This is a genomic window from Collinsella sp. An268, assembly GCF_002159765.1.
Lineage (GTDB): Bacteria > Actinomycetota > Coriobacteriia > Coriobacteriales > Coriobacteriaceae > Coprousia.
The window spans coordinates 173,014-230,684 of record NZ_NFJH01000003.1; the positions used below are offsets into that span (position 1 = coordinate 173,014).

The window sequence follows — 57,671 nt, forward strand, 5'->3', positions numbered from 1 at the left end:
ACACTCGCTGCCACCCAGCTCGTGTTTACGCAGCTGCTATCCGACCCTGCGCGCAGCGGCAACTACGTGCCCATGGGCGTGTTTCGCTTCTCGCAAGCGCAGGCATCGGCGGATGACGCCGGCGAGCCGGATACGAGCACGGTACCCGAGGTCGCAACGACCGCGCCGGTACCCGAGGCGGCGCCGGCACCCTCGCCCGAGGTGTACATCGCGACCTCGGTCATTGCCATGGGGCAGCGCTTTGGCCTCACCGGGCGCGAGGTCGAGGTCCTCACGCTCTACGCCCTCGGCCATACGCAGGCCCGCGTGAGCGAGGAGCTCCACCTTTCGCAGAACACCGTGCACACGCACATCAAGCGCATCTACGACAAGACCGACCTGCACTCGCGCCAGGAGATCCTCGATTACCTCAACGAATACGGCGGGTAGCGGCGCCCCCACCAACTAAAGATTCCCTTTTGGCGGCAGACACGACAGACCGCAGGGGACGCCCGCGCAGCGCGTTGCTGCACCTGTAGATTTTCATCGGTTGAAGCAATATGGTTTACTTCAACTCTGTTAAGCCGACGGCCAGCATTTCAGCTGGCCGTCGAAATGGTTTCTTGCACAGAAGCGAACCCAACGCGCTACGCGAAGTCAAGCTCCTCCAGACGATCGAAGACGCGGTCGATGCGCGTGAGGAAGTCCCACGGATCGAAGATCTCGTCGAGCTTCTCGGGCGCGACCGTGCAGCGCGGGTCCGCCTCGAGCTTCTCGCGGAAGGTCGTGCCGCCGGCGCACTGCTGCACCTCGCGCCACGTGGCCATGGCGTTCTCCTGCACGATGGCGTAGGCCTCCTCGCGCGTGATGCCCGTCTCCACGAGGGCGAGCAGCACCTTGGACGAGAAGATGAGGCCGCGGGTCTTGTTGAGGTTCGCGAGCATCTGCTCGGGGTAGAGGATGAGGCCGTCCACCACGCGGATGAGGCACTGGAACATGTGGTCGAGCGCGATGAAGCTATCGGCCTGCGCCACGCGCTCGGCGGAGGAGTGGCTGATGTCACGCTCATGCCAGAGGGCGACGTTGTCAAAGGCGACCTGCGCGTTGGCCTTCACCACGCGCGAGAGGCCGCAGACCTTCTCCATGGTGATCGGGTTGCGCTTGTGCGGCATGGCGCTCGACCCCTTCTGGCCCTTCTTGAAGGGCTCCTCGGCCTCAAGGGTATCGGTCTTCTGCAGGTTGCGGATCTCGGTGGCGATGCGCTCGCACGTAGCGGCCGTGGTGGCGAGCACGCCGGCAAGATAGGCGTGATGGTCGCGGCTGATGACCTGCGTGGACAGCGGGTCGTGCACCAGACCGAGGTGCTCGCAGACGTACTCCTCCACAAACGGATCGATGGAGGAGTAAGTGCCCACCGCACCGGAGATGGCACCAAAGGCGACGTTGGCGCGGGCGTCGCGCAGGCGGTCGAGGTCGCGCTTGAGCTCCCAGGCCCAGCTGCCAAACTTCATGCCAAACGTCATGGGCTCGGCATGGATGCCGTGCGTGCGGCCAGCGCAGAGCGTGTTGCGCTCCTCAAACGCGCGGCGCTTGCAGATGGCGCCGAGCTTCTGCACGTCCTCGATGAGGATATCGGTCGCCTGCACGAGCTGATAGCAGAGCGCCGTGTCACCGAGGTCGGAGCTCGTCATGCCAAAGTGGACCCAGCGGCTGGGCTTGGGCTCGCCCTCGGGAACCTCGGCGTCGATGTACTCTCCCATGTTGGTGAGAAACGCGATGACGTCGTGATTGGTGACAGCCTCGATGGCGTCGACCTCGTCCTTATTGAAGCGGGCGTGGTCGCGGATCCACTGGGCTTCCTCGCGCGTGATGCCGATGTTGCCGAGCTCGGCTTGCGCCTCGCACGCGAGCACCTCGATTTCCTGCCAGATGGCGTACTTGTTCTCGAGCGAGAAGATGTGGCCCATCTCGGGACGGGTGTAGCGATCGATCATGGCGAGCTCCTTTGCGCATCGGCCAGGGCGCGCACCAGCAGGTCGCGCCGCGCGTTCGTTGAACCCGTTTATTGTACGGCATGCTCACCGCACGCAGAACCCCGGGGGCGCAGGCGCACAAGCAGCGCAAACAAGCGCTGTGCCCATACGCGCGCCAACCTGCGTTCCGACCTGCGCCACCACACGAGCCGCTTCTCTATACGTTTACCGGCGTATCGTCATCCCAGTAGGAGGTGGCCGCATCGTTTGACCCCGTCCCGGAAGATGCGTCGCTCCGCGCAGGCTCAGACGATGGCGGCACCGGGGTGACCGGCGACGTGGGCCGCGCAGAGCCACCCGTCCCGCCTGCGGGCACGCCCTCGGGCAGCGGGTCGGCCGAGGCGCCCCAGCGCCCCACCTCAAAGCGGCAGAACCATTGCCCCACGGCGTTGACCGAGACCAGCTGCATGGCGACCGAGATCACCCCGTAAAAGAAGAGCGCCGCCACAAACAACAGGAGCGCAAAGATGATGGGGCCGGCACCCCATGAGGCGAGCTGCTCGAGTGCAAAGAGGTCGTGACCGCCGTATACTATGATGCCGCCGTGGCGCGCGTATGAGAGAACGCCGCCAAAGGCGAGCGAGCCAAACACCGCCGCGCAAACAAGGGTGTACGCGATACTGAGGGCACTGCCGATAAGCGAGATGAGCCATACCTTGCAAAACCCTGCCGGGTCGCGCGCAATCATCTGGCAGAGGCGATCGACGCGCCAGCCGGCGGCAAACCCGTCGTAGAGCGTGGCGCGCATCATGGCCGCCATCAGAAACGTCCCCAAAAAGAGCCCGACAACAAGGGCGACGATACCCCAGAGGGAGAGGTCGGCCACACCCTCCACCAGCGCCGAGACCGAGAGGCCCGAGCCCAAGGGCAAGAAGTGCAGCACGTGACCGAGGCGGGCGAACCCCATGAACGCGAGCACGGCACGTACCGTGAGCCCCATCATAAGCAAGATGAGAAACGCGCGGCCGCCCGTGGCAAACAACTTGCCGTAATCGATGTTATGCCGGCGCGGAGCGGTATCGACCCCCCATGCGGTAAAGCGCGCCCATTCATAGGCGTAGCCCAAGACCACGATCTGTCCCAAGATGGGAATCCACCCCACCAAGGCAAGAAGACACAGAGGAACAATCCACCCGCGCTCGTGCGTGAGCATTTTCCACGAGGTCGCAAAACCCAGTTCATGTGAAAGCATGACGCATCCTCCCCACTGCCCGGCGCAGGCGCAGGTGGCGCCGCGTCGGCGAAGTCACGCTTGCAGTGTACCCGCAGCGTGCCGTGCCATAGGTATTCGTTTGGTCCTTTAAGCGCTACTTTTGCCTGAGCTAAGTATTTATTAAGCTCTCAGCCGCTCTTCAAAAAAAGCGCATTTGCAACGCGCGGGGTTTACGGTACAATTGCCTGTGCTTGAACGGAGAGTTGTCCGAGTGGCCGAAGGAGCACGATTGGAAATCGTGTAGGCGGCAAAACCGTCTCCAGGGTTCAAATCCCTGACTCTCCGCCAGTTGCTTACCGCGCGGCGTACCCCACCGGGTGCGCCGTTTCACCCCATGCGGAGGGGTGGCAGAGTGGTTGAATGCGGCGGTCTCGAAAACCGTTTGGCCTGTATAAGGTCACGAGGGTTCGAATCCCTCCTCCTCCGCCATTTTATATGCTCAGTACACCCGACCCGCCGCGGTCGGGTTTTTCATGCGCCGCCGCCCTGCACGGGTGCACATCCCCGTACATTGCAGAGCCTTTTGCCGGGGCGCCTGTACATAATCCCGCGCAATGAACCCGGATGTGCGCTGCGGGGGCCGAAACCGGCGGACGGGTACATTGCGACGAGAATTGTACGCCTCGCTACCTGCGATTTTACCGACCGTACATTCGCGCGCACATTGCCGGGTTCTTTGCCCGAGAAATGTCCCGCGGCTCGGGCAAAATGCGCGGCAATGTACGCCCTAATGTACGGTCGGGGCGTGATGACTCGCTCACCGGGGAGCAAAGCGCGGTGGCGCGCCGGAGATGCGGGGTGCGGCCGGCTGTCCCGCAGCCGCTAACTGGAAGGCGACGCGCAGGGTGCGGGGCCCGCGACGGGCGGGCCTCTCATCTGAACATTTTTCAGATTCAAACCGCTGCGCTCCATCTGCCCGCACAATCTCACCCGCGGCGTCCTCGTCGCTCGCTAAGATATACGGGGCCCATCACCTCTGACTGGTAAGGAACGCGCGTGTCCTCACTGTTCGCCAACGCTTGTGCACCGGCTCTGCTCGCCGATGCCTGTGCCCCCGCCCTGCTCGCCGTTCCGGTGGTCAGCGGCGCCCTTGAGGCCCCTGTCGCCGTGCCCGTGTGGATCGAGCTGATCGCCATCGTCGTCGCCTCGGTGTCGGGTGCGCTCACCGCACGCGAGAAGAAACTCGACCTCGTGGGCGCCGTCTGCCTTGCCGCCCTCTGCAGCCTGGGCGGCGGCCTTCTGCGCGACATGACCCTCCAGGTGGGCGACGTCTACATCCTCAACCAGCCCCTCGCCATGCCCGCTGCCATCCTCACCGCGGCCATCGTGTTCATCGCGCCCTCCGTGGTGGCCAAGCAGGACCGCCTCATCGCCGTGCTCGACATCTTTGCCGTGGGCCTCTATGCCGCGACGGGCGCCGACAAGGCCCTCGTCTACGGATTTAACCCCATCATCTGCATCACCATGGGCTTCTTTACCGGTGTGGGCGGCGGCATGCTGCGCGACGTCTTCTTGGGCGAGGTGCCCTACATCTTTCAGCGCAGCAACCTCTACGCCCTCGCCGCCATCGCGGGCGCCGGCGTATACGTGGCGCTTGCCGCACTCGGCGTCTCGCACACCGTAGGCGTTGTGGTCTGCGTCGCCGTGACCATGGGCCTGCGCTGGCTATCGCTCCGCTACAACATCATGAGCCCCACCGAGGTCGACCTGAGCCACATGGTGCCGCGACGCCACGGCCGTCGCCGCACCGCGGACGCCGCCGAGGACGCGGCCCGTGCGGAGGCGCCCGCCGCCAAGCCCCGCATCGACCGTCCCGACCGCTCCGCCGCGGAGCTCGCCCGCCGTCGGCATCGCACGCTCGACGATATCGACCGCCGCCGCGAGCTCGAGCGCCGCCAAGCCGCCCTCGACCGCCTGAAGCGACATCGGCGCAAGCGCGCCCAGCGCAAGCTCGACATCTAGCCGACCATGCCGCAAAACACGAACATCTGTGCGTTTCTTTGTCCGCACGAGACGGTATCCTATGTGGTGCACGCACCGCAGAAGGGATCTCTATGGGTCACAAACTAACGGAAGAGGAGCAGCGGCTGGTGACCACCACCGCCAAGGTGATCGCCAAGACGCTGCCGGACGAACACCGCGGCAAGGCAAGTGGGATAGCGAGCGCGCTCGTGCGCCTGCGCAGCAAAACGGTCGAGGCCGACGAGCTCCTGCAGGCCGTTGTGGAGCGCGGGGGCGATGCCGGCTGCTGCGACGCGCTGAAGGCGGCGCAGGTGGTGGTCGCCCAAGACGAGGGAGGGTACCGCATCAACCTCTCCTCCGCCCCGGACTCGGACAGGCAAAAGACTTCCGCCCCGCAAAAGCAGATTGCAAAGACCGGCCCCACCACCATCGCGCGCGCCAAGCGTCCCGACCGGTCGCTCGGCCGCCTCAGCTGCGTGCGCCGTCAGACCCCCGAGCTCACGCAGGTGCGCAGCCACATCATCGGCCTCGATCCGCGCTTGTGGCTGAATGGCTGGCTCCTCAGCACGCCCGACGCCTTTGTGCGTTACGAGACAGAGCTGCGGGCGCTTGACGCGGCGCTCGCCGGCAAGCCCGCCCTCGGCGACGGCACCCTGAGCCTGCGCGAGCTCTCGTATCGCATCTTTGGGGACGAGAAGTTTTTGGCACCCGAGTCCGACGGCCGCAAGCTGCTGCGCCTTATGGGGCTGACCGACCTGCTCAACGTGCGTCCCTCTCTGAGGTTTGACATGCAGTGCTTTATGCCCAAACACCACCGGCACGCGCGCTTGGTGGTGAGCGAGAACCTCGACCCCTGGGTCAACATGCGCAACGCCCTCTTTCTGGACGGGCGCAAGCGCATCCTCGGCGAGCGCGTGCACGGGGTGGTGTTTGGCAACGGCACGCTCGCGCGGGAGCCGAGCCATCTCGAGCGGCTCGTCGACACCCTTGCCGCCGAGGACCTGCACGTTATGTACTGGGGCGACATCGATCGGGCGGGGCTCGAGATTCTGGCGAGCCTTGCGGCGAGCGCGGGGGAGGACGGGCGCGTGACGGTCGAGCCCTTTATGCCCGCCTACCGGCTCATGCTCAAACGAGCGCAGAAGCGCTACCCCGACCCGCTCTCAAACGAGGAGACCGATCAAGTCAACGTGCCCATCACCGGCACCGAGCTGCTCGCCCCCTACCTGACTGAGAGCGAGCTCGCCTATCTTGAGGCCGTCCTCGAAGGGGCGCGCCTCATCCCGCAGGAGTCGGTGACCGCAGAGGACCTGTAGCGCAGCGGGCGCACGGGGTTTCGCCAACTAGCACCGCTCGACAACCCGCGCCCACACGCGCCAGCCGGCTGGAATCAATCGCTGTTTTCCTAGCCCGCTGCAACCAATCCGGCGAGCGCCGACGAGATAACGGCCTCGAGCGCCGCGGCCGACGCGTCCCCATAGGACATGTTCGACATGGCGCAGACAAGATACGGCGTGCTCCCCACCTGCACCACGCCTGCATCCGAGGTGGAGTTGTAGAGGACGTCGCCCCCGACCCAACCCGCTTTGTTCCACACGCGCACAGAGCCCAACGGCGTTTCGGTTTGAACGGTAGCGTCAAGCGTGACGGCGTCGGCTGCGGGCGTGGCGGCGTCGAGGGGCGCCGTCGGCGCCACCCCGGCCGGAACGCCCAGCGCGTCGCGTATAAACGAGTGGTTCGTCGCCGCGAGCATTTGGGCAAGCCAGGTGGCAAGCACGCTCTCCGTCTCGATATACGTCCAGATATAGCTCCATGCCCGCACCATCGTGCGCGCCGACACGTTTTGGAACGGCGTGATGGGGTCTATCACCCCCGCACCAAACAGACTATCGGCCCACGAAAGGTACCCCAGACCGTCCAGGTTGTCGTGCAGAATGCGGAAGGCGTCGTTATCCGAGTCGAGCACCAGCGCCTGGATGAGCTCGCGCACCGTAAACGTGGCGCCCACGATGCCGTACGTCCCGTCGTACCAGCTGTTGGGAGACACGATGCAGCCCGTGTCGAGCGATACGGTACCGGGCTCTACCAGCTCGCGCAACACGTAGGCGGCATAGGGCGCCTTAAAGGAGCTCGCCCCATACACCACGGTATCGGTACCGTAGGACGCGCCCGCACCCGTCACCGTATCGAGAAGCACCAGACTCAGGCTGCCCATCGTCTGGACGGTGGCGATGGCGGCGCCGATAGAAGCCGTCGCATCCGCGGTAAGCGAGGGCGCGCCCGTTGCATGCGCGCCCCCTTCGAGGGCAAACGCGGCAAGCTCGGGCGCAGCGGGAATCGCGGCCAGGTCGAAATGCGCCAGACGCGAAGACGCACGCCTGGCGCCCTCTTCCTCTTCTGCCGCTGCCTCCGTCTCTGCCGAGCCGCTTGCGCGGCGCGCTGCCGAACCGTATGCGAGCGAGCCCGATCCGCCGGCTTGCGCCCGGGGCGTGCACCCCGTCGCAAGACCCACGCCGGCGAGCGCCGAGAATCCCAGCGCGCCCACAAACCCGCGCCGGCTCATACAGCGCGAGCCGTCCGTCTCCCGACGGCTCAGCGCGCGCATGCGAGCGACCCCATGGGATCCCACGGCGCGAGCACGCGCGGCTCCTCGGCCTCAAACGCGGCGCGCTCCTCGTCCGTCAGATACTTCTTGTCGACCACCACCTGGTAGACGTATTCGTCAAACCATGCATCGGACAAGGTGTCAAACCCGTCGCGCCCATGATCGGCACCCCAGCTGTTCTCGACCTTCCAGAGCGTCGGGCGCCCGTCGGCGTCGAGGTTCACGCCCTCGAGCACCATCGCGTGCGTCATGAGTGACTCGCCGTACGCGAGGCGCGCGGCGCGGTCCATGCAGCCTTCGACCGCAAAGCCAAACAGCGCATCCACATCGAGCGCCGCCGTGTCCATCATTCCCTCGTCACGCAGGTAACTCTGCCCCACATCGCATCCAAACCACACCGGCGCGTTGTCGCGCAGCTGGGCTATCGCCACCTGCTTGAGGCGCTCGAGCGGCAGGTTGAGATACCGGACACCGCCGTCTTCCACCACGTTGCCCAAACGGCTTACCGTGTAGACGTGCCCAAACGGCTTGTCTGCCGTTGGCGCCGAGATGAGCGAGACATAGTCGTCGAGGCGCATGCCCACCGCGCGGTCGAAGAACTCCCTCGGCGTAAAGGTGCCGGAAAGCACGAGCGCATGCTCCTTATCGCGCAGGCGCACGTCGAAGGTCGCCGGCGGCTCGCCCAGGCACGTGACGAGCAGCCGGTAGACCTCGCCCACCATCGTGCGCTTGAGCGCGGCGAGGTCCTCGGCATCCACGCCCGCCGCAGCGCTCTCGCGCAGGCGCTTGGCCGCGCCGCGGAGATACCGCGTGAGGTAGGAATCGAGCTCGCGGGTGTTGCGCGAGCAGGCGGTCTCCGGCATGGCCTCCTTGGGCACCACGCCGTATTTCTTGACGAGGCTCTTGAACATATCCCACTGGCCGCCGTCGCCCACCGGATCGGCAAGCAGATAGCTCACCAGCCGCCCGTCGAGCGGCTCGTCGAGCGTATCGAGAATGCTCTCCAAAAACCAGTTGCTCTTCTCGAGTTTGTCCCAAAAGAGCGGGTAGGCCTGGCTGAGCTCGAATGTCTCGAGGTGGTACGTCTGGATGATGCGGTAGCGCATGGTGTTGAGGCTCGCAAACATCCAGCAACGGCCGGAGCGCTCCTGGTCGCAGCGTTTGCCCTGCTTGACCTCGATATCAAACGTGAGCGGGTTGGCGGCGACGCCCTCGGGCACGCGCGCGGCGGCGCGGATCCCCACGGAGCTGACGGCGTTCTTGGCAACGATGTTGGCACGGTCGGCGTGAAAGGCCGTGCGGGCGGCGTCGATGTCCGCAGGCGTGACGGGTTGCGGATGAGACATGGCAGGTCCTTCCTGACGGGATGCGAATCGGTTGATGCACCGCGGGCTTATGGCCGGGCGCAGGGCGCTCAGGGCAGCGGGCGGGGCGGCCAACCACCATGAGCATGGTGAGGGCTGCCGCCACAGGACCGACGCAAGGGCCGGGCGTCAGGCTCCATTCTCTCATGTTGACGGGACGAGCAGGCTGGCTGCCCGGCTCGGCGCCCAGTTTGTTACCAAATGCGCACGGCGCGGGCGAGCTCTGGCACCCCGCTCGATGCCAGGCCTTGCGGCCTTACCCCCCTCCTGCAAGGAAATCGCGTTTAGCCCCCTTTTCTCTCCTCTAGGGGGTCTAAACGCGATTTCCTTGCAGGCGTGCCGGCGGGCGCAACCCCCAAGCCTCTTTGCGCCCAGGACTCGCATACAAAAATGTGAGGCGCTACAGCTTCAGGTTCAGCTCGAAGCGCTCGAAAAACCCGATCCATGAGCCGTCAGCGTCGCGGACGCCCTGCATGTAGATGCGCTGATTGCGCGCCGACACGCCCACGAGCACCTCCTCGCTCGTTGCCATGCGCCCGGCCAAACACTCGGCCGTGTTTCATGTCGAAGGAGAGCATGACACCATCTGCCCACGCTCCACGAGCTGCGCGCGTTTGGCCAGACGCATATCGCGCATTTGCATGGTCGGTAGGAGCAGGGTTCGAGCCTATTGCCTCCGGATCACAAGCCTATCGGCGGTGGTAAAGCGCTGGCGAGATGACCGCGGCGTTTCCGGCAGGCTCAGGATGAGCATCCCCGATTCGACCATCGGATTTACATAGCGGCGCATCACATAGGGCGCCTGAGCACCAAGCAGTTCGGCCAGCTCGGACCGTGAGCGCGGCTTCTCGGCGCAAAACTCCGCGATCTTGCGCTGCTGCTCGGTAAGCCCCGTATCATCGATTACCGCGATGCATCTCTCCTCCCGAGCTTGCCTTCCCATCACCGTTACGCGGAACTGCCCGCGCGAGCTCTCGAACACCGGCGCCGGCATCCCCGCCTCCGCCAGCAACCTGCGCACGGTCGGGATACCCGAATACCGGTTCTCGGTCTTTCCGAGCGCCTCCATGGCGGTCGCGATCACGGGGTTCCTCGTGTCGGGTTGCATCTTGCCCAAATCATCGACCGTGAGACGGCCGTAGAGACCGCCCGGATTCACAATCTCCAGTCTTCCGCGATACATCAGGATCTGAATGGGCATGCCCTGCGTATGAACGCTATAATCGCGGTGGATGAGAGCGTTGAGGATGAGCTCGCGCACAGCTTCGACAGGATACTCGTCCCGGTCGATGCGCTTTCCCGTCCTCGGGTCGACGCGGGTAGCAACCTTCATGTTCGACCGCACGAAAGCGAGGGCCTCCGTCAGTTGCTCGTCGAGCGTCCCCTCGATTCTCTTATTGTCGAGGAATCGATTGCCCTCTCCGTCCACAACGCCAGGCTCCGTCCCCGGAATAACGGTCGCGACAATACTAAGCTGCGGGAAATAAGCTTGAGGATAGAGCGAAAACAGCATGACGCCCGCTAACGTTGGAACGCCATCACGCGTGATGCTCATGAGCTCTAGCACGGTATCATCGTCGAGCTGAGCGAGATTGGGTTTAGACGAGGTTATGTTGCTGAGGTAGTGCCCCAGCTTCTGGGCATCGAGCGTCGATTTCGTCGCACGGTCGACCGGCTCGATCTCGTCGCGGTACTTCTTGCGAAATGCCCCGTAGCTATACACCTCGTATTCCGTCATGGGCTCGTCGGCATCACCCACACGGACGAACGAGCCCTTGAGCCTGCCCCTTCCCCGGTAGTAGCAAGGCCTATCTGACATATCAATCCCGGGAATCTCTGCCGAGACGATCATCTTGTCATCCACTGACGCGACCGTAAACACGGCACGGACTGAGGGCTGCATCTGGCTGCATTGCTCCGCGACGTGCTTTTGAAGATCCTGCGCATCATAGACGCCGACCACCTCAAACCCCTGCCGCTCATCAAGACCGAACACGATGACCCCACCGTCATCCTGGTTCGAGAAGCTTGACAGCGTATCGTACAGACGAGACGGACAGCCCTCCTTCGCCGCCTTTACCTCAACAGTCTGCATCTCGCATCGCCGCTCCTGAATCTGATGCACCAGATCAATAAGGCCCTCGGCCAGCATAGCCAGCTCCTCTCGACGCATTCAAACTGATAAGGGTCACTGAGACTATCGTAGTTTGTACAAATACTAGCGCTTTCAGGTACAATCTTTTGTACTTATTCACAAAGTTTTCTAACTGAGTACAAAAATTTATCTATTATTCACTGTTTTCTGTAACTCTGTAACAAAGTTTTTGTAATTTCTCGCAATCTTGCGGGACTGCTACGGTAACAAATAACTCGAAGGTCGTTAAACCTCCGAGCTCCAAGTTCATGGTCGCGGGGACAGGATTTGAATCTAAAACCCCCGAGTTATGAGCGCGTCGGATGTAGCACAGCGCCGATAAGGTAGCCACGCCGTCTCCGGCATAATTTATATCGCCGGAGCGTGAATAGAACGCGACCAATTCCCGAGCCACGTAGGTCTCTTCCAGGTCGCACCACGTGGTGTCCGCAGGGCGCACATGCCGCCCGCGTTGCTCTTCTCGACTCCTCTGGAAGTATGTCAGAACGATGCGCGTAGGCAACGTGTGATGTGCCGCGGGGTCGATTCCACACCTCAATACATCCAGCTTGTTGGATAGATTTACCATCTATCAGATATTCGTCCAGACAAATGGATACAGCTCACGTATAGCTGCTGCGGCGCTACCACACGGTGCGCGTAGGGCGGGTGGGAGATTTGGAGATCGACTTCGTTGCCGGGCGCGGGGGCAAACCGCATTACTACCAGGTCGCGCTGTCCGTACTGGACGAAGCGACGCTGCGCCGCGAACTGCGTCCACTCGAGCTGCTGGGGGACGCCTACCCCAAGACGTTGCTCACCTTGGACCGCATCGGCGCGACGGACCATAACGGCATTGAGCAGCGCAGCCTCGTTGATTGGCTGCTGACATAGGTTGGGAGGGCGCTCCTCGACAGCACGCCGCAGCGTCGTACGAAACGTGCGCCGGTGCAGGCTCGTGAAACTTGAGACGTGAGTGAAGAGACGCGGTGCTCGCGCTTCGCACATCGATACGATTATGGTGGTACAGGAAAAAACGCCGCGCGGCTCACCTCGACACGGCGCCTCATATTGGACAGGCCGCCTCAATCCGGATACGAGAGGAAGACTTCTGGAGAAGGGTGCGTAGTCTCGGAAAACCCGCCGCACGGATTGAACTAACATTGCCCCTTCTGATGGTATTAGTCCAATAGGAAGTCTAATAAAGCCCTGCCTAGTCGTAAAATAGAGCTAAATCATTCCCCGGCAGCCCTTTTTAGTCGTAAATAGAACTCACTTACGACTATCGGAACCAATTGGAGTGACCTTGTACTACAGCGACTCCGACGTGATAGAGCTTATCAACAGAATCGAGAAACCGTACGAGACCGAGGTCGTCGAGCTCAAAGAGGCCAAGCACGATTTCAGCTTCAAGGACCTCGGAAAGTACTTCTCGGCCCTGAGCAACGAGGCGATCCTGAGGGACAAGCAGGACGCATGGCTCCTCTTCGGCATAGACAACGACAAGGCCGTCTGCGGCACCGCATATCGCAGGAACAGCCCCACGAAGCTTCAGTCGCTCAAGCGGGAGGTCGCCGGGCACACCAACAATCGCATGACGTTCAGGGAGATCCATGAGCTCGAGATCGAGGGGAAGCGGGTTCTCGCCTTCCAGATCCCCGCGGCGACGCCGGGCATGCCGACCGCCTTCAACAACGCCGCCTGGGCGAGAGAGGGCGAGTCGCTCGTGCCCCTGCCCATCGACAAGTATGAGCAGATACGGCAGATGCACCGCCCCGACTGGAGCGCCTCGGAGGTCGAAGGGGCGACGTACGACGACCTCGACCCGGAGGCGGTGAGCCGCGCAGTTGAGCTGTTCCTCTCCAAGCACGACCGCCACAGGGACGCGTTCGCGGGAATGGACGAGCGGGCGATACTCGACAAGGCGAGCCTGACCCGGGACGGAAAAATCACCCCGACCACCCTCATCCTTGCCGGAAGGCCCGAGTCGATCCATCTCCTCGGCGACATCTCGCCACGCATCACCTGGACGCTCTACGCCTCGGACGGCTCCGTGACCACCTACGAGCACTTCAAGCCGCCGTTCCTGCTCGCCGTGGACCGGGTCCTCGGCAAGATCAGGAACGAGAGGTACCGGTTCAACGCGAACGGCGCAAGCCTCTTCCCCGTCGAGGTCAGCCAGTACGAACCCGAGATAATCAGGGAGCTCCTCAACAACTGCATCGCACACCAGGACTACTCCATGCAGGGGCGCGTGAACGTCGAGGAGTTCGAGGACCACCTTGTGTTCCTCAATGAGGGGGCGTTCATCCCCGAGACCATCGAGAAGGCGATGCGGCCCGGCTTCAAGCCGAGCTACTACCGCAACCCCTTCCTCTGTGAGGCCATGGTCCAGATGGACATGATCGACACCATCGCCATGGGAATCCCCAAGGTCTTCCAGATGCAGAGGGGCAGGTACTTCCCGCTGCCCACATATGACCTCAGCGACCCGAACCGCGTCGAGGTCACCATCTACGGCAAGTCGATCAACGAGAGCTACAGCCGCCTGCTCTACGCCCGCCCCGACCTCCCCATGGATGTCGTCTACCTCCTCGACAAGGTCCAGAAGCACGAGGAGGTCACACGGGAGCAGGCGGCGAGGCTCCACGAGCTCAAGCTCGTGGAGGGGAGGTACCCCCAGCTCTCGATCACGAACTCCCTCGCCGCCAAGACGGGGCAGGAGGTCACGTACACGAGGAGCAAGGGGCTCAACGAGGAGGCGTGCAAGTCGCTCATCGTCCAGATGCTCTCCGAGACCGGTCCAGCGCCGCGCGCGAAGATCGTGGCGCTCCTAGATGACCTGCTCCCGGCTGGCCTCAGCGACCAGCAAAAGTCGAAGCGAGTCTCCAACCTGCTCACCAAGATGAAGAACGTCGACAGGACGGTCGACAACGACGGCGTCGTCGGGAAGGCAGCGCGCTGGAGGGCGGTATAGCCCGCCCTCCCTACGGCTATGCAGCCAAATCACGCGAGTAGAAGTATCCATAGATCTGCTTGATGCACCCGTCTAGAACATCATCGGGGTAGCTCGACTCCGGCAGCTTGTATGCTTCGTTCCGCACGATGGTCCACACCTGGCTGCGTGTCTCCTCCTTCTCGGTCCAATGCACCATCTGGCCCAAGCGCTCTTCGATGGCTGACACCATTTCGATGCACACGCTCTTGACCTTGCGAATCTCGGACGGCGAAAGTGTGTCTTTGAAGAGCATCTCGAACACCGTCATCTGCTGCTGGTTTTGGAATCCCTCGCGCACCCACTCGCGCTGTTTCTCATCTAGGTCCTGTGACAACCTCATCAGCTCGTTGAACGTCTTCTCGATGAGGGCCTTGTCCTGCTCCTTGTTGTAGCTTTCGATAATCCGCTCGTAGCGCTCGTAGAAATCGATTCGCAGCGGGTTATTCTTCAATGCCAGTTCGAGCCTCTCCTCTATGACTCCGCGAATATCGTCGATAATCAGGTGCTTCCGCTTTGCTCTGGCGAATTCTTGGCTCAAGCGCCCGAAGTCGATGCCGCTTATGTCGAAGCGGGTTCCCTCCTTCGCCTGCTCGGTGGCCTCGCTCACCTCAACGTGTTCACTTACGATGTCGCGTACCCGTCGCATAAGCTCAGTGGTGTCTGAGGCTGCACGGCGCTGGTTTATCTGGTTATACACCGCGCGCAGTGCATCACGCCGGCATGCCAGGTCCTCGCCAACCTCCGCCCTGGTCACAAAGCGGTAGAACTTGAAAAGCATCCGACACATGATGCCGAAACGCTTCTTCACCTCATCGGTTGCGCTCACGGCGTCGGCGGCGTCCTTGATGGCGTCCAGCTTCCCAAACCCCTCCGCGGCGAGCAGCGTCTCCAGATCGAAGCCCTGCTCGCCCATGAAGGAGATGATTTGCCTCGTCAGATTCCGAATTCGCTCGATAAGCTCATCCTTATCGACCACGACGTCATCGGGCTTGCGGCCGTCGCCCGGATCGCGCGTGTAGTCTGCCAGGGCCTGGCGCAGTGCCTTTACAATGCCAACGTAGTCTACGATAAGGCCGTTGCTCTTGCCCTTGGCGACGCGATTGGCACGCGCGATAGCCTGCATGAGGCCGTGTGCCTTCATGGGCTTGTCGAAGTACATTACCGAAAGAGGTTTGACGTCGAAGCCCGTGAGCCACATGGCGCATACGAACACGATTCGGAAAGGATTGTCGGCGTCCTTGAACTCGTCATCGAGGTTGCGCTCCTCCATCTTGCGTCGATGGGGTTCGATATCGAGGCCCCATGCACGGAAGCGGGCAATCTCATTCTGTTCCTGGCTCACCACCACGGCCATCTCGGTGGACTCCATCCAGGAAACCTTGCGGCGCTGCTCAAGCGCCTCCTGCTGGCCCATGCCCTTGAGCTTCGCCTTCTCAACAGCGATGGCGCGCGCCCACTCCTCCTGTACGTAGTCGTACATCATCACACAGGCAACTTTGTTCACACAGATGAACATGGCCTTTCCGCTTTCCCAAATGCCGGTGTAGTGCGCCACGAAGTCGCGGGCTATTGCACGCATACGCGGCTCGGACATCATGATGTGGACTCCGTTGGAGAGTTGACTCTTCACCTTATCCGTCTGGTCGGGATCGAGGTCTGCATCTTCGACGGCCTGCAGCAGCTCATCGTTGATCTGAGGGTTCTCTATCGCGAGTCGATCGGAGCGGTTCTCGTAGAACAGCGGCACCGTGGCACCGTCTTCAACGGCGCGACCGAAGTCGTATACCGACACGTACCCGCCGAATGTGCGGGCGGTCAACTGGTCGTCGGACAGAAGCGGCGTTCCGGTGAACCCCATCTTTGAGGCTGTCGGCAGCAATCGAGCCATGTTTTCGGCGAAGATGCCGTTGTTCGAGCGATGCGCTTCGTCGGAGAACACCACGATGTCGTGATCGGGTAGGATGGGCTCGGCATCCGCCTGGTTGAACTTCTGAATGAGCGAGAAGATGTAGGTCGGGTTGCCTTTGAGTTTCCTCATCAAATCGGCACCGCTGGTCGCGCGGCAGCGCGCCGCAGGCACGCCGGAAAGACATCCGCAGCTCTCGAACGTCTCGCTGATCTGCTTGTTCAGCTCGTCGCGATCAGTCAGCACCAGGAAGGTTGGCGAGCCAGGCTGCGTGCGCCTGATCTTCTCGGCAAGAAAGAGCATGGAATAGCTCTTGCCCGAGCCCTGCGTGTGCCAGAACACGCCCAGCTTGCCATCGTTGAACTTTCGGTTCTTGTAAGCGTCGAGCGCCTCGTTGACACCTAGGTACTGGTGGTTGCGCGCCATGATCTTGGCCGCCGGGGTATCGAAGTGGTCGAACAAGATGAAGTTCTGGAACAGGTCCATGAGCGTCTCGCGGTTGCACACGCCGCGGAGCAGGGTCTCCAGGCTCACGCTTCCGGCGTCTTCCTCATGTAGGCGCTTCCATTCGTTGAAGAACTCGTAGGGGCTGCCCAGCGTCCCCACGCGTGATTCAAGGCCGTTCGAGAGGATGACGAATGCGTTGAAATGAAAGATCTGGGGGATGGTGTCTTGGTAATCGGTGTAGTTGTCGTTGTAGGCGTTGCGCACGTCCTTGTCATGGCGCTTGAACTCCATGAACACCAAGGGAACGCCGTTCACGAACCCCACCAGGTCGCAGCGGCGCCGATGCAAGGGGCCGTGCACCCACAGCTCCTCGGCGGCAACAAAACGGTTCATCTTGGGATGGCCGAAGTCGAATACTTGCGCGAGCTCGGTATAGGGCACCCCGTCCTCTCCGACCTTCCTCACGGGGATGCCATCGCGCAGCATCTTGTACTTGGCCTCGTTGGCCTGCAGCAGGGAATCGCCCACGAACGTCTGAGAGAGTGTCTTAATTGCCTCGGCGACATCCGTTTCATCCATCCATTCGTTGAGCTCTATGAGCGCATCTTTGAGGTCACGTTTCAACAACACATCGCTGTAGCTTTCGCGTCCAAGCGTGCCGTATCGGCCAAGCTCTTCTTCGTCGTGGCAGTAATGGACGTCCCAGCCGAGGCGCGCGAGCAGCTCGCCGGCAGGCTTCTGCACGGCCTCCTCTTCGGAATAACGGTTCTTGGCCACCTCGGTTCACCAGCTTCCTATCTCTGCGGACGATAGCGTTCGTCAAGCGGGATCGCCTCGTTTATCTCGCAATCATGCTCAAGAGCGATCTCGTAGAGCGCGATTCGGGAAAGCATGTACAGCTCTCCATCGGAATCGTTTTCGTAATCGAACACGACATGCTTCCCCAAGATGCCGTCCATTTCCCTGAGTTTGATTCTGCCCCAAGCGGCATCACTTTCCCCTGAGGTTCCGTCGAGATAGCCGATCTTCTCCAGGTTGTAGCTAAATCGACTCAGCTCTTCACAGAGGCAGCTGCAGTATTCAAGGTGTTCGAACAATATCCAGTCCGTATCGTCACCTTCAATGCCTGCGTGTTCCACGCCCTCCCGTGACATGTCGCGCAAGACGTTGAGTTGCAGGTCGAGGGCGAAGCGCCAGGCATTCTTGTACCTTTCGGCTGCGGCTTTGTTCGCCGGGTCCGTCGGTTCGAATGAAAGGGCCTTCTTGGCGAAGTCATAAACAAAATCGTTGTTTGGGCCAAATCGCTCGGCTTCGGCCTCCTTGAGGCGCTCAACGTAAGACAGCTCCGATTCGCCTTCGCCGCGGTCTGGCACAGGGGTATTGCGGAACTCATCAATCTTCGCTTCCTGGAAGCGTTCCAATGCGCACCCAATTTTGTTGAGAAGGCTATAGCGGTACTTGATATGGGCAAAGACCTGATCCATGTGGATACGGATATCCTCACCCCAGCTATTTGCCTCGTTGACGAATGCATGGGCATGAAGATCGCAGTTCCAGACCATTTCAAATGGGCTCCCGCTTACCCAGATCAAATAAGGACAGGTAACTATATCGGTCGTGTGGTACACGCCCTTGTATCGATTGGTCTCAACGGGATGGACGGCACAAAGCGAGCGTAGGAACTCAAAGTACTTTTTGTCGGTGCCTTTTCCATTAGTGCCGGTTTGGCTAAATGCGGCCGACCGCGCATCTTCCTGACTCAAGTCGACACCGATAATCCTTGCGAGCATGTCTATGCTGTCAAGCACAACGGAGGCGTTGCTGATAAAGTTGATGAAATCGAACGCGCTGCCGTGTTCCATCCTCCCGAGCACTTGGTCGTTCAGATAGCCTGCTGTGTCGCGTATGCGATGAACGCAAACACAGATGCAATCCCAAGCGGGAACGCCCCGGTACTTCTTCTTTTCAAAAGCCTTCTCAACAAAAGATATCTGCTCGGAGATATGCTCGTGAGCGTTGAGAGAAGCGTTGAACTCCTCGATGAGATCAGGGTCAAGGTGTATCTGGAACGTCTTTTCGCAACCCATTGCTACACCTCGATTTCCCCAGACATGAGCTTGGGCAGCAGACGATTACGCGCTTCGCGAGCGGCGGAGATTTGGCGCTCGGCAACTTCAATAGCGTCAAACATTGCTTGGACGTTGCTCCCATATGCAAGCTGAATCCTCCGGCTTGGAACGAGCAATTCTGCGCGGATTAAAGACTCGGGTTTCAGATGGATGATGTTTGTTCCATTAGCAAGCATTGCGATCATTTCCGCTATGCCACTGAAGCGAAGGTATGCGTACAGATAGTTCGGCTCCACAGCTTGAGGCACTATTTTGATGAGATCCATGGAAATAATGTTGCCGGCAGCATCCTTTGGAACACGAGCGACATGGCCAACCAGACGACGTTCTTTGGTCATATCCGTTACCGCCATGATGATGTCGCCGCCAGCAACTACTTGTTCCCGCCTGTACGTCCCAGAATATGGTTTCTCGGCGCCAGCGTTCCATCCACCGAAAGCTGCGACGTTGTTCAGATTAATCAGCTTAGACTCACCGGCTTTTTTAAGATCGTCGGTGCCATAGGAACGTCCTCGAACATTATTCACCCATGAAAGCAACGAGCCTTTTCTCCATCCCTTGGGGAGACCATTGACGATGGACGTAGCTTCATATCCGGGAAAATGCAGGTCGACAAACCAGTCCTTGTAAAGGCGCCGCGCGGCCTCTTCGAGAAGCTTTATCTGCTTGCGGTTGTTCTCGATGAGCCCGTCGTAAGCCGAAAGCACGCCCGCGATGCGGCGCTGGGTCTCGAGGTCAGGGAGGTTTACTTCTTTGCTGCGAAGCTGCCCAAGAGTCACAGTACGTTGAGCAGAGCCAATGGCCACAGCATCAGCCCAATGGTAGAAACTCGAATCCTTTAGAAGATAGTAGAGGTATGTCGAGTCAAGCTTTTCGCTTGGCCTCAAAATGGCGATGTGCCTTTGGAAGACAAATCTCTTATCGTCCTTCAGCAACGATGGAATGCCGAAGCTACCCACAACAGAGTACAGCACATCACCACGCTTTGGCTTACGCTCGCCTTTGAGAGATTTGTAGTATTCCTCAGGGACAAACGCTGTGTCTGAGAAATCGATAAACCCATCGTTTGCGTCTATATTTGAAATTGTAATGAAAGGAATGCCAGATCCCGACTTAGGGGGAGCATTGTGGTCGCCGTCGTATATCGAGGCACACACATCTCCAAGCTTCGTCCTCATAGCCCCAGCTCCCAGAAGTTACGGGTGATGGTTGCCATGAGGTCATTGCTTTCCGCTTGCAGCCGGGCGAGCTCCTGCTGAATCTCTCCCATACGCTCGTGGAAGTCCACGCCGTCGTCCTCCACGGGCGGCACTCCCACGTAGGCGCCGGGCGTGAGGCTCCAAGAGCTCTTGTCAGCGGGTTGCTCGCCCTGAATATCCTTTTTGCTGGCAACCTTGCATAGGCCCGGCACGTCGGCATACTCGCCCTCACCGAACTTCTCGGTAAGCCACACGGCTTCGCCAACCTCGGTGGCGGCGGCTTCAAGCTCGGCGGTCTTCGCGGCAAGCTCCTCGCGGCGCTTCTTCTGCTGGCGTTTCGGCAGAGCCTCCACCTCGGTCTTTGCAGCAGCCTTCTGCTCCTCGATGGCAGCGAGCATCGCCTGGTGCGTAGGTGCGAAATCATCCGCTGTGGCAACGCTCATCAGCAGCTCGGCTGCCTCGCCGCTGAACAGCCCCGAAAGCTCGCCGCATCTTGCGCGATACGCGCTCATAAGCTCCCGGTACTTCTGCGTCTCACCGCGGTAGAGCCACACGATAGCAGAGAGGTTCTTGAGCTGCCAGGGCGTCCACTCGTTCAGGGTGGTGGAAACAGCGGTGTGGTAGCGCTGCGCATCTATGAATAGCACCTTGTCGCGGATGGCCTGCGGCTTGTCCTTGTCCAGGAACCACAGTGTACAGGGCAGGCTCTTGGTGTAGAAGAAGTTGTTGCCTACGTAGAGCATCACGTCGACCGCACCCGCCTTGACCAGCGCCCGACGCTGTGCGCGCTCGGCATTGGAGTCGGTGGCGGAGGATGCCATGACGAAACCCGCGCGGCCATGATCGTTCAGGTACGAATAGAAGTAGTTGATCCACAGATAATTGGCACCGCTCGTGGACACCTCGTGCTTCTTGTTCTCTTTCGGCACTCCCAGGGGCAGACGCCCGGCGTCCACAGCAGCCGCCCATTTGACCTTGTCCACATTGAAAGGCGGGTTGGCGGCAACGTAGTCACATTTGCCTTCGAGGGCATGCGCGTCGTGGTAGAAGGTGTTTGCCTCATCACCGCTCTTGATGGCGCCTTGCATGCCGTGCACCGCCATGTTCATCAGACACAGCTTGGCATTGTAGTCAACCTTCTCCTGCCCATAGAACATCATGGACTGCGCGGGATGGCCGCCGTGTTCGCGCACGTAATCGCTGGCAGACACGAACATGCCGCCCGAGCCGCACGCAGGGTCCAGCATGATGCCGCGCTCGGGCTCGATCACGTTCGTAATCATGCGCACGAGCGATTTCGGGGTGAAGAACACGCCGTCATCACTTGCCACGGCGGGTGCGAACTTCCCCAGGAAGTACTCGTAGATGCGCCCGATGATGTCATCGCCTTCCTCATCGAGGGCAGGGTTGTTAAAGATGCGGATGACGCTCACCAATAAATCGTTGCCCAGTTCGGTGTAGGTATTAGGCAATACGCCGACAAGACTGGGGTTGAGCTTGGCGATGGCGTCCATGGCTGCGTTGACGGCCCGTCCCGTATCCGCTTGCGCGGGCAAATTGAGCAGGTAGTCGTAGCGAGCCTCCTCGGGAATGAACATGGCACCCTTAGCCGTGTAGTCTTGCGGCGCCTTGGGCGGCTTCCGGCCTTCGATACGGGCGCGCTCTTCGTCTATCTGCGCATCGGCGCGCCTGAAGCGACCCCACGCGTAGCGCAGGAATATGAGCCCCAGTACCGGCATGCAGTATTGCTGGCTGGTGAGTTTTGAATTGGCACGAAGCTCGTCCGCCGCCTCCCACAGCTCATCTTCAATCTTCCTTATGTCGGCCATGCTATTTATCCCTTTCTGCAAGGTGCTCGATGAGGCTCAGCTTGACCAGCGAGGTAAAGCTCATCCCCGAAAGTTCGGCGGCCTGCTTGGCCATATCACGCATGTTCTTGGGTATGCGAATCGTCACAGCAATGTTTTCGCCCTCGACCAGATGGGCTTTGAGCTCGCTTTTTGTGACGTTGCCGTCGATGAGGTCTGCATAGTCCACGGCGTCTCCCAGCTTGCATATTGCAATACATTCTGGATTTCATTTTATCAGATGGGATAACTGCCAAAATCATGCTGCTTTCCCCAAGTTCCGAGTCTGCGAAGTCCATTGGGCAATACCTCCGTAGGACCCTCCGCAACTCCTCCCGTCTCCGAAGATAACTCCCCCCGCTCTCGCTGGTGGAAAATGTATACATGTTTTTCATCGCTTTGGTCGGGCAGCCAATCTCGCGCCCCGCGTCTTAACTGAGTTGTGTATTAAAATCATTGATAATAATGAAATCAATGATTCGGAGGCGTTCATGGTAACTATGATGAGCACCAAGCTCACAAAGGGCGGACAAACTACCGTGCCCAAAGAGGTGAGGACCGCGCTCGGTATCGCAGACGGCGCTCGGGTGTACTGGTCGTTCGACGGACGACGCGCCTGGGTGTCCGCTGCGCCTGCCAACCCGCTCGAGATAACGAGTGAGGAGGACTTCCACGCCCGGCTCGCCGAGGCAGAGGCCGATGTCGCCGCAAGCCGTGTGAGGAACGCCGGAGCAGTGTCTGCCGAGCTGAGAGCGAGGTACGGCATTGCCTAGATTCACCGTCGAGACGTCAAGGTCGTTCGATGACGACCTCGACGCCGCCGTCTCATGGAGGCTCACCAACGTGGGATCGTCAAGCGCTGCGCGGCTACTCGATGCCTACGACGCGTTCGTTGCCGCCGTCGGTGAGTTTCCGCTGATGGCTGGAAGCGTGGAGGGCACATCCTACCGATGGAGGGCGCTAGAGGGCTACATCGCCGTTTACGCCGTCGAAGAGACGGCACGCGCCGTCACCCTTATGCGTCTCTTCCATATGTCGGCCAACTGGCGTGCACGCCTGCTCGCCAGTAATGTCGATGAGTAACGTTGCCTCAAAACCAGGAGCGCCCGTACAACACCTATCAAGCACCCAAACAAAAAACCCGGAGGCTGTTAGACCTCCGAGCTGCAAGTTCTTGGTCGCGGGGGCAGGATTTGAACCTACGACCTCCGGGTTATGAGCCCGGCGAGCTACCAGACTGCTCCACCCCGCAATGTCTGGTTGCGCCTTAGCGCAAGAGAGTATATTACGCGCATGGACTGCATAATGCAACCGATGCATCTCCGAATATGGAGCTTCCTCCATATTCGCATCAAACCTGCGCCCAAAACACGTTAGCGCTCGAGCTTCTCCTCGCGGTCGGCGAGCGCCTGCTTGAGGGCGTCGAGGTCGCGCGCGGTCTGCTTTGACCGCCGCGAGAGCATAAGCGTGTACACGGCGAGCACAATCCAAATACCCACGTAGGCGCCGATAACATACGGAGCGGCGGGCAAGACGGTCGAATAGACCTCGGCAAGAATGGCATCCATGGGTTAGGCCTCCTTAGAGGACGAGGTAGAGGGGTCGGCGGCATCACGGGACGAGGACGTGCCCGCGGGATTTGAACCTACGACCTCCGGGGTATGTGTCGCATCGGGGGCGGTCGCATCAGCGGGACCCGGGCCGCTGAGCTTGGCACCGGCAGCCCTCAGGCGCTCGAGCGCCTCATCGGCCGCGGCGCGCTCGCGCCACGCATCCTGCTCCTCGAGCCGCTCTTTCAGCTCCTCCACCTCGGCGGCGTCGGTATTGACGCGCAGGGCGATGCGCGTAAGGGCAAACGCGACGAGCAGCATGCCAAAGAGCCCCAGCAGAAACGGGATGAGCATCATCGGCGGCAGGCCGCTATCGGTACGGAACACCACCGGGTGCACGGAGCTCGGCACCAAGCGCGTGATCATGAACGAGATGGGCGCATCTACAAAGGCCACGATGCCAAACACGGCGGCAAAGCGCGCACGGCGCTCGGGGTCCTCCATCGCGTTACGCAGGATGAAGTAGCCGATGACGAGCAGCATAAGAATGAAATAGGTGGTGAGGCGCGGCTCCCACGTCCACCAGACACCCCACTCGAAACGCGTCCACAAGTCGCCCGAAATCATGGTTGCGACCACAAAGACGAGCGTGACCTCCATGGCGGTCTTGGACTTGATGTCGTAGCGGCGCTCCCCCGTCATCAAAAAGCGCACGGCCCAAAACGCGGCGAACGCCATGACGGCGAACGAGGCGACGGCGACGGGCACGTGCAGATAGAAGATCTTTTGGCTGAGGAGCAGCTTGGTGGTGATCTGCTGACCCGCAATGACCACCGGCTCGGAGAGCGTCGCGCCCTGCGCGAACGGCGCGAGGGTAAACGTCCAGACCACACCGGCGATAACGAGCAGCGTGCCCGCCACCAGCGCAAACGGGACGCAGCGGTCCCAAAGCGCCGGGCGCGCGGCGGCGCGGGTCGAATCGTTTCTATCCAACGGATCCCCTTTCCCTAAAGTTATCCGTGCTCAACACATCCCCCTATAGTAGCGGAATCTGCCGCCGAGGGCGCCGGACGGCCCGACTTGCGCGCGACCTTCTGCATCCCGCCCGTGCGCTTGCGTCAGCCCTCGACCGCAAAGGCGTACAGGCCCCACGCGGCCGCGATCATCACCACGTCGTAGGCAACCGCCATGGCGAGCGAGGTCCAAAACGTACCGAGGGTGCCCGCGACTCCCATAAAGGCGACCGAGGTGGCCGAGACGCATGCGTACAGCAACGGGAAGATCACCGGAATGAGGAGGATGGCCAGCAGCACGTCGCGGCCGCGCGTGTCGATGGTCATCGTTGCGAGCAGCGTGCCGACGCCGGCGACGCCGACGGTCCCCACCACCAGCGGCAAGACGATAAGCGGCGTGGTGGCGGCCAGCTCGGCGCCGGATAGGAAGAACAGGAAGAACAGCGGCACGGTGATGCACTCGACCACGGCAAGAAATATCAGGTTGGCTGTCGCCTTGGCGAGAAAGATCACCGCACGGTCGACGGGTGCGAGCAGGATGCCCTCGAGGCAACCCGACTCCGTCTCGTGCGCAAAGCTGCGATTGAGCCCCAACAGGCTGGTAAACACAATTAGGGCCCAGAGAAGGCCGCCCGCAAAGGCGACGACCTCTATTGCGTCGCCCACCTGCGCGAGCGCGGCGCCGTAGACCGTGAGCACCAGCAGCGCGTACACGACCATCGAGGTGAGCATCTCGCGGGTACGGATCTCTTGGCGCAGGTCTTTGGCTAGAAGCGCACGGTACTGCGCGAAGGCGCTCGGGCGCGCCGGCGCGGCGCGGTGCGGTTGCGATGCCATCTTATGCCACCCCCATGCCAACGGTCGCCAAGTAGAGCTCGCGAAACGCATCGCGATCGAGACCCTCTTTCTCCGCCATCAGGATGACCTGGCCGCGCGCGAGGATAAGGACGTGGCTGCAGAGCGCAAAGCCCTTGTCGAGATCGTGACTCACCATGATAAAGGTGCGGTGGGCCCGCTCGGCGCGGGCGCGGGCGATGAGGTCGTCGAACAGCTCCGCCGCATGCGGGTCGAGACCGGAATAGGGCTCGTCGAGAAGCACGAGGTCGGGGTCGTTCACCAAGGCGCGCGCGATGGAGAGGCGCTGCTGCATGCCGCGCGAGTACGTGCGCACCGGGTCATGGCGGCGATGGTCGAGCTCCACCAAGCGCAGGAGCTCGTCGATGCGGGCGCGATCGGGCGCACCACGGTAGAGGGAGGAGAAGAAGACGAGGTTCTCCTCGGCGGAGAGGTCGCCGTACAGCATCGAACGGTGGCTGATGAGGCCTATACGCGGGCGCAGGGCGTCGGGCTCCTCGAGCGCGTCGATGCCGAGTATGGCGAGCGTGCCCGCCGTCGGCCGGGCGAGAAGCGCGAGCTGACGCAGGAGCGTTGTCTTACCGGCGCCGTTGGGGCCAAAGATGGAGACGAAGGCCCCCGCGGGAACGGCGAGGTCGACGCCGTCGAGCGCGCGTCGCTCACCAAAGCGCTTGGTGAGGCCGTGTGCGCTTACGGCCAGAGGTGCGGAGGGGTCCGGCGCGACGGGCGCCGCGCCGGCGGAAGGGTCTTGCCCCCGGATTGCGCTAGCCACGCTCATCAGCCGCCAGAAGCGGCGTGGCGCGGCGCGGCACCACGGCGAGCACGATGCCCGCGATGCAGAGGACGCCACCGATCCAGTTGCAGAGGATAAGCGGGTTCACCTTGACGGACAGCGAAAGCGAGCCGTCGGCATTGAGGCCCTGGAACGCCACAAAGAGGTCCTCCGTGGGGAACGTGAGCACGCTCGCGTGGAGCGTCTGCTGCTGCGTTGCCGCCGAGACCTCGATGGCGGGGCTGAGCGTGCCGATGGTGCCCGCCGCCTCGTCCGGCTCTCCGTCAGCCGCCGCACGGCCAACCGCGAGCTCGACCGTCATCACGCGGTCGTCCTCGGCGTCAAACGTGTCCTCGATACCCGTGACCGTAAGGGCGTAGCCGGCCACGGTTGCATGGGCGCCTTCCTCCGCCGCGAGGTTGACCGTCTGCTCCTGCACGAACATGCCCGAACCCACGAGGCCCACGAGCGCGATGGCGCACCCGAGGTGGGCGAGGTAGCCGCCCGCCTGCGCCGGCGAATGACGGAAGAGGTTGACGACGGCTTGGGCCGGATTCTCTCCGCGGGATGCGCGGGCGCGCACGCCGCGGCCGAGCAGGTAGGCAGACGACGCGAACAGGAGTGCCGCCGCCACGAGGGAGACCTCGGCAACGGCGAGGTAGTAGAGACGCGGCCCCTGCTCGGCAAGGGTTGCCGCGGTGTCGCCCCCCGCCGCCACGGTGGCGTCGTAGGCGGGCACGAGGTCGGCGAAGAAGAACACCTCGAGCGCCACGAACACCACAGCGCCCACGATGAGCGGCACACGGAAGTTCCGCCAGAAGGCCGCGCCGTCGGTCTTGCGCCAGCCAAGCAGCGGGCACATAGCCATAAGCAGGCCGAAAAGCGCCGTCGCGGGGCGGGCGACCGCATTGTAGACGCCCGCCGAGACCACCTGTCCGCCAAGCGGCAGCCAGCTCGGCAGCGCGCTCGACACGGTGAGGTACGCCACGAGGCAGGCGCCCACGATGCACACGAGGTTTGTGAGGTAGTACGAGCCGTTTTTAGAGGCGAGCGACTCGATCTCGTCCTCCTCGGTGAGCGCCGCCGAGCGGTAGAGCATAAGCAGCAGAAACGCGAGGCCCGCCGAGATCATGATGCCGAGGAAGAAGTATGTTGAGACGGGATCCTCGGCAAACGCATGCACGGACTGCACGAGGCCGGAGCGGGTGATGAACGTGCCGAGCACCACAAAGATGAAGGTGATGGTCGCCGCAAAGAGGCTCCAGCGACGAAAGACGCCGCGTCGTCGGTAGAGGGTGAAGCTGTGGATCATGGCGATGGCGGTGAGCCAGCTCATGAAGCTCGCGTTCTCCACCGCGTCCCACGCCCAGAAGCCGCCCCAGCCGAGCACCACGTACGCCCAGACCGCGCCGAGCACCATGCCGATGGTGAGGAAGATGAAGCTGAAGACCGCCACGCGGTCGGCGTGCTCGACCCAGCGCGCGGAAAGGTCGCCCGTGATGAGCGCGGCGATGGCGTAGGCGAAGGGGACGGTGCAGCCGGCGTAGCCGATGAAGGTCGCCGGCGGATGCAGGACCATCGCCCAGTGGAGCAGAAGCGGATTCATGCCCGTAGAGGCGCCCGCCACCAGCGTGCCGTCTGCATTGAGGTACTGCGCCGGGGTGGCGATGAAGGCGTTGTTGGCATCGGAAAGCACCATCGCGCAGGCAAACAGCATGATGACGAGCTCGGTCACGGCAAGGGCGGCGCACGTGAGGGCGTCGGTCTGGCGCATGCGGCGCCAAGCGGTCGCCGCAGCGAAGAGCGAGATGAGCCACGTCCAGAAGAGAAGCGAGCCCTGGCGGCCCGCCCACACGCCCGCCACCTGATAGAGCGGCTTGAGCGCGCTATCGGTCTCGGGGAAGTTCATGGCGACGTACGAGAGCGTCATGTTTTCGGTCAGGAAGCACACGAGAATGATGCCGACGCAGAGCGTGAGCAGCAGCGTGTTGGCAAATACCAGCAGAAAGCCCACGTTGGCGAGCGTGCTTGCCTGCTGCGCGCGCCCGCGGCGGGAGACGGCGACGCTCGCCATCAAGGTGACCATCGCCGGAATGGTGGCGATAAGCGCCAGAATCTGTAAGATCGTGCCCAAAGAACTCATCTAGTGGAATCTCCTCATCATGCCCTCGGCAACACAAAGGGCTGGAGGCGTCACACCCCCAGCCCGCATGGCTCGTCTACTCGGTTACCGCCTCGTCGATGGCGGGCTGCTCGGACGCCGTAAACGTACCGTCGGCGTTGAGCGTTCCCGAGACCACGAGTGCCACTCCGTCGGTCACCGCCTCGTCAAGACCGCCATCCCACAGCACGTTGACAGTCGCGCCTTGGCTCTCGAGCGTGAAGCGGTAGCCCTCGGCCGCGTTGACGGCAAGCACGTCGCCGCGCACGTAGCCGCACACCTTGGTGGCCTCGCCCGTAAGCGAGTCCGCTTGGTCGAGCAGGCCCTTGACGGTCAGCGACCCCTCGGCGCTCTCATATTTTGAGGGGCACTTGGTGACGAGCTCGGTTGCGCTCAGCACCCCATCCTCCACGGTGCCCGTGCAGATGGCCACAACGCCGGTGCCGAACGTCGCGGGAAGCGCGCCGTCATACGAGACGGTCAGCGGAGTGGACGCCGCATCGGTGGAGCCCTCCTCGGGCTGGATCTCAAACGTGGCGCGCGAGCCCTCGCTTGTGAGCGAGTCCGCGACGACCGAGCCCGAAACCTGAACCTTTTGGCCCTCGTACTCACCCGAGAGGACGTCGGCGATGGTGAGCGACGACGCCGCGCCGCCCGCGCCCGCAATAGCCACGATCACGAGCATCGCGATAACGATGATGCCGCCCGCAACAACAAGGCGGCGCTTGGCTTTTTTGTTCATGCGCACTCCATGCATACCGTCCGGTTTTTCAGGTGTTAAGTATACAATGGGCGCGGAAGACCGCCACGTAATCGCACGTTTGGCAAAAATGAACCTGAAACGCGGAGGGGCAATGCTACTCGCCATCGATATGGGCAACACGCAGACGGCGCTCGGACTCTTTGACGGAGAGGAGCTCGTCCACGCTTGGCGCATGCCCACCGACCGCTCTTTTACCGTCGATGAGCTGCATGTTCGCCTGCACGGCTACTTCCGTATGTACGACATGACGCTCGACGCGGTCGACGCCGTGGCGTTTGCGGGCGTGGTGCCCGAGCTCAACCGCGCCTGGCGGCGCGTGGCAGAGCGCCTGAGCGCGCGGGCCGTGGTGGTGGGCCCCGACACCGCCGCTGTCACGCGCGTGCGCGCAAAGAACCCCGCCGAGGTGGGTGCCGACCGCATCGCCAACGCAACCGCCGCCGTCAAATACTACGGCGCGCCGGCGATCGTGGTCGACTTTGGCACGGCCACCAACATCGACGTCGTAGACGACGAGGGCTACTACATTGGCGGCGCCATTGCCCCGGGGCTGCGCATCTCGATGGATGCGCTGGTCAGCCGCGCGGCGCGCCTCTCGAGCGTGCCTCTTGAGGCGCCCGCCCACGCGATTGGCGCCAACACCGTCGAAGCCGTGCAATCGGGTGCCGTGCTGGGCACCGCCGCCATGGCCGAGGGGCTCGTCGCGCGCATCAAGCGCGAACTGGGCGCCGCAGACGCGACGGTTATCGCGACCGGCGGGCTCGCTCCCGTTATCGCCGGGTCGACCGATGTGTTTGACGCGGTGGACAGCCAGCTCACCCTGCGCGGCATCTGCGAGATCTACCGGCGCGTGCACTGAGGGCGCGCGTTCCGCAGACGCGGGCGAGACAGGACGGGCCGCGCGGCTTGGGACGCAGGAGATAAGGCGCCGGTGGCGCACGGGTCCCCGGGGAGAGAAGCAGCAGATTGTATGCCCGGGTCCCGGGGGAGAGAAGCGGCAGATTGTATAGGCAGATTGTATGTCGTGGTTATGGGATGGCAAAATCCCAGCTCAGCGGCGTGCAAAGAACGGCCGGATTGTATAGAAAGATACAATCCGGCCGTTCTATCCCCTGAAATCAATACAATCCGGCGCTTTTCTCCCCTTGTCTCACCAACATACAATCCGGCCGTTTTGTCCCGCTTCGCGTTGGATGCCCGAGCGCCTCGCGTAGGACGGAACGCGCTACGAGAGATTCTTTCCACAAGAAACTCGCGCTTAGGCCCCCTGCGAGGACGAAAGGGGGGGCTAAACGCGAGTTCCTGTGAAGGGGTGGGGCGGGGCGCTACACCTCGCGCAGGCTCACGACCTCGGCCGAGAACGTCTTGGTCTCACCCGTACCGAGCTTCACCTCGGCGCGGCCCCATGCGTCGATGCCGGTGAAATACCCGACTGCCAGCGTGTTGCCGTTTTGCGCGACCACGTTAACCGGCTTGCCCAGCATGGGCAGATTCTCTACGTACGAGGAGAGCACGGGTGCCAGCGGGCCCGCCGTACCCAGGCCGGCGCTGATGGCGCGCTGCCAGCGCTCCACGCGCGCGAGCACGGCGTCGCGCACCGCGCGGGCGAGGGCCTCGCGCTCGGGAAGCGGCGTGCCCTCGGGGAGCACCTCGGCAAGCGATATGGGCTCGAGACCCGGCACGTTGACGGCGCCCGTCGCCTCCGCCTGCTGGCGGCGTACCGACGCGACCGCGTCTATAGCCGCCTGCACCTCGGGCGATGCCGGCGGCGCGTCAACCGGCGAGATGATGTTGATGCCAATGCCCGCGACGGCAAACGCGCCCTGCTCAGACGAGCGCGCCTCGACGAGAATGCCCACGAGCTTGCGGTTGAACTGCGAGCTGTGTGGGGTCTTGATCTCGCGCGGGACCGAGACGATGTCGTTGGGCCACTTGACGCCCACGCGCCCCGAAAGCCCGATGCTCTCGAGCGCGTCGAGTACGCCCAGGCTCGTCACTGCGGGAAGGCCCATGAGCATCTGCATGGGAACCTTGGGGCGCAGGACCATCGACAGGTAGAGGCTGCCGGCGGGCGACGTCCACGAGTGCCCACGGCGACCGCGGCCGGCGGTTTGAACCGTGGCGCGCACCGCCCATCCGTGCGCGGCGCCGGCGCGGCCGGCATCGACGGCGATGTCGTTGGTGGAGGGCACGGTATCGAGCGTAATCAGGGCTGTTCCAGAAAGATCGGTGGTGGCAACGTCGAACATGAGGCACCTCGCAATAACCCAAGCCGCGCCGACAGCCTCCACGGGCGCCGGGCGGCAAACGGAACGCGCCCGGATACCCGGGCGCGACAGCACGCATAAACCTATGAAACGCCGACGCCCCCATGTTGGGGGCGTCGTATCGGCAAACGGCCGCGATGCGTCGGCATGCGAGCGGCGCGGGCGGGGGCGGAAACCATCCGCCTCAACGAGGCGCTCTTCATCGCGAAGCGCGGGGGCAGTGCCCTACAGCTGGCCGAGCTCGCGCACCACGTGGCCCACACGCTCCTCCGGCTCGAGCACCTGCACGCCCTCGTAGCGGAAGAAGCGCGCCGGGTCGTGCACCAGGTCCTCCAGGGGCACGAGCACAAAATCGCGCTCGCCGAGGCGCGGGTGCGGCAGGCACAGCTTGTCGCCGCCGTGGCTCTCCCCCTCGACCCACAAGAGGTCGCAGTCGATCACGCGCGGGCCGTTTGCGCGGGCGCTCGGCGTGCGGTTGCGACCCAACCGGTTCTCGATCGCCATGAGCTCGTCGAGCAGAACGAGCGGCGAGAGCTCCGTGCGAATCTCCACCACCGCGTTGGCGAAGGGGTCCTGCCTCTTGACGTAGGCCGGTTCGCTCTCGTAGATGCGTGAGCAGCTGAACACACAGGTGAGCGGGATCTCGGCAATGAGGTCGCGCGCGGCGCGGATGTTGTCGAGGCGGCGACCCATATTGGAGCCGAGCGCCACAAACGCGCGGCGCGGCTGCGGGTGGGCAACCGCCCAGTAGCCGCTGAGGAACTGCGCGAAGCCCGCCACGTCGTGCACGCGCACCACGTTGGCCCCATGCTCGATGGCGCCCAGGCACATGCCGTACGTCGCGGCATCGCGCGCGGACGCCTCGCTGACGCCCGAGACGGCGCCGACGACGCGCTTGCGCGAGACCGCGCACATGAGGGGGTACCCCAGCGAAACCATCTTGGCGGTCTCGCGCTGGATGACGATGTCCTCGTTGGCTGATTTGCCAAAACCCGCGCCGGGATCGATGCAGATGCGGTCGCGCGCGACGCCCGCCTGCACGAGCGAGCGCGCCTGATCGGACAGAAAGCCCATGACCCGCCGCATGATGGGGGCGGAGTCGGGCAGGGTGAAGCGGCTCTGGCGCACCCGATCGGCAGCCGTCGCGCCCCGGCGCTCGGCGGCGCGGCGCATGATTGCGGCGAGTTCGTCGTTGGAGGGCACGGCGTCGCCGGTTGAGGCGCGAGAGGGTGCCTCCTCCGCCCCGGGCACCGCCTCGGTAGAGACGGCGGCAGCGGTTGAGGTCGCCGCCGCCATCACCTCGTCGGCGGATGCGGCCTCGCCTGCCGGGTGCGCGCCGGCAGCCTCGGCATCCGCCTCGCCCGCGGCCGAGCCGTTGGGAATGTCGCCAAACGGCAGGCGCTGCTGGATGGCGCCGCCCTTGAGGCGCGGCTCGCCGAGCACCTTGCCGCCGCGCGGCCGGCCCAGACGGCCCGTGGGAACGGGGCGTCCCTCCGCCTCGGCGCGCTGCCGCTCGGCCTCGCGCTCGGCCATATACGCCGCCGCAGAGGTGTCGAGCGTCACCGCGGTGTGCGGCGCACGCTCGGGCTCGGCGAGCTCGCCGGCGTGCATAACCACCACGCCGCAGGTGTTGTTGGCCACAAACTCGACCATCTTGGGGTCGGTAAAGCCGGTGACGTCATTCACGATGGCGGCGCCCATGCGCACGGCGGCCTTGGCGACCTCCACATGGCGCGTGTCGATGGAGACGATGGCGCCCTTGGCCACGAGCGCGCGCACCACGGGCAGCACACGCCGGGCCTCCTCATCGGCAGAGACCGGCGTGAAGCCGGGACGCGTGGACTCACCGCCCACATCGATGATGTCAGCCCCCTCGTCGAGCATCGCGATGCCGCGGGCGATGGCGGCGTCTTGATCGAAGTTCTCGCCCCCGTCGCTAAACGAGTCGGGAGTCACGTTCAAAATGCCCATGATGCGCGGACGGTCAAACGTCAGCGTATGCTTACCGCAGCGCCAGGTCTTGCTTTCACGAGCCATGTACATCCTATCTCTCGCCGAATGCGATGTTCCTATTGTATCCGCCCCGACCGGGACCTGAGGCGCGCGTGCTACAATCGGCCCTGCTTCTATATAAGGCCAGATGAGAGGCGCGCGGCGCCGGGGATTTGGGGTGTACCATGGTTGATACGCACGCGCAGGCCGCCGCAGGCGGGCGCCTATCGTGAGGGGTAGCGGACACAACCCCTTTGCCCCGCTGCATCCGGCCGTAGCGTTCATCTATCTTGTTGTTGGCGCGGGCTTTGCCATGGCGGCGGCCCACCCCGTCTACGCCGTGCTCGCGCTCGCCGGTGCCACGGCATGCTCGTGCTGCACGCGCGGCTCGCGCGCCACCGCACGTCAGCTCCCGTGGCTTCTGGGTGCCATCGCGGTCGTCACCGCCGCCAACCTGCTGTTTGTGCACGAGGGAGAAAGCGTCCTTGTGCGCGTGGGCGGCATGCCGCTCACCTGCGAGGCCCTCGCCTACGGGCTCTCGTCGGGCGCTATGCTCGCTGCGGTGCTGCTCTGGTTTCAAAGCTACGCCGCCTGCATCGACAGCGCCGCCGCCATGGAGCTCATAGGGCGCTTCGCCCCCGCCTGCTCGCTTGCCATCTCGCAGGTCATGCGGCTTGTCCCGCAATTTGCGGGCCGCGGGCGCACCGTGCTGCAGACGGCAGCCGCCACGAGCGTCGCCGCGCCCCGGACGCGCCGCGAGCGCACGCGCGACCGGCTGCGCACCGTCTCCGTCCTCATGGGATGGGGTTTGGAGGACAGCATCGTCCGCGCCGACGCCATGCGGGCGCGCGGCTACGCCTCCGGCGTACGCCGCACGGTCTACCGGCGGCAGCGCCTCACCCGCACCGACATCGCCCTCATCGCGCTCATCGTCCTGCTCGCCGGCGTCAACGCGCCCCTTATGGGCATCGCGTGCGCGCAGTTCTCGTTCTATCCCACCATGCCCGCGCTCATCGTTTGGTGGGGTTACCTCCCCTACCTTGCGCTTCTGGCCGTCGCGCCCGCACTCTATGTAAGGGAGTGGCTGCTATGGCGACGCTGACCCCTGTTGGCGCGGCCGTCCGCGTCGAGCGCTTTGGCTTTGCGTACCCAGACGGCACCGCCGTGCTCGCCGGGGTCGACCTCGTCGTCCCCACCGGTGCGTTCTGCGTGGTCGTCGGCCCCACCGGATGCGGTAAGACGACCTTGCTGCGCAGCCTCAAACCCGAGCTCGCACCGGCGGGCACAGCCGAGGGCACGGTCGAGGTGCTCGGCCGCACCCTCATCGGCACCGCCGCCCCAGCGGACCGCGAGACGCACGGGGCCGCACATCCCGCCGAGGGCGCGACCGCGATGAGCGCCGTGGCGTCTGCAACGGAGATCGGCTTCGTCATGCAGGACCCGGCCGCGCAGATCGTGTGCGACACCGTGTGGCACGAGCTCGCCTTTGGACTCGAGGGCATCGGCACTCCCCAAGACGAGATGCGCCGCCGCATTGCCGAGGTCGCGCACTTTCTGGGGCTCGAGCCCCTCATGCACGCCTCGTGCGAGGCGCTCTCGGGCGGGCAGCAGCAGCTCGTCAATCTTGCCGCGACGCTCGCGCTGCGCCCGCGCCTCATGGTGCTGGACGAGCCCTGCGCCCAGCTCGACCCCGAGGCGCAGCATCAGTTCCTCTATCTGCTTGCCCGCATCAACCGCGAGCTCAACGTGACCGTGGTGCTCTCCACGCACACTCCCGAGCTCACGGCGCCGTGGGCGACCATGACCTACGAGATGGGCTCGCCCGCACCCGTCGGCACCCGCGCCGACGTCCGGCGCTGGCGAGATTCCCTCCCCCATCCCGGCCCCTCCGCCGAGGCCGCCCTTACCGTGCGCGGGCTCCACGTGCGCTACGACCGCGACGCCCCCTGGGTGCTCCGCAACGTGGACCTCACCATCCCCCGCGGGACCGTGCACGTGGTGGTGGGCGGCAACGGGTGCGGCAAGTCCACCTTGCTGCGCGCGCTCGCGGGCATCCTCAAGCCGCAGCGCGGCCGCGTGGGGAGCCCATGGGCGGGCGCGCAGGCGCTCCTCCCCCAGGACCCCAAAGCCCTGTTTGTCTGCGACACCGTCGCCGACGAGCTGGCCGAATGGCGCGAGCGCGCAGGTTACACCGCGGCCGATGAGCAGGCGGTTGCCGTGCGCTTCGGTCTCGCCGAGCTCGCCTGTCGCCACCCCTTCGACCTCTCCGGCGGCCAGCAGCAAAAGCTCGCGCTCGCCAAGGTGCTCCTTACCGACCCGCATCTGCTGCTGCTCGACGAGCCCACCAAGGGCCTCGACCCCGCAAGCGCTGCCGAGGTCGTGGGCATCGTGCGCGCTCTTGCCGCCGAGGGGCGCGCCGTGGTGATGGTGACGCACGATCTCGACGTTGCCTTTGCCGCCGCGGATAACGTGACCATGCTGTTTGACGGCGAAGTCGCCGCCACGGAGCCCGTCGAGGCGTTTTTTGCCCACAACCTCGTGTACCGCCCCCATGAGGAGTCGCGCCTCTTCGGCGCGCTTGGCGCGGGGGCGGGCGCGGGGCCTGCCGACGGGCGCCCGGCAAGCGGCCGGGAGCCGTCGCGGCGCACTGCCGGAAAGACCGAGGGGTCGGAACCCGCAGCCGCAACCCAAACCGTGCGGGGCAGTGCGGCGCCCGAGGGCGCCCCCGCGGTAAAGACCGTCGGCGCCGCAGCACGCCCGCGCCGGCGCGGCGGGATCGTGTCCGAGGCCGTCGCGCTCATCTCCGTCCCCACGGTCCTCATCGTCGCCACGCTCGCCGGCGTCACGCAGACGGCCCTGCTCTCGTTTGCCGTCGTCGTGGCGGCACTCGTCGTCTTCTTCGCCTCGTTTGAGGCGGGCTCGCCGCGCTTGCGCGAGCTCATGCCCACCGTCGTGCTCGCCGCGCTCGCTGCGGCGGGACGCATGGTGTTTGCAGCGGTCCCCAGCTTCAAGCCGGTGAGCGCCATCGCCATCATCGCGGGGGTGGCCCTCGGCCGCCGCAGCGGCTTTATGACCGGCGCCCTGGCGGCGCTTGCCTCCAATTTCTTCTTTGGGCAGGGGCCGTGGACCCCTTGGCAGATGTACGCATGGGGGCTCGTGGGCTGGGGCGCGGGCGCTCTTTCATCATGCGGCCTTCTGGGCTGCCGGCGCGAGGCGCCCGCCCGAGACGGGGCGGGGCGGGGCGCCGTGGAAACGCGGGGCGGCACCGGCGGCATCCTCGTCTACGGCTTCATCTCGTCGGTCGCCTTCGGCTGGATCCTCAACGCCTGGACGATCCTCGGCTTCATGCACGCGCACACCCCGTTTCAGGTGCTCGCCGTGTACGCGGCGGCCCTGCCGTTCGACCTCACCCACGGCGTTGCAACCGTCGTCTTTCTGCTCGCCCTCTACGCGCCCTGGCGGCGCAAGCTCGACCGCATCCTCACGAAATATCAGCTGGGCGGTTAAGGCGCTTCGCTGCTCTGGACGCCAGGGAGACCGGGGTGCCTAGAACGCAAAGGCCTCGTCTATATCGCAGGTAACGAGCACGTCTGCCGCCGCGTCCTGCGGCGTAGCGTCGCGATTGACCATCACGAGGGTGTCGCCGGCAAAGTACTGCGTGAGGCCCGCCGCGGGGTACACCACCAGCGACGTGCCGCCTATCACCAGAAGGTCGGCAGAGGAGATGGCGGCGATGGCACCGGCAAGCACACGCTCCGAGAGCGGCTCGCCGTAGAGCACCACGTCCGGCTTGATGGCACCGCCGCAGGCGGGGCACACCGGCACATGGCGCACGTCGGCCGCGCCGTCTGCCAGCACCCACGCCGCGTCATAGACCGCCCCGCAGCGCTGGCAGATGTTGCGATGCACCGACCCGTGGAGCTCCCACACGCACGTGCTGCCCGCGGCCTGATGGAGCCCGTCGATATTCTGCGTCACCACCGCGGAGAGCGAGCCCGCCGCCTCAAGCGATGCGAGCTTGCGGTGGCAGCGGTTGGGCCGAGCATCGAGCGCGATCATCTTCTGACGATAGAACGCGAAGAAGTCCTCCGAGTGCGTCTCGTAAAACTCATGGCTGAGCATCACCTCGGGCGGATAGGCAAACGTTTGGTGATACAGCCCGTCCACGCTCCTAAAGTCTGGGATACCGCTTGCCGTCGAGACGCCCGCGCCACCAAAGAACACCGCGCGCCGGTGCCCGGCAAACAGACGAGAGAGCACCTCGCACGCCTCGGCCGCATCCGTGATGTTCTGCCCCATATCGCATCCCCTCCGCTTTTTGGTACGCGTTATCGGATACGATAGCGCACGACAACGCCCGCCCACACGAAACCGGAGCATCAGATGAGCAAGACCTACCGCCTCGCCTCGTGGAACGTCAACGGCCTGCGCGCCGTCCTTAAAAAAGAACCCAGCTTTACCGATATCGCGCGCGAACTCGACGCCGACGTGCTCGCCCTGCAGGAGACCAAGCTGCAGGAGGGCCAGGTCGCGCTGGAGCTCGCCGGCTACACCCAGACGTGGAGCTACGCCGCGCGCAAGGGATACTCCGGAACGGCCGTCTTTACCCGCGATGCCGCACTCGGCGCCCCGCGCGACGTGCGCCGTGCCGACGAGCTCCTCCGCCCCGCCGTGCTCGACGCCGCCGGCATCGACCCGCAAGGCGATGCGGCGGCGCTGCTCGCCGAGGCCGTGGACGAGGGGCGCGTCTGCGCGCTCGAGTTCGAGCCCTTCTGGTTTGTCGACGTCTACACTCCCAACGCAAAAGACGGCCTCGCGCGCATCGACGGGCGCATGGTGTGGGATGACGCCTACCGCGCCTTTTTGCGCGCACTCGAGCAGGAGAGCGGCAAGCCCGTCATCACCTGCGGCGACTTTAACGTGGCGCACGAGGAGATCGACCTCAAGAACCCCAAGTCCAACCGCGGCAACGCCGGCTTCTCCGACGAGGAGCGCGGTAAGTTTACCGAGCTTCTCGACGCCGGGTTTACCGACACCTTCCGCTACCTCCACCCCGATGAGGTGGGCGCGTACAGCTGGTGGAGCTATCGCTTCAACGCTCGCAAGAACAACGCGGGCTGGCGCATCGACTACTTCCTGGTGAGCGACAGCGTGCGCGAGCGGGTGCGCGCGGCGGGCATCCGCAACGACATCTTTGGTTCGGACCACTGCCCGGTTACGCTGGAGATCGAGCTATAGGAGCGCGCCGGCGCACCGGTCGCACCCAAAGGCGCGCCTCGCAGCCCGTCTCATGGCCCGTTCGTGGACAACCTGCGCCGCTTCCGGCAGGACGGCCGCGTCTGCGGTATCATCAGATGCGGCCCGCCTCTGGCCGGCCTATCTGCACGCGCAGTCCTCCGGGGAGCTTACATGAACGCAACGGTCATCATCCTCGCCGCCGGCGAGGGTACCCGTATGAAGTCTAACCACGCGAAGGTCTCGCACCGCATCCTCGCCAAACCAATGATCCGCTGGGTTGTCGACGCCGCGCTCGCCGCGGGCGCCGGACGCGTCATCACCGTCGTGGGCAGCCACGGCGACGAGGTGCGCGCGCTGCTCTCGGGGGTCGAGGGCGTGGAGTGCGTCGAGCAGGCCGAGCGCCTGGGCACCGGTCACGCCGTCAAGGTCGCGCTCGAGGCCACTGGTGTCAACGCCGGCCCGGTCATCGTGCTCAACGGCGACCTGCCGCTTATCGAGCCCAAGACCATCCGCAAGTTTGCCGATACGGTCGCCGACGGCACCGCCGCGGCGGCCGTTCTTACCATGACGCCGCCCGACCCCTTTGGCTACGGCCGCATCGAGCTCTCCGAGGAGGGCCAGGTGCTCCGCATCATCGAGCAGAAGGATTGCACCGACGAGCAGGCCAAGACACTTCTTGAGTGCAACGCCGGCTGCTACGCCTTCGACGGCGCGGCGCTCGCCGCGCACATCGGCGAGGTTGGCTGCGACAACGCCCAGGGCGAGTACTACCTGCCCGACATGCTCGAGATTCTCCGCAACGCGGGCCTCGGCGTGACGTACTTCCACTGCAACGACTTCCGCGAGGGCCTCGGTGTCAATAGCCGCGCCCAGCTTGCCGAGCTCACCGCCATCGCTCGCGACCGCATCAACGCGCGCCTCATGGCCGAGGGCGTCACCATGATCGACCCCGCGAGCACGTGGGTCGGGCCGGACGCAACCGTCGGCCGCGACACCGTCATCTACCCCGCAACCATGATCATGGGGGCGACCGAGATCGGCGAGGAGTGCACCGTCGGCCCCAACACGCGCCTCATGAACGCGCGCGTGGGCAACTTCTCCGTCATCGACGAGACGGTTGCCGAGGACGTGCAGATCGACGACTACGTGAACTGCGGCCCGCGCGCCTACCTGCGGCCCGGCACGCACCTGTGCGACCACAGCAAGGCCGGCACGCACGTCGAGATCAAGAAGTCGACCATCGGGGTGGGCTCCAAGGTGCCGCACCTCTCCTACATCGGCGATACCACCATGGGCGCGAACGTCAACATCGGCGCCGGGTCCATCACCTGCAACTACGACGGCGTCCACAAGAGTCCCACCACCATCGGCGACAACACGTTCATCGGGTCCGACACCATGATGGTGGCACCGGTCAACATCGGCGCCGACGCGGTGACGGGCGCTTCGAGCTGCATCACCCACGACGTGCCGGATGGAGCGCTCGCCCTCGAGCGTTCGGACCAGCGCATCATCGAAGGCTATACCGCGCGCAAGCGAGCGCGCCAGTAAGCACCCACAGGTCAGGGCAATCGAGCGCAAACGGGAGCGCGCTCAACCAAACGAAGGGGAGAACATGCCGACCACAGATTTCAGTAAGTCGATGCCGATGTACAAAACGATGCGCGTCTACTCGGGCACGGCCAACCGCCCGCTCGCCGAGAAGATCGCCAACATTCTCGGCGTCGAGCTTTCGGGTCTCGCGCTCGAGAAGTTCGCCAACGGCGAGATCTACGCGCGCTTTGACGAGACCGTCCGCGGCGCCGACGTGTTCTTCATCCAGTCCATCTGCGGCGACGTAAACGACGCCCTCATGGAGCTCCTCATTGCAACCGACGCCGCCAAGCGCGCCTCGGCCCGTACCATCACCGCCTGCATCACGCACTACGGCTACGCCCGCCAGGACCGCAAGGCCGCCCCGCGCGAGCCCATCACCGCCCGCCTCGTGGCGAACCTCCTCGAGCGTGCCGGCGTCGACCGCGTCATCACGCTCGACCTGCACCAGGGTCAGATCCAGGGCTTCTTCGACATCCCGGTCAACCACCTCTCTGCCCTCCCCCTCTTTGGCGAGTATTACAACGCCAAGAACTTCGACACCGACAACCTCGTGGTGGTCTCGCCCGACGTGGGTCGCGCCAAGGCCGCCAAGAAGCTCTCCGATATGCTCGGCTGCTCGCTCGCCATCGCCCACAAGGGTCGCCCGCGCCACAACGCCGCCGAGGTCATGGGCATCATCGGCGACATCGAGGGCAAGACCTGCGTCATCAACGACGACATGATCGACACCGCCGGCACCCTCTGCGCAAGCGTGCGCGAGCTCAAGAAGATGGGCGCGGGCGACATCTACGTGTGCGCCACGCACGGCATCTTCTCGGGCCCCGCTGTCGAGCGCCTGAACGACGCTCCGATTGTCGAGTGCGTGGTCACCGACTCCATCCCCGTTGAGGTCGGCGGCAAGATCAAGACGATTTCGGTTGCCGAGGAGTTTGCCAACGCCATCGCCGCCGTCTACGGCGAGGAGAGCGTGTCCGTCCTCGTGGGCGGCGACTTCGCCCTGTAGGACTCGCTTATTCCAACCTCGTTCGAGGGAGGCCAGGCTCCACGTGGTGCCCGGCCTCCTTTTTATATGAACCGCATACCCTCCAAAGCAAGACCAGCGCTTCGCGTTTATGATGTCTGAACATGATGCAGGGTTCCAGCCGCCCTTGTACCGTAATCCCGCATTCTCATGCGGGGCATTTAGGACATTCGGCGGACATGTCCTAAATCACGTCCAAAAATGTCCGTTTGAAGGTAAAAATGTCCTAAATCGTGGACGATAGAGCGCTCACACCACGCGCCTACGTCTCACTGAAAGAGTTGATATACGAGGGAAGGAACCTCATGGCAGCAGCGCAGCCGGGAAAGATACGCATGGTCGCCGGACTCGGCAACCCGGGAGAAGAATATGCGGAGACGCGGCACAATGCGGGCTTCCGCGCCATCGACGAGCTCGCGCGCCAGGCAGGCGTCTCGTACTGGAAAAACCAGCTTGGCGCCGAGGTGGCCGTCATCAAGGTTAACGACCCCGACGAGGAGGGCGGCAAGCGCGAGGTCGTGCTCGCCAAACCCCAGAGCTTTATGAACACGAGCGGGGGTCCCCTCTCCAAGCTCTGCGCCACCTACAAGGTACGTCCCGAGGAGGTGCTCGTCATCCACGACGAACTCGACATCCCCGAGGGCGACGTGCGCGTAAAGGTCGGCGGCGGGCACGCGGGGCACAACGGTCTGCGCTCCATCATCGACAAGCTCGGAAGCCGCGACTTCAGCCGCATCCGCGTGGGAATAGGCAACCCGCCGGGTAGGATGCCCGTGGCGGATTTCGTACTCAAGCAGTTCCGCCCCAAGGAACTCGAGGGGTTCGACGAGACCTGCGCCCGCGCCGCCGACGCCGCGGCGCTCGCACTCGTGCGCGGGGTGGTCTTTGCGCGCGATCACGTGAACGGCGGCGCCGCGCAAAACGGCAAGCACTAACGCAAGGGATACCACCCGACCCCTGCGCCATAACCCAAGCGTTCCCACGTCCATCCGATTCGTTACAACCGCGCATTGGCATATGCGGGGACCGCTGCGGGGTATACACTCGATAATGCATTGCCTGCACAGAGAGGGGCCCTATGTACCAAATCTTGAAGAAGACGCAGTTCTCGGAGAAGGTCTTCGAGTTCCGCGTCGCCGCGCCGCGCATGGCCAAAAAGGCGCATGCCGGCCAATTCCTCATGGTGCGCGCCGACGAAACCGGCGAGCGCGTACCGTTCACATTTGCCAACTGGAACCCCGACGAGGGCTGGATCGAGTTCATCTTTATGGTGGTGGGCAAGACCACCCGCTGCCTATCGCAGATGAACGAAGGCGATTACCTGCGCGACGTTACCGGTCCGCTCGGCTGCCCGACCGAGATTCAGGGCGACCGCGTTACCGTCATCGGCGGCGGTGTGGGCTTGGCCATCGCCTACCCGGTCGCGCGCATGCTCTGCGAGCAGGGCAAGAAGGTCTCGGTCATCATGGGCGCGCGCACCGCCGACCTCCTCATTCTCACCGAGCAGTTCGAGGCGCTGCCGCTTGAGCACCTCTATATCACGACCGACGACGGCACCGCCGGCGAGAAGGGCGTGGTGACCGCGCCGCTCGAGCGCATCTGCGAGGCCGGAGAAGTCGATCAGGTCTTCTGCGTCGGCCCCGTCCCGATGATGAAGTTCTCTGCGCTCACCTGCGAGAAGCACGATGTCCCTGTGGTTGCGAGCCTGAATCCCATCATGGTGGACGGCACGGGCATGTGCGGCTGCTGCCGCGTCGAGGTGGGCGGCAAGACCATGTTCGCCTGCGTCGACGGCCCCGACTTCGACGCCACGCAGGTCGACTGGAACGATCTTGCCGCACGTCAGGCGAGCTACCGAACTGAAGAGGCCGCTTCCATCGCACACCTTGAGGAGGCTTGCGCATGCCACAAGTAACCACTCCCGGCGCTGCCGCCGAGCCCAAGAAGTACCGTCCCAACCTCAAGGCGCCGCGTACGCCGGCCAACGAGGAACCCGCTGCCGAGCGCGCCTGCGATTTCCGTCCGGTCGACACCGGCTACACCAAGGCCGACGCCCTGCTCGAGGCCAACCGCTGCCTCGACTGCAAAAAGCCCCTCTGCATGGAGGGTTGCCCGGTAGGCGTGCACATCCCCGAGTTCATCGCCAAGATTCGCGACGAAAACTGGGCCGGCGCGCTCGACACCATCAAGCGCGACAACCTGCTCCCCTCTGTCTGCGGCCGCGTGTGCCCGCAGGAGAACCAGTGCGAGGGCAAGTGCATCCTCGGCAAGAAGGGCGAGCCCGTCGCCATCGGCCAGCTCGAGCGCATGCTCGGCGATATGGCCGACGAGGTGGGCTCCGCTCCCGTTTGTAAACCCAAGAACGGCCATAAGGTCGCCATCGTGGGCTCCGGCCCCTCCGGCATCGCCTGCGCCGGCGAGCTTGCGCGCGAGGGTTTCGACGTCACCGTGTTCGAGGCCTTCTTCACGGGCGGTGGCGTGCTCACCTACGGCATCCCCGAGTTCCGCCTGCCCAAGGACATCGTCAAGCGCGAGATTGACGGCCTCGAGCAGCTCGGCGTGCACTTTGAGTACAACGCCGTTGCCGGACGTCTCTTTACTGCCGAGGAGCTGTTTGAGGAGGAGGGCTTTGATGCGCTCTACCTCGCCGTGGGCGCCGGTCTGCCGCGCTTCCTCAACGTTCCGGGCGAGAACCTGCCCGGCGTGTACTGCGCCAACGAGTACCTCACGCGCGTGAACCTTATGAAAGCCTACGAGTTCCCCACCTACGACACGCCCATCCGCCACGGCAAGAACGTGGTGGTGTTTGGCGGCGGCAACGTGGCCATGGACGCCGCGCGTACCGCCCTGCGCCTAGGTGCCGAGAAGGTTACGCTCGCCTACCGCCGCACCGAGGCCGAGATGCCCGCGCGCCGCGCCGAAATCCATCACGCCAAGGAGGAAGGCGTCGAGATCCTCGAGCTGGTGAGCCCCATCGAGTTCACGGCGGGTGAGGACGGCTTTGTGAACGCCATCCGCCTGCAGCAGATGGAACTCGGCGAGCCCGATGACTCCGGTCGCCGTCGCCCTGTTCCCGTTGAGGGCGTGACGCACGAGATCCCCTGCGACGTCGCCATCACCGCCATCGGCACCAAGGCGAACCCCTTCGCCTCCCCCGCCTCCGGCGTCGAAGCGAACAAGTGGGGCTACATCGATACCGACGAGGATGGCCGGACGAGCAACCCGCGCGTCTGGGCAGGCGGCGACATCGTCACCGGTGCCGCGACCGTCATTCTCGCCATGGGCGCCGGCAAGACGGCCGCCCACTCGATTGCGAAGACGATCCTGGGAGCGTAAGCGCTAGCAGGCCCCACCGATGGGCCCACGAGACGCATCGCCTGCAAGCAGCTCGGGCGGCGGGAACCATATCGCGGTTCCCGCCGCCCTTTCCGTTCGCCCGCCACCCCTCTTTCTTGCTCCCCTTCGAAAGGAACCCGCGCTTAGGCCCGTATTCTGTCCCTCAAGGGGACCTAAACGCGGGTTCCGAGCAAAAACTCCCGAGTGCTTTTCCTCCATCTGGCCCCTGTTGGGACTCAGAACGGAAGAAAAGCGCTCGGGAGCATTGGTTTAGCGCCACGAGCAGTGCGAGTGCGCCATTTCAAAGGTGAGCCGCTTGGCTCGGGAGGGGCGACCCCGCGGACCTACTCCACCGTCGCCGGCACATGCAGCGGACGCGCCGCCTCAGCCTCCTCGGTAGCGCGCGAGGCCGCCTCCTCGCAAACGCCGAGCTCGCGCAACTTGGCACGATACGCCGCCGCGATGACCTCCATGCAGCCCTCGCGGCCGAGCTTGGCGCGGTTGACCACAAGGTCCTTACCGCTGTCCATACGCCACTTGCCCGCAGAGTACCGCTTGTAGAAGTCCTCACGGAAACGCTGCATGCGCTTCACCAGGCGGGCACCCTGCTGCCGGGTGAGGCCGCGCTTATCGCTCACGATCTTGATGCGGTCCTCAACCGGTGCGGTTACGAGCACCGCGATATGATTGGGGTTAAAGCGCAGGATGTAGTCGGAGAGGCGCCCCTCGATGATGCAGCTCTCGGTGGAGCCCAGGTCCAGGATCACCTGCGTCATCTGCTCAAAGAGCTTGTCGGCAAGCGTGCGCGAGTCCACGCGGTCGGGCAGGAAGGCGGTAAACTCGGCCGCCAGCTGCTCGTCGTACTGGGCGATCTTGTCGACGGTCTCGCCGGCGCGCTGGCTCGCGCGAACGAGCACCTCCTTGTCGTAGAGCGGAATGCCCAGCTCGCTCGCGAGCATCTTGCCGATCTCGTGCCCCTCGGCGCCAAAGTCACGCGCGATGGTGATGACCACCGGCTGCCCCGCGCGGTCGGCCTCGGCGGCCGAAACCCGCGCCTCGATGCGATCGCGCCGCGTCGGGCGCGCCTGCAGAAGCGTCCTGATGTCGATAGCCATAACGACCTCCCTACGCCGCGACCACGCGCCGCTGATACGCGCGCACCACGAGCGAGATGCCAAAGTTCAGCGCAAAGTAGAGCAGGAACACAAACCCGTAGAGCAGAAGCACCTGGCTGAGGTCGGTGGTGTAACCCATCACGACCTTGGCCGAGAACATGAACTCCATCACGTTGATGCCCGCAAGGTACGAGGAGTCCTTGATGACCGTCGTGCACTGCGAGAAGAGCGCCGGGATGATCGTCTTGAAGGTCTGCGGCAAGATGATGTAGCGCATGCTCGCAAAGAAGCCAAAGCCCTGGCTCTTGGCCGCCTCAAACTGGCTCTTGGGGATGGAGTTGAGGCCGCCGCGCACGATCTCGGCCATAACGGCGGAGGTGAAGAGCGTAAACGCCAGCACCGAGATAAAGACGTCGGACCCCTTGACCGTAAAGTAGATAAAGAGGATCCACAGCAGGTTAGGCGTGCAGCGGAAGAGCTCGATATAGGCCGAGACCAGCCACTTGAAGATGCTCAGCTTGCCCGTGCAGTACTGCTTGATGAGCGCGAGCACCGTGCCGAACACAACCGAGCAGATGATGGCCAGGACCGAGATCTCGATGGTCTTGAGAAAGCCCGCCATGATGAACGAGACGTTTGCCGGGGTAAAGATCGCCATGGGTTACGCCTCCTTCGCGGGCTCGGGGGTGATGCCGGGGATCTTCTTGGCGCGCGGGCGCACCTTGGAGCGCTTCTCGAGCCACTGCACCAGCAGCGCCAGCGGGAAGCAAATGATGAAGTACAGCACGCAGGCCATGATGTAGCCCTGGAGGTAGCCGTAGGTCGAGACGAAGTTGTCGGCGTTGTACATGAGGTCGCCGCCGGCGATGAGCGCGAGCACCGAGGTGTTCTTGACCAGGTTGAGCGCCTGGTTGCAGAGCGGCGGCAGGATGACCTTGAAGGTTTGCGGCAGGATGATGAGCATGTAGGCCTGCGCACGCGTAAAGCCCTGGCTCTGCGCCGCCTCCATCTGGCCGCGCGGCACGCTCTCGATGCCGGTGCGGATGACCTCGGAGATGTAGGCCGCGTGGTAGAGGCCCACGCCGAGCGCGCCGATGGCAAACGACGACAGGCGCACCGGGCTTGGCGCGCCGAGGATGGCCTGCAGCACGCGCGGGCCGGCCATGTAGTAGAAGAACACCTGCACGGGCAGCGGCGTGTTCTGGAAGAACTCGACGTACACGCGGCTGATAGCGCGCAGAATGCGCGAGCGTGTGGTCGAGAAGACGCCCAGGATGCACCCGAGCACCAGCGAGATCGCCAGACCGGCGATCGTCACCTGCAGGGTAAAGCCAAAACCCTGCCAGAAGCTATCCATAGAGGCGAGTGTGATCTGCCATCGTCTAGGGTCGAAGAGACCGTCGAGCATAGCCCTTCCTTTCCAAAGCGCCCCGAGGAGCGGGGCAGCGCCGCATCGGCGCCCTCGGTGCGTACCGGCTGGCGAGTGCCGGTCGCCCGCCCTGGGCACGGTCAAAGCGGGAAGCGGGTACGGCGCAACCGATGGCGCAGCACCCGCCTCGCACGCGTCAGAAACACCTGGTCTTACGCGCTCTCGCCGAGCCAGGTGGTGATCTCCTCGTCCATCCAGCCGTTGCCGATCAGCTCGGACACCGTCTCGTCCACCACGCCGGAGAGGTCGGAGCCCTTCTTGGTGGCAACGCCGTACTCCTGCGTGCCAAACTTGATGTCGGGCTCGACCAGCTCCTTCTGGTCGTTCATGTAGGTGTTGAGCGTGGAGCGGTCCATGGCGAAGGCGTCGATGTTGCCGCTCTCGAGCGCCGAGTTGATGGACGGGTAGTCGGGGTACTCGTTAAACGTCGGCGTGGCGTCGATACCCTCGTCCTCGAGCATCTGCAGGATGGCGTCCTTTGTGGTGGAGCCCTGCGACACGCCGATGATCTTGCCGTCGAGGTCGGCCATAGACTCGATGCCCGAGTTCTTCATGACCATGATGCCCACCGAGTCGGTGCGGTAGGGCTCGGAGAAGTCCCAGTCCTCCTCGCGCTCGGGGGTGATGGTGTAGGTCGCCACGACCACGTCGAGGGTGTCGTTGTCGATGAGCGGGCCGCGGGTCTTGGGCGTGACGGCGGTAAACTCGCACAGGCCCTGCTCCTTAGCCTCCTCGTACGTGGTGCCGAGCACCGCGGCTGCGAGCTGGTAGCACAGGTCGATCTCGAGCCCCTCGTACTCACCGGTCTCGGTGTTGAGGTAGCCGTAGCCCACAACGTCCTGCTTAACGCCGCAGTTGAGCTTGCCGCGCGCCTTGATGGCCTCGACCTTGGACTCGCTGGAGGTGGAGCCGTTGCCGGCATCCTCACCCGAGCAGCCGGCGAGGACGCCCATGCTGCCGAGAGCGGCGGCGGAGAAACCGAAAACCTTCACGAACTGACGACGGGACAGAGACATAAGAGGTACCTCCTTTTGGTACGGGCGCCCACCGGGTGCGCCGGGGCGCGGGCGCCGTGCGAGCCGCCCGAGCGCAAGGCCGGGCGGGTTGGCCAAAACGACGCGCTAGTGCAGGATCTTGTTGAGGAAGTCCTTGCAGCGCGGGTTCTGCGGGTTGGTAAAGAAGTGCTCGGGCGTGCCCTCCTCCAGGATCTGACCGTCGTCCATAAAGATCACGCGGTCGGCCACCTGCTTGGCGAAGTTCATCTCGTGCGTCACGCAGATCATGGTGATGTTCTCCTGTGCGAGCTCGATCATGACGTCGAGCACCTCCTGGATCATCTCGGGGTCGAGCGCCGAGGTGGGCTCGTCAAAGAGGATGATCGGCTGCTTGGTGCACATGGCGCGCGCGATGGCGACGCGCTGCTGCTGGCCACCCGAGAGGTTCTGCGGGTACTCGCCCGCCTTCTGCGCGAGGCCGACGCGCTCGAGCGCCTCCATGGCGGTCTTGGTGGCCTCCTCCTTGCTCTTCTTCTGAAGCTTGATGGGGGCGAGCGTGAGGTTGCCGAGGACCGTCATGTTGGGATAGAGGTTGAACTGCTGGAACACCATCGAGCTGTACTTGCGGGTGAGCTCGAGGTGATTCTTCTTGGTCATGAGGTTGCCGTCGATGTACACCTCACCGGTGGTGGGCTCCTCCAAAAAGTCGACGCACCGAATGAGGGTCGACTTGCCCGAGCCGGACGGCCCGATGATAACGACCTTCTCGCCACGCTTGACGGTAAGATCGATGTCCTTCAGCACGTGGAGGTCACCGAAATACTTGTTAAGGCCACGAATCTCGATCATCTCGGCCATGCGCAATCCTTTCTATCTGAGGCGCTCGCCGCGAGGCGCGCGTGCGCGCGAGGTGGCGCGGCGCACCACTCATGCTAGAGTAGTAAAGCGGCTGCGATACCCCAGATACACTACCTGCAACGCACAGGTAACGCGCCTGACCCACAGCCGTCATCAAAGCACCCCCTTACGGGGCGCAGCGATTCGTTAATCATACCCTAATTATTAGGCAAGTAAACACTTTAGTGTGATGGAGTGCTTCTTGCTCTACCAACTCCCTATGCCATGAAGCTGAGGCCTCTCGCGAAATGCGCGCCCCGTTCTCACCGCGGCGCGCACACCCACCATACGTCCGCGGGTTCACCAGACGGCATTTTGCCAGAGCCTTCGTACATTTCTGGCTGCCATGAACCCGTAAATGCGCTGGAGGGGCGAACCGGGAGCGTAGGGTTCACTACAGCCAAAAATGTACCTGTTCCTACCTGCAGGTTTTCTGCGAGCACATATGCGGGTTCATGGCCGTGTTCATTGCAGCAAATATGTACTTCATGCAAGACGCGCCGCGGCCGCGATGCGCCTGCACTAAAGAGAAAGGGCCGCCGAACATGCGGCGGCCCCAACAACGCGCAAGCAAAGCGGGAATGCGCAGCCCCACCTGCTAGCTCAGACGCGAGCCAACCTCCTTGGCTGCGGCGGCTTTGTCCAGGTTGCCACCGGTCGCCTGATTGAGGGCGCCCATCACCCGGCCCATATCCTTCTTGGTAGTCGCGCCGAGCTCGGCGATGGTCTTCTCCACCAGCGCCACCAACTCCTCGCCCGAGACCTGCGCCGGCAGCAGGCTCTCCAGAATCTCAACCTGTTCGCGCAGCGTATCGGTGCGCTCCTGGTTGTTGCCCGCCTTCTCCGACATCTCCAACGTCTCCGACGTCTGCTTGATGAGGCGGCGGATCATATTGGTCACGTCCTCCTCCGTAGCATCGCGGCGCTCGTTCACCTCGACGTTCTTCACCTCGCCCATCACCTGGCGGATGATGGAAAGGCGCGTCTTGTCCTTAGCCTTCATGGCCGCGACCATGGCCTCGTGCAGTTCCTCGTTTGTCATCGCTACTCCGTCTCCTCGTTCGTCGCCGCGCCGTCTTCTGCCGCGGCATCGCTGTCCTCGTTCGTCGCGGCGTCTGCGGTCGCATCGCCGCTGTCGGAGCTCGGGTCCTCCGTGCCCGCGAGCGACATATCCACGTTGTAGGGAACGTCCTCGGGCATGGGGTTGATGGTCACACCCGCGTCTTCAACGTAGCCGTCGAGCCACTCGCTGTACGCGGTCGACTGCGCCGAGCTCGCCAGGCTGTCAGAAATCTGCGTGCGCAGGTCCTCGGGGATCTGGTCGATCGACGTCACCTCACCATCCACGTGGAAGAGCTCCGTGCAGAGGATGAGGTGGTAGCCGTAATCGGACTCCACCACGCCGCTCATCTCGCCGGGCTGCAGCGCCGAGAGGGCGTCCTGATACGCCGTCACGAAGGTGGTGAGCTTGTCCCAGCCAACGTCGCCGCCGTCCGACGCGGAGGAATCCTCGGAGTTCTCCTTCGCCGCGTCCTCAAACGAGATGTCGCCCGCCTCAATCTGGGCGCGCAGGTCCTCGAGCTTCTGGCGCGCCTCTTCCTTCGTGGCCTCATCGGCATCCGCGTCGACCTTGATGAGAATGTGCGACGAGCGGCGCGCGTCGTTCAGCGTGTCGAGACGGCCGTTGACGTCGTCGATGATCTCCTGGTCGGTGGGGTCCTCGAGCGGCGCCACCTCCTCGCGGAGCTTCTGCTGCTCCAACGAAGACGCCACCGACTGGCGCAGCGTGTCCTCGGTATAGCCGATGGAGGTCATCTGAGAGACGTACTCATCAGCCGACATACCGTAGGCCTCGGCCTGCGAGGCGAGCTCGTCGTCGATCTCTTCGTCCGAAACCGTGATCTCGTACTCGTTCACCGCCTGGGTGAGGAGATACTGCCGAGCAAGGCTGTCGATAACCTGCTCGCGCAGCGTCTCCGGCGTGAGACCCTGACCGTCGAGATAGGTCGCCCATGCGGCGTCGGTGTCGTATCCACCGTTCTGACGCGTGCTCATGATCTGCTTGGTCACCGTATCCTCGGTGATGTTAACGCCCTTGACCTCGGCGGCAACGCCACCGGTAAGGTGATACTGCTCACCACCGGAGCTCACCTGGTTGAGCACGCCCGAGCACGCCATGGCGGTAACGGAGAGCAGCATCGCCGCAACGCCGATGGCGACCAGGACATACTTTCCCGCCTTGCCGAGCTTCTCTTTGTGCTCGCGCCGGCGCGCCGCCTTGCTGGGTGCGCCCTCCTTGGCCTGACGCGCGGCACGGGCGATAACCTTGTCCGCCTTCTCACCCGAGGTTTTGCGACCCGCAGTACCGGCCCTCTTGCCGGCATCCTTCTTGCCGGTGGCCTTGGCGTCGGGAGCAGACGAGCCATCGCCCGCGAGCTTGCTCGAGGCGGCACGCTTCACGGTGCCGGATTTCTGGGGTGTCGTAGAGGACGCATCGTCCTTGTCATGTTTGTGGAATAGAGCCATGGGATCATTCCCCTCAGACCGCCGCCTTGACCAGACGGCGTCTCAGTGTAGGTAAAGGCAGGTGAGGGCTCTGCGACGACCGCTCGGGCCCCTGCCTGCGCACAGGTGCAGATAAGCGGTATTCTCGCATAACCGGCGTTTTGTTACCATGCCCCTAACAGGTGCATCACATAGCGCCGAAGCGCAGACGTGAGCACCAGCTCCATCCTGTCCCGGGAGGTTCCATGGCGCTCGATACCACGCTCTTCGATTCCGACCTCACGTTTTGGGGATGGTCTTGCACCACACCCAACGAGCTGTTTGCACGCCTTGCCGACGAGCTTGAGGTGCGCGATCTCGTTGCTCCCACATGGCGCGGCGCCGTCGCGACGCGCGAGGAGGTCTACCCCACCGGTCTTGCAACCGCTTCTTGCGGCATCGCCTTGCCGCATGCGGACGCCGAGCACATCATCCGGCCCTTTATCGCGCTGGTGCGGCCGGCGTCGCCCATACCGTTTGAGCCCATGGGAGGCATAGGCGACACCGTCGACGCCGAACTGGTTATGGCGCTTGGCTTTACGCATGCCGAAGATCAAATCGGCGCGTTGCAGCACGTGATGGAGGTCTTTGCCAACGAACGCACGGGCGAGGCTCTGCGCGCGGCAACATCGCCTGCAGAGCTCATCGCCCTCCTGCGCGGGTAGAGTCGATCACCCGCGGGCGCGGGCGCGAAGCACTGGCTTGGCGCTATATCTGAGTGTCACCAGTATGCGGCAGATCGGACGGCGCCGGCGCGCGACCGTCCTACATGAGGCCGAGCGACGGGTGGTCGACCCCATGTTCTACCGTGTAATTCCACATCACCTCGCGCGTCCGCACGAGCGTTTGGCACACGTCGGCGAATCGCTCGACGCCGCATTGCTGCAGACCCAAAGCCGTAAGGGCAAAGCGGTCCATGCCGTTCGCGTACAGCAGGCCGTAGGGCGTGGTGGTCGAACCCTGGTTGCGGAAGCCCCGCACACAGAATCGGTCGGCACCGGGGCGGCGTGCGATGAGGCGCAGGACCTGGCCCTCGTACCCGTGGAAGCAGAAGAGCACCGGCACGCCGAGCGGGAAGAGCTCCTCAAACGCATCCTCGGCAAGCGGCCGGAACGCATCCCCCGGCATGGCGAGCCGCAGCAGGTCGACCACGTTGACGAACCGCACGCGCAGGCCCTCGTCCGCCATGGCGCGCGCGGCGGCGAGCGCCTCGACGGTGACCACATCGCCCGCGCTTGCCACCACGATGTCCGGCTGCTCGTCCGCAGCAACGTTGGAGGCCCACTCCCATATCGCGGCGCCTTGCGCGAGCTCGGCCTCCGCCTCTGCAAGCGTCAGGTAGACCGGGCTCTCGTGCTTGCCCGCCACGATACCGTTGACGCAGTTGGTCGAGGCGTAGCAGCGGCGCATGACCGCGAGCATCATGTTGGCGTCCACCGGGTAGTAGACGCGCACGATATCGCGCGGACCCGCTTTGTTGATGAGCAGGTCGGCAAATCCAGGGTCCTGATGGCTGAAACCGTTGTGGTCCTGGCGCCACACGTGGCTCGTGAGCAGAATGTTGAGGCTCGAGAGCGGGGCGCGCCACGGCGCGGTGTCCGCAGACTCGGAGAGCCATTTGAGGTGCTGTCCCACCATGGAGCCCGCCACCTGCGCAAACGCCTCGTACGTGGCCCAGATGCCATGGCGCCCGGTGAGCACGTACCCCTCGAGCAGACCCTCGCACTGATGCTCCGAGAGGACCTCGACCACCTTGCCGGAGGGGACGAGGTCGAGTTCGGACGGCTCCGCGAGGGCCAGGGTACCGCCCGCGTTCCATTGCTTGCCGGTGACCTCGAGCGACGCGTCCATCCGGTTGGAGGAAAGCTCATCGGGGCTGAACAGCCGGAAGTTGTCTGGATTCTCGCGCATGACCTCGCGCGTGTAGGCGCCGCAGATGCCGGCGAGGCCCACTGCGCGCTGGCCGCGCGTCGAGGGGGTGATGATATAGGCATAATCCGCCGGATCGGGCAATGCGAGCTCGGCGCGCACGCTCCCGCCGTCGGCGATCGGGTTGGCGCCGAGGCGCAGCGCGCCCGTCGGCATAACGGAGCGCACCTCGTCTACCAGCGCACCGCGCTCGTCAAACAGCTCCTCCGGATGATACGAGCGCAGCCAGCCCTCGAGCCACGCCAGGAGCTCGGGGTCGGCGCCCACGCGGACGGGCACCTCGTGAATGGCCGCGGCATCGCCAAACGGCGCGCCGTCGGGTGCCACGGGCATGGTCCAACCCTTGGGCGACTGGAAGATGATAAGGGGGTAGGAGGGCGCGTACGACGTTGCGGGTATGCCGGTGATGAGACCGCCCGCCGCCTCGCGCGCGGCGTCTTTGATGACGCAGATGCGCTCGTAGACGTCCTCCATGAGCTCCGCCATGCGGGCATGGAACGAAAGCGGGTCCTCGTCGTCAAAACCAACGGTAAAGGTCACCGGGTCGTAGCCGAGCCCGCGGAAGTACGCCTCACGCTCGCCCACCGAGGCGGCCGCGAGCATCGAGGGCGTGGTGATCTTGTAGCCGTTCATGTGCACCACGGGCAGCACGATGCCGTCCGTCGCCGGATTCATGATGCGCGACATGCTCCACGCCGAGGCGATGGCACCCTCCTCCGCCTCGCCATCGCCCACAATGGGGACGATGAGCTGGTCGGGATTGTCAAACGCCGCACCAAAGGCATGGCTGAGGGTGTAACCGAGCTCGCCGCCCGTATGGATGGACCCCGGAATGGCGGCGGTGCAGTTGGAGGGCATGCCGCCGGGCGCCGCATAGGCACGCATAAACTCGGCGATGCCCGCCTCATCATCGGTGATGCGGGGGTAGCGCTCGGCATACGTGCCATCGACCAGCGCGCTCACCGCTCCCGCCGAACCACCGTGGCCGGGACCAATCACCACCAGCGCTCGCTGGGCGTGATCTGCCATCAGCCGGTTGAGGTGCGCGTAGATAAAGTTGAGCCCGGGGATGGTGCCCCAGTGACCCACCGGGCGCGGCTTGACGTCATCAAACGTCAGGGGCCGGCGGAGCAGCGGGTTGGACCGCAGATAGATCTGCCCGACCGACAGGTAGTTTGCGGCGCGCCAATACGCATCAAGCGCATGGATCGCCTCGGGAGAGATGCGGACGCGACCTGTGCGCCACGCCCGAGCAGCCTCTTGCTGCGACGCCATAGCTCCCCTCCCCTTCGACCGCCAAGAACGCGTTAGTCATACCATCATAGGCCATGCAGCGGCTGGGGTCGCCGTGCTTGCGGCAGACGGTCCTAAAGGGCCAGTTTACGCGCCGGGGTGCCACCATTTCTCCACCGTCATGCGGAGACAGCGCATCAAACGAGCAGGCAATCTCAAGACCCAGCGACCGGCCGGGTACCCTACTCCACCGTCACGCTCTTGGCGAGATTGCGGGGCTGGTCCACATCGCACCCGCGCATGAGGGCCACCTCGCGCGCGAGTAGCTGCAGCGGCACCGTAGCCGTGATGGCGCTGAAGGCATCGCGCACCGGTGGGATGTAGATGACATGGTCGGCGATCTTATGGATGTCCTCGTCGCCCTCGGTTGCCACCACGATGATCTTGGCGCCGCGTGCCTCGCACTCCTTGAGGTTGGAGACGGTTTTGTCGTACACGGGGCTCTTGGTGGCGATGGCGATAACAGGGAAATCGCGGTCGATGAGCGCGATAGGGCCGTGCTTCATCTCGCCCGCGGCGTATGCCTCCGCATGCAGGTAGCTGATCTCTTTGAGCTTGAGGGCGCCCTCGTTGGCGATGGCGGCGCCCATACCGCGCCCCACAAAGAGCGCCGAGTGCGCATCCTTGCAGGCGAGGGCGGCCTCGTGAATCGCCTCTTCCTGCGTGTCCAGAATCCACTGGATCTGCTCTGCCGTGTTGCCGAGCTCGCTGAAGAGCAGGCGCACCTGACCCGTCGTCAGCTTGCCCTTGACCTGCGCGAGCAGCAGGGCGAGCAACGTGAGCGACACCACCTGGCCGATAAAGCTCTTGGTAGAGGCAACGGCGATCTCTTTGTTGGCCTTGGTGTAGATGACGCCGTCGGACTCGCGCGCAACCGGCGAACCCACCACGTTGGTGATGCCAAACACCTTGGCGCCCTTGATGCGCGCGTCGCGGATGGCGGCGAGCGTGTCGGCCGTCTCGCCGGATTGACTCACCGCGACCACCAGCGTCGACGGCGTGATGATGGGATTGCGATACCTGAACTCGCTCGCCGCCTCCACCTCGCACGGGATGCGCGCCCACATCTCGATGAGGTTTTTGGCGATAAGCCCGGCGTGATAGCTCGTTCCGCACGCGATAACGTAGACGCGGTCGATGAGGTTGAGCTCCTCCATGGTGAGGCCGAGCTCGTCGATGTCGAGCTCACCACCCGTCATACGGCCCACGAGCGTGTCGCGCACGACGCGCGGCTGCTCGCAGATCTCCTTCAGCATGAAATCGGGGTAGCCGCCCTTTTCCGCCATATCGATGTCCCAGTCGATGTGGGTCACGGCGGGCTCGATGGCGTTACCCTCGGCGTCGGTATAGGTGATGCCCTCGCGCGTGAGGCGGGCGAACTGGCCGTCTTCGAGCACGACGACGTCGCGCGTCGCATCGATGACGGCGATGACATCGGATGCCACATAGCTGCCGCGCTCGCCGCGGCCGATGATGATGGGGGAGTCCTTGCGGGCCACCGCGATGACACCGGGCTCGTCGGCGCACACGACCGCCAAGCCGTAGGCGCCAACCACATGCGTGCACGCCTCGCGCACCGCGCCCATCAGGTCATGGCAACCCGGCCGCGCGGGCTCGCCGGTGGCGGCGTCGGCGGGGCGGCCGTCGTAAGCCTCCTCGATGAGATGGGCGAAGACCTCGGTATCGGTATCGCTCATAAACGTATGACCGCGGCGCACAAGGGCCTCGCGCAACTCGGCGAAGTTCTCGATGATGCCGTTGTGGACAAGGGCGATGCGGCCGTCGCAGCTTACGTGCGGGTGGGCGTTTGCCACGCTCGGCCGCCCGTGCGTGGCCCACCGCGTGTGGCCGATGCCGCAGGTTGCAGCGCTGTCGACACCCACCAGCTCGGACTCGAGGCCGGCAACCTTGCCCACGCGTCGCACGACGTCGATGCGGGGGTCGCCTGCACCGTCCGTTGCCTCGAGGGCCACGCCCGCCGAGTCGTACCCGCGGTACTCCAGTCGCTTAAGACCGTCCACCAGAATGTCTTTCGCCTGGTCAAGGCCGGTGTAACCCACAATACCGCACATAGAGAGAGCTCCTTAGCGTCTGCGTCCATCCGTTCGCACCCGCCGAGACCGGGGGCTACCCCGATGCGGCGGCCGTGTGCCGCGTATAGCGGAACAGGCTTTTTATTGTAGGGGAGCCCCCGATTGATAAACGCCACATACGACATAATTGGTCATGCTTTTACGATACCAGTATGCTTTCTTCACATTGCTGAAGCGCTTCAATTCTTGGTATGCTCATAGCGTCACCGCACGCCGGCCGCCTTTTGCAGGGCCGGCTGCGATGCGACCGCAAGACCACAGGTGAGGAGCACCCATGGCAAAGGTCAAGATTATCGACGTCGCGCGCGAGGCCGGCGTCTCGCTCGGAACCGTTTCCAACGCCCTCAACCACCCCGAAAAGGTGCGGCCCGACACGCGGCGCCTCATCCAAGAGGCCATCGACCGGCTGGGGTACACGCCCAACCAGAGCGCGCGCCTGCTCGCGGGCGGACGCAACACCGCCATCGGCCTCGTCCTCCCCCGCCTGAACCACGGCACGAGCCTGCAGGTCGCCAACGGCGCGCATGCCGAGGCTCTCAAACTCGGATACGACCTCCTCATTGCCACGAGCAGCAACAAGCGCGATCTCGAGCGCCACTACCTCGACTACTTTATGGGAACGCAGGTAGCAGGCGTGCTGGTGCAGCCCGCCGAGATCGAGCGCTGGCAGCCGTATCCGCACACATTTGCCCCCACGGTGTACGTGGGCGTCCACAGCGACGAGCCGGGGTTGTTTGTCACGGCCGACCACCGCGCGCAGGGGCGCATCGTCGCCGCGCACCTCATCACCCGGCACGCGGAGCGGGTGGCGATCGTGGGCCACGCGGCCAACCAGACGCTCCGCCTGCGCCTAGAAGGTGCGCGCGACGCCTTCGCGGCGCGACCGGACATCGCCCTCGAGGTGCTGGATGCCGGTGAGGGCGACGTCTCGGGCGACGGGTACAGCCTGGGTCACCAGATCGCCCGCCGGCGCGCCGACGAACGGCCGGACGCGCTGCT

Annotated in this window: 47 protein-coding genes and 3 tRNA genes (2 of these 50 only partly in view); 20 read left to right on the plus strand and 30 right to left on the minus strand. The window is 64.0% G+C overall.

All coding sequences use genetic code 11. The annotated features are described in order from the left end of the window. A protein-coding gene (locus B5F70_RS03795; protein WP_087204230.1) for a LuxR C-terminal-related transcriptional regulator crosses the window boundary here: on the plus strand, positions 1-429 show its end. It extends 1,137 nt beyond the left edge of the window; only the last 429 of its 1,566 coding nucleotides appear in the window; the start codon falls outside the window, past its left edge; its stop codon occupies positions 427-429. Between the two features lie 197 nt (positions 430-626). Here B5F70_RS03795 and purB read toward each other — a convergent pair whose 3' ends face one another. Next, positions 627-1,973, minus strand: a complete 1,347-nt coding sequence (purB, locus tag B5F70_RS03800) for an adenylosuccinate lyase (protein WP_087204231.1) — start codon at positions 1,971-1,973, stop codon at positions 627-629. Positions 1,974-2,169: 196 nt separating this feature from the next. Further along, positions 2,170-3,204, minus strand: coding sequence for a DUF4013 domain-containing protein (locus B5F70_RS03805; RefSeq protein ID WP_087204232.1), 1,035 nt, complete (start codon positions 3,202-3,204; stop codon positions 2,170-2,172). Positions 3,205-3,422: 218 nt separating this feature from the next. Here B5F70_RS03805 and B5F70_RS03810 point away from each other — a divergent pair. From B5F70_RS03810 to B5F70_RS03825, 4 genes are all read left to right on the plus strand, one after another. Next, positions 3,423-3,513, plus strand: a tRNA-Ser gene (locus B5F70_RS03810). A 50-nt stretch (positions 3,514-3,563) separates the two neighbouring features. After that, a tRNA-Ser gene (locus B5F70_RS03815) sits at positions 3,564-3,654 on the plus strand. A gap of 567 nt (positions 3,655-4,221) precedes the next feature. Next, the gene (locus B5F70_RS03820; RefSeq protein WP_241145895.1) at positions 4,222-5,187 is read left to right on the plus strand and encodes a trimeric intracellular cation channel family protein; all 966 of its coding nucleotides are present in this window, start codon (positions 4,222-4,224) and stop codon (positions 5,185-5,187) included. 92 nt (positions 5,188-5,279) lie between these two features. Then, positions 5,280-6,503: a Wadjet anti-phage system protein JetD domain-containing protein gene (locus B5F70_RS03825; protein WP_241145896.1), complete on the plus strand. Its 1,224-nt coding sequence runs from the start codon at positions 5,280-5,282 to the stop codon at positions 6,501-6,503. Between the two features lie 89 nt (positions 6,504-6,592). Here the strand turns inward: B5F70_RS03825 and B5F70_RS03830 are convergent, their stop codons facing one another. From B5F70_RS03830 to B5F70_RS03840, 4 genes are all read right to left on the minus strand, one after another. Next, positions 6,593-7,792, minus strand: a complete 1,200-nt coding sequence (locus B5F70_RS03830) for a serine hydrolase (protein WP_087204233.1) — start codon at positions 7,790-7,792, stop codon at positions 6,593-6,595. Then, positions 7,780-9,138: a C1 family peptidase gene (locus tag B5F70_RS03835; protein WP_087204234.1), complete on the minus strand. Its 1,359-nt coding sequence runs from the start codon at positions 9,136-9,138 to the stop codon at positions 7,780-7,782. The genes B5F70_RS03830 and B5F70_RS03835 overlap by 13 nt, the downstream gene beginning before the upstream one ends. Positions 9,139-9,556: 418 nt before the next feature. After that, on the minus strand, positions 9,557-9,688 hold the full coding sequence (locus B5F70_RS10930; RefSeq protein ID WP_256363446.1) for a hypothetical protein: 132 nt from the start codon (positions 9,686-9,688) through the stop codon (positions 9,557-9,559). A gap of 135 nt (positions 9,689-9,823) precedes the next feature. Beyond that, positions 9,824-11,308: an ATP-binding protein gene (locus tag B5F70_RS03840; RefSeq protein WP_087204235.1), complete on the minus strand. Its 1,485-nt coding sequence runs from the start codon at positions 11,306-11,308 to the stop codon at positions 9,824-9,826. A 660-nt stretch (positions 11,309-11,968) separates the two neighbouring features. Between B5F70_RS03840 and B5F70_RS03845 the strand changes: the two genes are divergently transcribed. Next, entirely contained in the window at positions 11,969-12,184 is a 216-nt protein-coding gene (locus B5F70_RS03845; protein WP_143753917.1) for an ATP-binding protein, read from the plus strand. A gap of 412 nt (positions 12,185-12,596) precedes the next feature. Next, entirely contained in the window at positions 12,597-14,267 is a 1,671-nt protein-coding gene (locus B5F70_RS03850; RefSeq protein WP_087204237.1) for an RNA-binding domain-containing protein, read from the plus strand. Between the two features lie 16 nt (positions 14,268-14,283). On the opposite strand, the gene B5F70_RS03855 is transcribed toward B5F70_RS03850, so the two are convergent. Genes B5F70_RS03855 through B5F70_RS03875 form a run of 5 tightly spaced genes read right to left on the minus strand, consistent with a single transcriptional unit; the run spans position 14,284 to position 22,006 of the window. Further along, positions 14,284-17,418, minus strand: coding sequence for a type I restriction endonuclease subunit R (locus tag B5F70_RS03855; RefSeq protein WP_087204238.1), 3,135 nt, complete (start codon positions 17,416-17,418; stop codon positions 14,284-14,286). 17 nt (positions 17,419-17,435) lie between these two features. After that, a complete protein-coding gene (locus tag B5F70_RS03860; protein ID WP_087204239.1) occupies positions 17,436-18,728 on the minus strand; it encodes a hypothetical protein in 1,293 nt (430 codons plus the stop codon). A 2-nt stretch (positions 18,729-18,730) separates the two neighbouring features. Next, entirely contained in the window at positions 18,731-19,948 is a 1,218-nt protein-coding gene (locus tag B5F70_RS03865) for a restriction endonuclease subunit S (RefSeq protein WP_087204240.1), read from the minus strand. Further along, positions 19,945-21,798 (minus strand): class I SAM-dependent DNA methyltransferase, encoded by a 1,854-nt coding sequence (locus tag B5F70_RS03870; protein ID WP_087204241.1) that lies wholly within the window; start codon positions 21,796-21,798, stop codon positions 19,945-19,947. Before B5F70_RS03870 ends, B5F70_RS03865 begins: the two co-directional genes overlap by 4 nt. Before the next feature lies 1 nt (position 21,799). Continuing rightward, positions 21,800-22,006, minus strand: coding sequence for a hypothetical protein (locus B5F70_RS03875; RefSeq protein ID WP_087204242.1), 207 nt, complete (start codon positions 22,004-22,006; stop codon positions 21,800-21,802). A 301-nt stretch (positions 22,007-22,307) separates the two neighbouring features. Between B5F70_RS03875 and B5F70_RS03880 the strand changes: the two genes are divergently transcribed. After that, positions 22,308-22,589 (plus strand): AbrB/MazE/SpoVT family DNA-binding domain-containing protein, encoded by a 282-nt coding sequence (locus B5F70_RS03880; RefSeq protein WP_087204243.1) that lies wholly within the window; start codon positions 22,308-22,310, stop codon positions 22,587-22,589. After that, a complete protein-coding gene (locus tag B5F70_RS03885) occupies positions 22,582-22,899 on the plus strand; it encodes a type II toxin-antitoxin system RelE/ParE family toxin (protein ID WP_087204244.1) in 318 nt (105 codons plus the stop codon). Before B5F70_RS03880 ends, B5F70_RS03885 begins: the two co-directional genes overlap by 8 nt. A 92-nt stretch (positions 22,900-22,991) precedes the next feature. On the opposite strand, the gene B5F70_RS03890 is transcribed toward B5F70_RS03885, so the two are convergent. From B5F70_RS03890 to B5F70_RS03920, 7 genes are all read right to left on the minus strand, one after another. Continuing rightward, positions 22,992-23,068: transfer RNA gene (locus B5F70_RS03890), tRNA-Met, on the minus strand. Between the two features lie 121 nt (positions 23,069-23,189). Further along, positions 23,190-23,384, minus strand: a complete 195-nt coding sequence (locus B5F70_RS03895; protein WP_087204245.1) for a CcmD family protein — start codon at positions 23,382-23,384, stop codon at positions 23,190-23,192. Positions 23,385-23,387: 3 nt separating this feature from the next. After that, on the minus strand, positions 23,388-24,359 hold the full coding sequence (ccsA, locus tag B5F70_RS03900; RefSeq protein ID WP_087204246.1) for a cytochrome c biogenesis protein CcsA: 972 nt from the start codon (positions 24,357-24,359) through the stop codon (positions 23,388-23,390). Between the two features lie 125 nt (positions 24,360-24,484). Beyond that, positions 24,485-25,216, minus strand: coding sequence for a heme exporter protein CcmB (locus B5F70_RS03905; protein ID WP_087204247.1), 732 nt, complete (start codon positions 25,214-25,216; stop codon positions 24,485-24,487). A 1-nt stretch (position 25,217) separates the two neighbouring features. Next, a complete protein-coding gene (locus B5F70_RS03910; protein ID WP_087204248.1) occupies positions 25,218-26,012 on the minus strand; it encodes an ABC transporter ATP-binding protein in 795 nt (264 codons plus the stop codon). Beyond that, positions 25,999-28,149 carry a cytochrome c biogenesis protein CcsA gene (gene ccsA / locus B5F70_RS03915; RefSeq protein ID WP_087204249.1) on the minus strand — a complete coding sequence of 717 codons (2,151 nt, stop codon included), beginning with the start codon at positions 28,147-28,149 and terminating at the stop codon, positions 25,999-26,001. Before ccsA (B5F70_RS03915) ends, B5F70_RS03910 begins: the two co-directional genes overlap by 14 nt. 76 nt (positions 28,150-28,225) lie before the next feature. Continuing rightward, positions 28,226-28,909, minus strand: a complete 684-nt coding sequence (locus B5F70_RS03920; RefSeq protein ID WP_087204250.1) for a cytochrome c maturation protein CcmE — start codon at positions 28,907-28,909, stop codon at positions 28,226-28,228. A gap of 112 nt (positions 28,910-29,021) precedes the next feature. Between B5F70_RS03920 and B5F70_RS03925 the strand changes: the two genes are divergently transcribed. Then, the gene (locus B5F70_RS03925; RefSeq protein WP_087204251.1) at positions 29,022-29,786 is read left to right on the plus strand and encodes a type III pantothenate kinase; all 765 of its coding nucleotides are present in this window, start codon (positions 29,022-29,024) and stop codon (positions 29,784-29,786) included. A 466-nt stretch (positions 29,787-30,252) separates the two neighbouring features. Here the strand turns inward: B5F70_RS03925 and B5F70_RS03930 are convergent, their stop codons facing one another. Together B5F70_RS03930 and folP are read right to left on the minus strand one after the other, a co-directional pair. After that, complete coding sequence (locus B5F70_RS03930) at positions 30,253-31,176, minus strand: biotin--[acetyl-CoA-carboxylase] ligase (protein ID WP_087204252.1); 924 nt, start codon at positions 31,174-31,176, stop codon at positions 30,253-30,255. Positions 31,177-31,419: 243 nt separating this feature from the next. Further along, positions 31,420-33,231: a dihydropteroate synthase gene (gene folP, locus B5F70_RS03935; RefSeq protein WP_087204253.1), complete on the minus strand. Its 1,812-nt coding sequence runs from the start codon at positions 33,229-33,231 to the stop codon at positions 31,420-31,422. Between the two features lie 184 nt (positions 33,232-33,415). Between folP and B5F70_RS03940 the strand changes: the two genes are divergently transcribed. Both B5F70_RS03940 and B5F70_RS10740 read left to right on the plus strand, forming a co-directional pair. Further along, positions 33,416-34,288, plus strand: a complete 873-nt coding sequence (locus tag B5F70_RS03940) for an energy-coupling factor transporter transmembrane component T (protein WP_087204254.1) — start codon at positions 33,416-33,418, stop codon at positions 34,286-34,288. Then, positions 34,276-36,693 carry an ATP-binding cassette domain-containing protein gene (locus tag B5F70_RS10740; RefSeq protein ID WP_206383492.1) on the plus strand — a complete coding sequence of 806 codons (2,418 nt, stop codon included), beginning with the start codon at positions 34,276-34,278 and terminating at the stop codon, positions 36,691-36,693. Before B5F70_RS03940 ends, B5F70_RS10740 begins: the two co-directional genes overlap by 13 nt. A gap of 39 nt (positions 36,694-36,732) precedes the next feature. Here B5F70_RS10740 and B5F70_RS03955 read toward each other — a convergent pair whose 3' ends face one another. Further along, complete coding sequence (locus B5F70_RS03955) at positions 36,733-37,485, minus strand: NAD-dependent protein deacylase (protein WP_087204255.1); 753 nt, start codon at positions 37,483-37,485, stop codon at positions 36,733-36,735. A gap of 84 nt (positions 37,486-37,569) precedes the next feature. Between B5F70_RS03955 and B5F70_RS03960 the strand changes: the two genes are divergently transcribed. From B5F70_RS03960 to gltA, 6 genes are all read left to right on the plus strand, one after another. After that, entirely contained in the window at positions 37,570-38,424 is an 855-nt protein-coding gene (locus B5F70_RS03960; RefSeq protein WP_087204256.1) for an exodeoxyribonuclease III, read from the plus strand. 171 nt (positions 38,425-38,595) lie between these two features. Then, a complete protein-coding gene (gene glmU, locus B5F70_RS03965) occupies positions 38,596-39,975 on the plus strand; it encodes a bifunctional UDP-N-acetylglucosamine diphosphorylase/glucosamine-1-phosphate N-acetyltransferase GlmU (protein WP_087204257.1) in 1,380 nt (459 codons plus the stop codon). A gap of 64 nt (positions 39,976-40,039) precedes the next feature. Beyond that, positions 40,040-41,023, plus strand: a complete 984-nt coding sequence (locus tag B5F70_RS03970) for a ribose-phosphate pyrophosphokinase (RefSeq protein WP_087204258.1) — start codon at positions 40,040-40,042, stop codon at positions 41,021-41,023. A gap of 323 nt (positions 41,024-41,346) precedes the next feature. After that, positions 41,347-41,976: an aminoacyl-tRNA hydrolase gene (gene pth, locus B5F70_RS03975; RefSeq protein WP_206383493.1), complete on the plus strand. Its 630-nt coding sequence runs from the start codon at positions 41,347-41,349 to the stop codon at positions 41,974-41,976. Positions 41,977-42,119: 143 nt separating this feature from the next. Further along, a complete protein-coding gene (locus B5F70_RS03980) occupies positions 42,120-42,956 on the plus strand; it encodes a sulfide/dihydroorotate dehydrogenase-like FAD/NAD-binding protein (protein WP_087204259.1) in 837 nt (278 codons plus the stop codon). Further along, complete coding sequence (gene gltA / locus B5F70_RS03985; RefSeq protein ID WP_087204260.1) at positions 42,944-44,377, plus strand: NADPH-dependent glutamate synthase; 1,434 nt, start codon at positions 42,944-42,946, stop codon at positions 44,375-44,377. Before B5F70_RS03980 ends, gltA begins: the two co-directional genes overlap by 13 nt. A gap of 344 nt (positions 44,378-44,721) precedes the next feature. On the opposite strand, the gene B5F70_RS03990 is transcribed toward gltA, so the two are convergent. From B5F70_RS03990 to B5F70_RS04020, 7 genes are all read right to left on the minus strand, one after another. Further along, positions 44,722-45,492, minus strand: coding sequence for a cytidylate kinase-like family protein (locus tag B5F70_RS03990; protein WP_087204261.1), 771 nt, complete (start codon positions 45,490-45,492; stop codon positions 44,722-44,724). A gap of 10 nt (positions 45,493-45,502) precedes the next feature. Next, on the minus strand, positions 45,503-46,150 hold the full coding sequence (locus tag B5F70_RS03995; protein ID WP_087204262.1) for an amino acid ABC transporter permease: 648 nt from the start codon (positions 46,148-46,150) through the stop codon (positions 45,503-45,505). A gap of 3 nt (positions 46,151-46,153) precedes the next feature. Beyond that, a complete protein-coding gene (locus tag B5F70_RS04000) occupies positions 46,154-46,900 on the minus strand; it encodes an amino acid ABC transporter permease (RefSeq protein WP_087204263.1) in 747 nt (248 codons plus the stop codon). Between the two features lie 173 nt (positions 46,901-47,073). After that, on the minus strand, positions 47,074-47,937 hold the full coding sequence (locus B5F70_RS04005; RefSeq protein WP_087204264.1) for a substrate-binding domain-containing protein: 864 nt from the start codon (positions 47,935-47,937) through the stop codon (positions 47,074-47,076). Positions 47,938-48,042: 105 nt separating this feature from the next. Then, positions 48,043-48,774, minus strand: a complete 732-nt coding sequence (locus tag B5F70_RS04010; protein WP_087204265.1) for an amino acid ABC transporter ATP-binding protein — start codon at positions 48,772-48,774, stop codon at positions 48,043-48,045. 637 nt (positions 48,775-49,411) lie between these two features. Further along, positions 49,412-49,855: a GatB/YqeY domain-containing protein gene (locus B5F70_RS04015; protein ID WP_087204266.1), complete on the minus strand. Its 444-nt coding sequence runs from the start codon at positions 49,853-49,855 to the stop codon at positions 49,412-49,414. A 2-nt stretch (positions 49,856-49,857) separates the two neighbouring features. Beyond that, positions 49,858-51,339 carry a peptidylprolyl isomerase gene (locus B5F70_RS04020; RefSeq protein ID WP_087204267.1) on the minus strand — a complete coding sequence of 494 codons (1,482 nt, stop codon included), beginning with the start codon at positions 51,337-51,339 and terminating at the stop codon, positions 49,858-49,860. A 224-nt stretch (positions 51,340-51,563) separates the two neighbouring features. Between B5F70_RS04020 and B5F70_RS04025 the strand changes: the two genes are divergently transcribed. Beyond that, positions 51,564-52,022 (plus strand): PTS sugar transporter subunit IIA, encoded by a 459-nt coding sequence (locus tag B5F70_RS04025; protein WP_087204268.1) that lies wholly within the window; start codon positions 51,564-51,566, stop codon positions 52,020-52,022. A gap of 100 nt (positions 52,023-52,122) precedes the next feature. Here the strand turns inward: B5F70_RS04025 and B5F70_RS04030 are convergent, their stop codons facing one another. Both B5F70_RS04030 and glmS read right to left on the minus strand, forming a co-directional pair. Then, a complete protein-coding gene (locus tag B5F70_RS04030) occupies positions 52,123-54,561 on the minus strand; it encodes a phosphoketolase family protein (RefSeq protein WP_087204269.1) in 2,439 nt (812 codons plus the stop codon). Between the two features lie 200 nt (positions 54,562-54,761). Continuing rightward, on the minus strand, positions 54,762-56,651 hold the full coding sequence (glmS, locus tag B5F70_RS04035) for a glutamine--fructose-6-phosphate transaminase (isomerizing) (RefSeq protein ID WP_087204270.1): 1,890 nt from the start codon (positions 56,649-56,651) through the stop codon (positions 54,762-54,764). A gap of 295 nt (positions 56,652-56,946) precedes the next feature. Between glmS and B5F70_RS04040 the strand changes: the two genes are divergently transcribed. Further along, positions 56,947-57,671: the 5' portion of a LacI family DNA-binding transcriptional regulator gene (locus B5F70_RS04040; protein WP_087204271.1), read on the plus strand. Its footprint extends 433 nt past the window's final position; the window shows 725 of its 1,158 coding nt (coding positions 1-725); it begins with the start codon at positions 56,947-56,949; the stop codon falls past the right edge of the window.

Bases quoted from the DNA above. Each gene is read 5' to 3' on its own strand.
- purB (WP_087204231.1), bottom strand. From the start codon at position 1,973: ATGATCGATCGCTACACCCGTCCCGAGATGGGCCACATCTTCTCGCTC.
- B5F70_RS03805 (WP_087204232.1), bottom strand. From the start codon at position 3,204: ATGCTTTCACATGAACTGGGTTTTGCGACCTCGTGGAAAATGCTCACG.
- B5F70_RS03825 (WP_241145896.1), top strand. From the start codon at position 5,280: ATGGGTCACAAACTAACGGAAGAGGAGCAGCGGCTGGTGACCACCACC.
- B5F70_RS03830 (WP_087204233.1), bottom strand. From the start codon at position 7,792: ATGCGCGCGCTGAGCCGTCGGGAGACGGACGGCTCGCGCTGTATGAGC.
- B5F70_RS03835 (WP_087204234.1), bottom strand. From the start codon at position 9,138: ATGTCTCATCCGCAACCCGTCACGCCTGCGGACATCGACGCCGCCCGC.
- B5F70_RS10930 (WP_256363446.1), bottom strand. From the start codon at position 9,688: ATGGCAACGAGCGAGGAGGTGCTCGTGGGCGTGTCGGCGCGCAATCAG.
- B5F70_RS03840 (WP_087204235.1), bottom strand. From the start codon at position 11,308: ATGCTGGCCGAGGGCCTTATTGATCTGGTGCATCAGATTCAGGAGCGG.
- B5F70_RS03860 (WP_087204239.1), bottom strand. From the start codon at position 18,728: ATGGGTTGCGAAAAGACGTTCCAGATACACCTTGACCCTGATCTCATC.
- B5F70_RS03865 (WP_087204240.1), bottom strand. From the start codon at position 19,948: ATGAGGACGAAGCTTGGAGATGTGTGTGCCTCGATATACGACGGCGAC.
- B5F70_RS03870 (WP_087204241.1), bottom strand. From the start codon at position 21,798: ATGGCCGACATAAGGAAGATTGAAGATGAGCTGTGGGAGGCGGCGGAC.
- B5F70_RS03880 (WP_087204243.1), top strand. From the start codon at position 22,308: ATGGTAACTATGATGAGCACCAAGCTCACAAAGGGCGGACAAACTACC.
- B5F70_RS03895 (WP_087204245.1), bottom strand. From the start codon at position 23,384: ATGGATGCCATTCTTGCCGAGGTCTATTCGACCGTCTTGCCCGCCGCT.
- B5F70_RS03905 (WP_087204247.1), bottom strand. From the start codon at position 25,216: ATGGCATCGCAACCGCACCGCGCCGCGCCGGCGCGCCCGAGCGCCTTC.
- B5F70_RS03910 (WP_087204248.1), bottom strand. From the start codon at position 26,012: ATGAGCGTGGCTAGCGCAATCCGGGGGCAAGACCCTTCCGCCGGCGCG.
- ccsA (WP_087204249.1), bottom strand. From the start codon at position 28,149: ATGAGTTCTTTGGGCACGATCTTACAGATTCTGGCGCTTATCGCCACC.
- B5F70_RS03920 (WP_087204250.1), bottom strand. From the start codon at position 28,909: ATGAACAAAAAAGCCAAGCGCCGCCTTGTTGTTGCGGGCGGCATCATC.
- B5F70_RS03925 (WP_087204251.1), top strand. From the start codon at position 29,022: ATGCTACTCGCCATCGATATGGGCAACACGCAGACGGCGCTCGGACTC.
- B5F70_RS03930 (WP_087204252.1), bottom strand. From the start codon at position 31,176: ATGTTCGACGTTGCCACCACCGATCTTTCTGGAACAGCCCTGATTACG.
- folP (WP_087204253.1), bottom strand. From the start codon at position 33,231: ATGGCTCGTGAAAGCAAGACCTGGCGCTGCGGTAAGCATACGCTGACG.
- B5F70_RS10740 (WP_206383492.1), top strand. From the start codon at position 34,276: ATGGCGACGCTGACCCCTGTTGGCGCGGCCGTCCGCGTCGAGCGCTTT.
- B5F70_RS03955 (WP_087204255.1), bottom strand. From the start codon at position 37,485: ATGGGGCAGAACATCACGGATGCGGCCGAGGCGTGCGAGGTGCTCTCT.
- B5F70_RS03960 (WP_087204256.1), top strand. From the start codon at position 37,570: ATGAGCAAGACCTACCGCCTCGCCTCGTGGAACGTCAACGGCCTGCGC.
- glmU (WP_087204257.1), top strand. From the start codon at position 38,596: ATGAACGCAACGGTCATCATCCTCGCCGCCGGCGAGGGTACCCGTATG.
- B5F70_RS03970 (WP_087204258.1), top strand. From the start codon at position 40,040: ATGCCGACCACAGATTTCAGTAAGTCGATGCCGATGTACAAAACGATG.
- pth (WP_206383493.1), top strand. From the start codon at position 41,347: ATGGCAGCAGCGCAGCCGGGAAAGATACGCATGGTCGCCGGACTCGGC.
- B5F70_RS03980 (WP_087204259.1), top strand. From the start codon at position 42,120: ATGTACCAAATCTTGAAGAAGACGCAGTTCTCGGAGAAGGTCTTCGAG.
- gltA (WP_087204260.1), top strand. From the start codon at position 42,944: ATGCCACAAGTAACCACTCCCGGCGCTGCCGCCGAGCCCAAGAAGTAC.
- B5F70_RS03990 (WP_087204261.1), bottom strand. From the start codon at position 45,492: ATGGCTATCGACATCAGGACGCTTCTGCAGGCGCGCCCGACGCGGCGC.
- B5F70_RS03995 (WP_087204262.1), bottom strand. From the start codon at position 46,150: ATGGCGATCTTTACCCCGGCAAACGTCTCGTTCATCATGGCGGGCTTT.
- B5F70_RS04000 (WP_087204263.1), bottom strand. From the start codon at position 46,900: ATGCTCGACGGTCTCTTCGACCCTAGACGATGGCAGATCACACTCGCC.
- B5F70_RS04005 (WP_087204264.1), bottom strand. From the start codon at position 47,937: ATGTCTCTGTCCCGTCGTCAGTTCGTGAAGGTTTTCGGTTTCTCCGCC.
- B5F70_RS04010 (WP_087204265.1), bottom strand. From the start codon at position 48,774: ATGGCCGAGATGATCGAGATTCGTGGCCTTAACAAGTATTTCGGTGAC.
- B5F70_RS04015 (WP_087204266.1), bottom strand. From the start codon at position 49,855: ATGACAAACGAGGAACTGCACGAGGCCATGGTCGCGGCCATGAAGGCT.
- B5F70_RS04020 (WP_087204267.1), bottom strand. From the start codon at position 51,339: ATGGCTCTATTCCACAAACATGACAAGGACGATGCGTCCTCTACGACA.
- B5F70_RS04025 (WP_087204268.1), top strand. From the start codon at position 51,564: ATGGCGCTCGATACCACGCTCTTCGATTCCGACCTCACGTTTTGGGGA.
- B5F70_RS04030 (WP_087204269.1), bottom strand. From the start codon at position 54,561: ATGGCGTCGCAGCAAGAGGCTGCTCGGGCGTGGCGCACAGGTCGCGTC.
- glmS (WP_087204270.1), bottom strand. From the start codon at position 56,651: ATGTGCGGTATTGTGGGTTACACCGGCCTTGACCAGGCGAAAGACATT.